Source organism: Acinetobacter sp. S4400-12 (assembly GCF_024129495.1).
Taxonomy (GTDB): Bacteria; Pseudomonadota; Gammaproteobacteria; order Pseudomonadales; family Moraxellaceae; genus Acinetobacter; species Acinetobacter lwoffii_C.
The window spans coordinates 1-40,431 of the sequence record NZ_JAMXYB010000025.1 but is presented as its reverse complement, the minus strand read 5'-3'; the positions used below and the strand labels follow the sequence as shown (position 1 = coordinate 40,431).

Annotated in this window: 32 protein-coding genes and 3 pseudogenes; 23 read left to right on the top strand and 12 right to left on the bottom strand. The window is 42.9% G+C overall.

What is annotated here, in order from left to right; translation table 11 throughout:
* From NI461_RS10335 to NI461_RS10320, 4 genes and pseudogenes are all read left to right on the top strand, one after another.
* Positions 1-2,418: type I secretion C-terminal target domain-containing protein (locus NI461_RS10335; protein ID WP_253157216.1), on the top strand; the 2,418-nt coding region annotated here is incomplete at its 5' end.
* 225 nt (positions 2,419-2,643) lie between these two features.
* Positions 2,644-2,982 carry a hypothetical protein gene (locus NI461_RS10330; RefSeq protein WP_253157214.1) on the top strand — a complete coding sequence of 113 codons (339 nt, stop codon included), beginning with the start codon at positions 2,644-2,646 and terminating at the stop codon, positions 2,980-2,982.
* A gap of 71 nt (positions 2,983-3,053) precedes the next feature.
* Positions 3,054-4,073, top strand: a complete 1,020-nt coding sequence (gene istA, locus NI461_RS10325; RefSeq protein WP_253157212.1) for an IS21-like element ISAba8 family transposase — start codon at positions 3,054-3,056, stop codon at positions 4,071-4,073.
* 55 nt (positions 4,074-4,128) lie between these two features.
* A pseudogene (locus tag NI461_RS10320) lies at positions 4,129-4,206 on the top strand (hypothetical protein); the annotation flags it as partial.
* A gap of 103 nt (positions 4,207-4,309) precedes the next feature.
* Here NI461_RS10320 and NI461_RS10315 read toward each other — a convergent pair.
* The 4 genes and pseudogenes from NI461_RS10315 to NI461_RS10300 form a co-directional block, all read right to left on the bottom strand.
* Positions 4,310-4,906, bottom strand: a complete 597-nt coding sequence (locus NI461_RS10315) for a helix-turn-helix domain-containing protein (RefSeq protein WP_253157211.1) — start codon at positions 4,904-4,906, stop codon at positions 4,310-4,312.
* 269 nt (positions 4,907-5,175) lie between these two features.
* Entirely contained in the window at positions 5,176-6,423 is a 1,248-nt protein-coding gene (locus tag NI461_RS10310; RefSeq protein ID WP_131261641.1) for an integrase family protein, read from the bottom strand.
* 329 nt (positions 6,424-6,752) lie between these two features.
* Positions 6,753-7,120: pseudogene (locus tag NI461_RS10305) on the bottom strand (IS5/IS1182 family transposase); the annotation flags it as partial.
* A gap of 320 nt (positions 7,121-7,440) precedes the next feature.
* Positions 7,441-8,325 carry a LysR family transcriptional regulator gene (locus NI461_RS10300; protein WP_151206051.1) on the bottom strand — a complete coding sequence of 295 codons (885 nt, stop codon included), beginning with the start codon at positions 8,323-8,325 and terminating at the stop codon, positions 7,441-7,443.
* 176 nt (positions 8,326-8,501) lie between these two features.
* Between NI461_RS10300 and NI461_RS10295 the strand changes: the two genes are divergently transcribed.
* From NI461_RS10295 to NI461_RS10270, 6 genes are all read left to right on the top strand, one after another.
* Complete coding sequence (locus tag NI461_RS10295) at positions 8,502-10,031, top strand: CoA-acylating methylmalonate-semialdehyde dehydrogenase (protein WP_253157208.1); 1,530 nt, start codon at positions 8,502-8,504, stop codon at positions 10,029-10,031.
* A gap of 11 nt (positions 10,032-10,042) precedes the next feature.
* The gene (mmsB, locus tag NI461_RS10290; RefSeq protein ID WP_174660007.1) at positions 10,043-10,933 is read left to right on the top strand and encodes a 3-hydroxyisobutyrate dehydrogenase; all 891 of its coding nucleotides are present in this window, start codon (positions 10,043-10,045) and stop codon (positions 10,931-10,933) included.
* Between the two features lie 86 nt (positions 10,934-11,019).
* Complete coding sequence (locus tag NI461_RS10285; RefSeq protein WP_253157206.1) at positions 11,020-12,669, top strand: AMP-binding protein; 1,650 nt, start codon at positions 11,020-11,022, stop codon at positions 12,667-12,669.
* Positions 12,670-12,729: 60 nt separating this feature from the next.
* Positions 12,730-13,857, top strand: coding sequence for an acyl-CoA dehydrogenase family protein (locus NI461_RS10280; protein ID WP_174660005.1), 1,128 nt, complete (start codon positions 12,730-12,732; stop codon positions 13,855-13,857).
* A 19-nt stretch (positions 13,858-13,876) separates the two neighbouring features.
* Positions 13,877-14,650 carry an enoyl-CoA hydratase gene (locus tag NI461_RS10275; protein WP_174660004.1) on the top strand — a complete coding sequence of 258 codons (774 nt, stop codon included), beginning with the start codon at positions 13,877-13,879 and terminating at the stop codon, positions 14,648-14,650.
* A gap of 21 nt (positions 14,651-14,671) precedes the next feature.
* Positions 14,672-15,739: an enoyl-CoA hydratase/isomerase family protein gene (locus NI461_RS10270; protein WP_174660003.1), complete on the top strand. Its 1,068-nt coding sequence runs from the start codon at positions 14,672-14,674 to the stop codon at positions 15,737-15,739.
* A gap of 81 nt (positions 15,740-15,820) precedes the next feature.
* On the opposite strand, the pseudogene NI461_RS10265 reads toward NI461_RS10270, so the two are convergent.
* Positions 15,821-16,225: pseudogene (locus NI461_RS10265) on the bottom strand (transposase); the annotation flags it as partial.
* A 206-nt stretch (positions 16,226-16,431) separates the two neighbouring features.
* On the opposite strand from NI461_RS10265, the gene NI461_RS10260 reads away from it, so the two are divergent.
* The 5 genes from NI461_RS10260 (at position 16,432) to proB (ending at position 21,260) form a co-directional block, all read left to right on the top strand.
* The gene (locus NI461_RS10260; protein WP_253157204.1) at positions 16,432-17,151 is read left to right on the top strand and encodes an MFS transporter; all 720 of its coding nucleotides are present in this window, start codon (positions 16,432-16,434) and stop codon (positions 17,149-17,151) included.
* An 11-nt stretch (positions 17,152-17,162) separates the two neighbouring features.
* Positions 17,163-17,837 carry a hypothetical protein gene (locus NI461_RS10255; protein WP_174660001.1) on the top strand — a complete coding sequence of 225 codons (675 nt, stop codon included), beginning with the start codon at positions 17,163-17,165 and terminating at the stop codon, positions 17,835-17,837.
* A 126-nt stretch (positions 17,838-17,963) separates the two neighbouring features.
* On the top strand, positions 17,964-18,338 hold the full coding sequence (locus NI461_RS10250; protein WP_174660000.1) for a helix-turn-helix domain-containing protein: 375 nt from the start codon (positions 17,964-17,966) through the stop codon (positions 18,336-18,338).
* A 552-nt stretch (positions 18,339-18,890) separates the two neighbouring features.
* Positions 18,891-20,099 carry an Obg family GTPase CgtA gene (gene cgtA, locus NI461_RS10245; protein ID WP_253157202.1) on the top strand — a complete coding sequence of 403 codons (1,209 nt, stop codon included), beginning with the start codon at positions 18,891-18,893 and terminating at the stop codon, positions 20,097-20,099.
* A 27-nt stretch (positions 20,100-20,126) separates the two neighbouring features.
* Positions 20,127-21,260, top strand: coding sequence for a glutamate 5-kinase (gene proB / locus NI461_RS10240; protein ID WP_174659999.1), 1,134 nt, complete (start codon positions 20,127-20,129; stop codon positions 21,258-21,260).
* A 154-nt stretch (positions 21,261-21,414) separates the two neighbouring features.
* Here the strand turns inward: proB and NI461_RS10235 are convergent, their stop codons facing one another.
* Positions 21,415-22,119, bottom strand: coding sequence for an SIMPL domain-containing protein (locus NI461_RS10235; protein WP_174659990.1), 705 nt, complete (start codon positions 22,117-22,119; stop codon positions 21,415-21,417).
* Positions 22,120-22,595: 476 nt separating this feature from the next.
* Here NI461_RS10235 and NI461_RS10230 point away from each other — a divergent pair, with 476 nt between their 5' ends.
* The 8 genes from NI461_RS10230 to NI461_RS10195 all read left to right on the top strand — a co-directional run bounded on the left by NI461_RS10230 (position 22,596) and on the right by NI461_RS10195 (position 34,537).
* Positions 22,596-23,969, top strand: coding sequence for a diaminobutyrate--2-oxoglutarate transaminase (locus NI461_RS10230; protein WP_174659989.1), 1,374 nt, complete (start codon positions 22,596-22,598; stop codon positions 23,967-23,969).
* A gap of 3 nt (positions 23,970-23,972) precedes the next feature.
* Positions 23,973-25,505, top strand: a complete 1,533-nt coding sequence (locus NI461_RS10225; protein WP_174659988.1) for an aspartate aminotransferase family protein — start codon at positions 23,973-23,975, stop codon at positions 25,503-25,505.
* Between the two features lie 374 nt (positions 25,506-25,879).
* Positions 25,880-26,908, top strand: coding sequence for a substrate-binding domain-containing protein (locus tag NI461_RS10220; protein WP_151203902.1), 1,029 nt, complete (start codon positions 25,880-25,882; stop codon positions 26,906-26,908).
* Between the two features lie 105 nt (positions 26,909-27,013).
* Positions 27,014-28,393 (top strand): phosphate ABC transporter permease subunit PstC, encoded by a 1,380-nt coding sequence (gene pstC / locus NI461_RS10215; protein ID WP_151203901.1) that lies wholly within the window; start codon positions 27,014-27,016, stop codon positions 28,391-28,393.
* On the top strand, positions 28,393-29,784 hold the full coding sequence (gene pstA / locus NI461_RS10210; protein ID WP_253157192.1) for a phosphate ABC transporter permease PstA: 1,392 nt from the start codon (positions 28,393-28,395) through the stop codon (positions 29,782-29,784). Before pstC ends, pstA begins: the two co-directional genes overlap by 1 nt.
* 14 nt (positions 29,785-29,798) lie before the next feature.
* Positions 29,799-30,719 (top strand): phosphate ABC transporter ATP-binding protein PstB, encoded by a 921-nt coding sequence (pstB, locus tag NI461_RS10205; protein ID WP_151203899.1) that lies wholly within the window; start codon positions 29,799-29,801, stop codon positions 30,717-30,719.
* Between the two features lie 428 nt (positions 30,720-31,147).
* Entirely contained in the window at positions 31,148-32,110 is a 963-nt protein-coding gene (gene sohB, locus NI461_RS10200) for a protease SohB (protein ID WP_253157190.1), read from the top strand.
* Between the two features lie 210 nt (positions 32,111-32,320).
* Positions 32,321-34,537, top strand: a complete 2,217-nt coding sequence (locus tag NI461_RS10195; RefSeq protein WP_253157188.1) for an Ig-like domain-containing protein — start codon at positions 32,321-32,323, stop codon at positions 34,535-34,537.
* Between the two features lie 57 nt (positions 34,538-34,594).
* Here NI461_RS10195 and NI461_RS10190 read toward each other — a convergent pair whose 3' ends face one another.
* The 6 genes from NI461_RS10190 to NI461_RS10165 all read right to left on the bottom strand — a co-directional run bounded on the left by NI461_RS10190 (position 34,595) and on the right by NI461_RS10165 (position 39,744).
* Positions 34,595-35,233, bottom strand: coding sequence for a DUF2238 domain-containing protein (locus tag NI461_RS10190; RefSeq protein ID WP_253157186.1), 639 nt, complete (start codon positions 35,231-35,233; stop codon positions 34,595-34,597).
* An 82-nt stretch (positions 35,234-35,315) separates the two neighbouring features.
* The gene (gene purB, locus NI461_RS10185) at positions 35,316-36,704 is read right to left on the bottom strand and encodes an adenylosuccinate lyase (protein WP_253150540.1); all 1,389 of its coding nucleotides are present in this window, start codon (positions 36,702-36,704) and stop codon (positions 35,316-35,318) included.
* Positions 36,705-36,758: 54 nt separating this feature from the next.
* Entirely contained in the window at positions 36,759-37,490 is a 732-nt protein-coding gene (gene hflD / locus NI461_RS10180) for a high frequency lysogenization protein HflD (RefSeq protein ID WP_151203893.1), read from the bottom strand.
* A gap of 13 nt (positions 37,491-37,503) precedes the next feature.
* A complete protein-coding gene (mnmA, locus tag NI461_RS10175) occupies positions 37,504-38,640 on the bottom strand; it encodes a tRNA 2-thiouridine(34) synthase MnmA (protein ID WP_253157184.1) in 1,137 nt (378 codons plus the stop codon).
* Between the two features lie 4 nt (positions 38,641-38,644).
* Positions 38,645-39,130 (bottom strand): NUDIX hydrolase, encoded by a 486-nt coding sequence (locus NI461_RS10170; protein ID WP_151203891.1) that lies wholly within the window; start codon positions 39,128-39,130, stop codon positions 38,645-38,647.
* A gap of 176 nt (positions 39,131-39,306) precedes the next feature.
* The gene (locus NI461_RS10165) at positions 39,307-39,744 is read right to left on the bottom strand and encodes a hypothetical protein (protein ID WP_151203890.1); all 438 of its coding nucleotides are present in this window, start codon (positions 39,742-39,744) and stop codon (positions 39,307-39,309) included.
* Positions 39,745-40,431 lie beyond the last annotated feature (687 nt).

The window sequence follows — 40,431 nt, the reverse complement described above, 5'->3', positions numbered from 1 at the left end:
CGCAACGGCAATGCAGTGACAGGCCCGGATGAGCTTGCAGGCGCGCCAGGCGTCACAGTTCCGCCAGAGCTTGAAGTGACTCTTCCGCCAGAAAATGGTGGTGGTTTAGACCTTTTTGTACGTGATGATACTCACTCAATGCAAGAAGATGCTGCGACTATTAATGGGAACGTTCTTACAAATGATACGCAAGGGCTCACTGTAACAGGTATCGAAATCGATGGCGTCGCTTACGGTGTTGGAACCAACATTGATATTCCAGATGTAGGTACGGTTAATATTGGAGCAGATGGAGCATATACATTTACTCCAGTATTGGATTACAGCGGTAATGTTCCTGCCATTACTTATACCGTGAGTAATGGTACGGATACGGATACAGCAAACTTAAATATTGAAGTTTTAGCAGTTGCAGATCAGCCAACGACTGGTAACTTTGAGCTTGATCCACCTGCATTAGAATTAAATATCCAAACATGGTCAAATGTAAAAAAAGTTAATGGGCATAATTTGATTGAAAATAATGGGGATGGAGCAAATAAAGGAACCCTATTAGATGCAATTAATTATTTGCGTCAAAATGATCATGTATTTAATGAAGACGGCTCTGCTGTCGGTTCGTCAGCAGCAAGTACTACTACTAGCTTAATTTCTAATGATTTACCTGAAAGGAATGCTGTCTATATTTCGGGTTATGTCTTTTTAGAAGCTGGTCAAACCTATTCTTACTCTGGAAAGGGTGATGATAGTGCTGCGATAGTCATAGGTGATGAAGTATCATCATTACATGTAAATTGGAGAGGTACAAGCACTAGTGGAAATGGTGACTTTAGTGTGACTCAATCTGGTTTCTATAGCTTCCAATTTTATGCGCATAATGCGGTTGGTGCAGGAAATTATAATTTTGCTGTTCAAAATAAAGACCCTTCTAAAGGTAATTTAAAATTTTATCCAAATGTTGATGCTATAGAAGATAGCCTTAAAGATACAAGCTATGTATTAGGTGACTACGATGCGGGGACTGATGGAAAAAATGATACTGGGTTCTATCCTGTTAAGATGGGATATCAAGGGACGTCTGCAGATAGTATTGACTTAACAGGAATTCATCTAAAAGTTACAGATACAGATGGTTCTGAATACTTATCATTTGTAATGTCTGGATTACCGGCAGGTGCTGTCTTGACCTTTAAGGATGCACTTGGCAATGAACATTCAGTTACTGTAGGTTCGGACGGAACAGCGAGTTATATTCCTGAAGACAAGGATTCTGGTACAACGGAATATACAGACTTTATACTGACTGTTGGTGATAAAACGGATGCAGTGCTGAATGTAACTTTAACTGTAATGTCTACTGAAAAATCAAATGGAGATACATCAACCTCTATATTAGATTTTGAGGTTAAGGTGACGGATGCTGAAGCTTCTACACCACCAACATATGCTGAAGATTCTGTAACAGGCGGTTTTACTAATGGCTTAGGTGAATGGGACAATGCTGATAATAATCCTTGGAAGTACTCGGAAAATAATGAGTTAATTAATTATGATACTTATCTTAAGAAGGAGGCTTATGGCGTTCGTCAAGATAACGCGGGTATTGTGGAAATTACGACTCGTGAACCAATAGCTGAAAATGCTTTGGCAAATGGCGCAAAAATTGCGATGCAGCTTGCTTGGAATAATGGCTTCTCTACAGAATCTGGGCAGGGTGAGTCGACAGTATTTAAACTCATTGTGGGTGGCGTTGTTTATGCAACAGTAACGACCCCATCAAACAGTGACAGCACACCTTTGGATAAAACTGGTCAAGCTGTTATTGTTTATGGAAATGGTGCCACAGGAAATGTAGATTACTTTGATGCTCCTTCTTATGAAAAAGATGGCGGTGATCCTTCTTCAAAAGATTTTGAATGGAATAATTGGGAAGTCTATATCCCTGGTGTTTCAGGAACGCCATCTATTTCACTGCAATGGGATGTTCAAAAATCTGATGTTGTTGGCGATCCCACTTCAGATGATTTGTATGTAAAAGATTTGGGCGTTTATCCTGCAACTACAGAGAGCCTTCAATTAACGTCTATGCTATCTGATGATAATTCAATTATTTTTGATCTATTAAACGATGATGCAACAGGCGGTAATGAACTTCAAACAATTGATGGATTTACACTGGGTGAAGTTAATGATGTGATTGATATTTCTGCATTATTGTCTGCTGATGCGAATGAAAGTAACTGGTCTGATTTTATTACAGTTGATTACAATGCTGAAAATAATCAGGCGGTTATTTCAATTGATCGTGATGGTTCAGCCGAGCAATATCATTCTGAAAATCTAGTTGTTTTACTCAATCAGCCAAATGCTTTTGATCTAGATGATTTAGTTCAAAATAACCAAATCATTATTGGCTAAGGGCTAAGTGGCGGATTGGTTTTAGATTGATCCTTCACAAGGAGCGTTATATCAAACATAACGCTCCTTTCATTCGTTTTAAATTTGAATTTATTTTAAGTTAATTTTAGACAAAGATGGATTTGAATTTGCAATGAAAATGGCTGCAATTACAGTACTCATTTAATGCTATGACGCAGCATTTGAAAAACTCCCACGGTATGAATTTACCAAGATGCTTAAATCATGAATTTTATAAAATCAAAGATATGGCTTGTGCTGTTTCTTCCGTTTTGTGCACCAATAATGCCTATTTATGCAGCAAAACCAAAAAATTATTTAGACTCAGCTAAAGCAAACATCGAACAGTTTTTTTCGTCGCAACCTGCAGATTTGAATCAAGTGAGTATCCAAGAACTAAGTAAATACTCATGGGGTGAGCAGACAGCGCAAGATACTTTGCCAGTGATCAAATCGAGTGGTATTCAACAACAACTTAAAGGTATGGAAAAAATAAGCATTAACTCTGAAGCTGAGCTAACACTTTTTGATGCAATTCATCAAGCGCTGTTAGCGGCAGTGTAAAAATGACCCCCTAACGGCATTTAAAAACTGACCCCCTTGGTTAATATAGCGGTCATTTTGGACTGCTCAACATGTTAACTTTGGAGCAAGCAGTGACAATCCAAATACTTCATCAGCAAGGTAAATCTATTAAAGCGATTACTCGTGAACTGGGGGTATCCAGGAATACCGTACGTAAATATTTACGGCAAAACACCACACCTCAGTATCAGCGTATACAGCCTAGAATAAGTATCCTTGACCCATATAAACCTTATTTACTCCAACGTGTAAACGCAGCTCATCCTGAATGGATTCCTGCTGTTGTGCTCTACCAGGAAATTTTAAGGTTGGGATATCCAGGAAAGATCAGGATCTTGAGGGAATATCTTGCAACATTAAAACCAGTTGCTAAACCGGAACCGATCATTCGTTTTGAAACCCAACCTGGCCAACAAATGCAGGTGGATTTCACCACAATTCGACGCAACAACACGACTTTAAAAGCCTTTGTCGCAACATTAGGGTATTCCAGAGCGACTTTCGTGAAATTTTATGATCATGAACGTACCGATGCATGGATCGATGGTCTAGAAAATGCATTTCAGTTCTTTGCAGGAGTACCTCAGGAAATCCTGTTTGATAACGCTAAAACGATCATGATTGAACGGGATGCCTATCAGGAGGGGCAGCATAAATGGAATCCCAAACTGCTCGACTGCGCCAAGAAATACAGCTTTCGTCCTCGCGTATGTAAGCCCTACCGTGCACAGACCAAAGGCAAAGTTGAACGCTTTAATGGATACCTCAAATCAAGCTTTATTGTGCCATTGAAAGCAAGCCTGAAGACTTCGGGTTTACTGTTAGATGTTGATGTCGCCAATGCCCACATTGGCCGGTGGCTGCATGAAACCGCCAATCAGCGAATTCATACCAACACGCAAGAAAAACCGGCTGTTCGACTGCAACAGGAGCAGCAAAAATTTACGCCATTACCGCAATCAGATACAGGTTCTGGCACTGTACCTGTTGCAGCAGCACAGCATGTCATGCCCTACGAGAGTTTGCAGCATCCCTTATCGGTATATGACCAGTTGCTAGGAGTTTCCTGATGAATCTGCAATACGACCGTATAGAGCAGCTTTGCCAAAAGCTCAATCTGCCTGCCAAACAGGGGAGAAAACGATTTTAGATTATCTAATAAAACCATTTAATAAAGCGCAAGAGGCTTTAAGAGAAAGATAGTTTTGAGTGAGCCTGTAAATAAATTTGTTTTTGTGCTTTTTATATGTGAATACTAGGACCTCCACTGACACCAAGATTTTAGCATAACTTTTCTTTTAATCGTTCATAGGGGTGTTTTGCCATTCATGGCTGCATTAGGTCGGGCATAATTGTAAAATGCCTCCCATTCGGCCAGCTTGGCTTTTAAATCCACATCAATAGCGGTATATTGATATCGTTTGACTTGTTTTCCATTTTGATCTTTAAAAAAGAGAAACTTTACATCAACTTGAACGTGATGCCCTGGTACTTGTTTTTTATAACGTTGAGGAATAGGAATAGAACGTTTACGCTGATTTTGGGGTAATCGATTCATACCATGCCGTTTTAAAACATGGTACGCCCCAGCTGCTGAAATTTTAATTTGGTGATAACGCCATAAATACCAACTGATCCGTAGTTGTCCAAAATGATAGTGTTGACGTAAATAAATAATCTTATCTTCAATCTCAGCAGGCGTGCGTAGCTTAAGGTTCTGTGGACATGGCTTACTGTTGACTAATCGTATCTCTCCTTTGGATTTATAATTCTTCTTCCAACGATAAAAAGTATTTCGTGAAATACCAAAATATCGACAGGTCAATGCAACATTGCGATTTTGTTCAGCATGAGCAAACACTTTTAATTTATGGGCAATTTCCCGTTGGGCTTTTGTACTCAAAATTCAAACTCCTATGACATGAGGTAAAATTTACCAAAATGTCAGTAGAAGTCTCAATTTTCACACAATACTCAATTATCCATTTACTTTGAAGGTCGATTAGATCGATATAATTAAAATCTAGTTAAATTTACTGACATAGATTTTTGAACGCTCTCGTTTGAAGAGCGTGTAACCAAGTATTTTTAAAACTGTATTTACACAGAATTATTTACACCCTCTACCAGTCAATTTCTTAACTGACTGGCATTAGTCCGTATCGAGGTATTTCAATTAATGCCATTTCGCACTTGTTGCAAAATCCAATCCTCATATTCTTGTAGTGTTTCTTGTAGCATATCCATAGGTCGTACGATGTAGTGCCTTTCAACTAATGCACTTGGTTTATGACCTGATATCTGTGCTAAAGATCCTTCATTGATTTTTGCCCAAATAGCTAACGTTTTATATGATCTCCTCAATCCATGGGGAGTAAGTTCAATATTTAGTTTTTTACATATTTTCTCTAAGCTATCGTAAGGATTAACAATATGGCCACATTCAGCGCCCTTACTGCTAAATATGAATTTAGAATCAGAATTTTTCTTTAGTTCTAATAATAAGCTTTCAACATATGCAGTTAGAGGAATTAGGCGACCTTCATCTTCAATTTTATCCCTGACTTTTGCTGTTTTCCAACGAAAATCGACATCTGTCCATTTTAATGAAAGCAGCTCATTCTTTCTGCAACCAGTGATTAAACTACATATCAAAAAAATCGCTATTTTTCTGCTAGTTAACTTATTTACCTCTTCAAACCATGGTTTTAGATGCTGTTTCATCAAACAATCATTCTTGGCTTTTGGGGAAGGGACTTTATCTTTAACTTTTTTTGAGTTGTATGATTTTGGAGGCACTAAGTTTTCATAGTCTTCGTGTTCATCACACCAATTCAGGAAAGCTCGTGTAAGTCTGTATGCTTTAGCTGATGTTGTTGGACGGAAGTCATTGTGATCAAGCCAATCGCATAATACATCTGCAGTTAATTCAGAAAGTTTGTACTCAAACAGTTGAAAAATGGGTTGACTGGTATAAACACTATTTTTTTCAGGATCGTAACCACCTCTAGATAATTCGATGTGGTCCTGATAACTTCTTGGTCGCCAATTAGGTTGTCTTGCTTTTAAATATTCAAACCATACATCTTTAAATTTAATAGTTTTGCGTTTTTCTTGTTTTAGCAGTTCTTTATTATCAGCTAAAGCTTTCTTACGCTCGATTAATGGGTCAATCCCTTTGTGGCACATAATCGCCAATTCTTGTGCATATTTACGAGCTTCATCTAATTTCCATACATCAACGTCACCAATTTTGATACGACGGTTTTGAAGACCAATACGGCCTTGGAAAATGTAGCTTTTATTATTTTTAGGTGTAACTTTGACGCCGAATCCTGGTGTTTTCTCATCCCAAAAAAAAGTTGGTTTATTTTTGTCTGAGCAATCAATTTTATCAATAGCAGGTTTTGTTAACTTCATTCTAGTAAGCATCTGGTAAGCAAGTAGTAAGCAAAATCAATATATATTAATCAACAAAAAGAGTTAATAATAAATTTTTAAAATTACATAAATACATGATAGTATTGATATTATATTTGTAATTTGTTGATCTTTAATTACTATGTTAACGGACTCATAATCCGTTGGTCGACAGTTCAAGTCTGTCTGGGCCCACCATATAAAACAACCACTTAGATGCATTAACCCTAAGTGGTTTTTTGTTTTTAGAATTCATATAAGTACTATGTAAGCAGCTTAAATCAATATTATTTTTAATTGGCTTTAGAGCATAAAGGCTTTAAAGATAGAATTACCGCATGTGCTTGTCGATCTGAAAAGACTTTTCTGCAATGTTTCGTGTCATAAGCTCCATCTATATAGACAGAATTAATCCGCTCATCCAGTAAAATTTGATCAGGTAAATCATCGAGTACTAGTGAATCACTAATCTTGTTCATTATGAGCGGAACTGTACATATTTGCAGTGTTTCAGCCTCTATACCCATATTTAGCCTAAGCCGCTATCATCGATATGAAGGTTAATGTTTCTTACGTTTTTACTTGCTGTCACTTAAAGATTTCAAGTCAGTACAATCGGTAATTAGATGTAGGCGATTGCTGCTTTCTTTAATAGCTAACTGCAATAAATATTAATATGTTTTTGTCTTTTATATAATTAAGGTTCGGTTATAGGAAGATCAATTTGTTGTACGATAGATTTTAGGTCTAGACTTATTCATTTGAGAGTTATTGCTGAATAAGCCTTTGGGATAAGTTCGTGCAATAAAGCCACGGCAGTGTAAAAATAATCCCCTAATAGCATTTAAAAACCGACTCCCTTAGCTCATATAGGGGGCATTTTAGACTGCTTAACATGTTAACTTTTTGAGTATCCCATACCTTTATTGTTCTATAGTCTTTAGGATTTGGCTATAATTCTGGTGATCCGTTCATTTGCTGTGTCTAGATATTATTGAAATCTATACAAATAGTGATTTATCTGCCCATTAGCAGTTCTTGCTGAACATCGGCCTGTTTACGCAAAAAATCCCACACTAATTTAATTCTCGGCTCATGTTGTAAATCGACCAGGGTGAGCATCCAGAAAGTATGGGTAAAACTCAGCTGATCGCCTAGAACTTCTTCCAGTTCACTTTTATCATGTACAAGAAATCTCGGCAAAATGGCCAATCCGGCACCGGCCCGAACTGCAATCTCCTGTGCCAGAATACTGTTACTGCGAAAACAGGCGCTGACTTGCAAGGGCAGGCGTTCCAGTGAATACAGCGCCGCGCTATAAACCAGATCATCAATATAATTGACAAAACGTTGCTGTTTCAGATCTTCCAGTTTTTGAATTGGCGGATTTTGTTGTAAATAACGTTTACTGCCATACAGCTTTAGACAGTAATTGGACAACCGGGTAATGATATACGGCCCGGATTTAGGCCGGTCGATGGAAATAACGATATCCGCTTCACGATGCGAGAGTTTAATGGTTTTCGGCACCGGAATCAGGTCAATGGTCAATAGCGGATAATGCTGGGAAAACTCAGCCAACAGGCCCGCCAGAAATGCTGTGCCGAAGCCTTCCGGCGCGCCGATACGAACCCGACCTTGCAAGGGATCATGGCGCTTGTCAATCTGGATAAAGGACTGTTCCATCTGTTCCACACGCGGTACTAGTGCCAAACCTTCCAAAGTCAGCTCATAACCTGTTGCTTCACGTTTAAACAGTTGTGTACCGAGGGTATTTTCCAGCGCCTGAATCCGCCGTGCCACGGTGCTGTGTTCAACTCCAATCAAGCGGGCTGCGTTGGTGAGCGTTTTAGCACGTGCCAAAACCAAAAAAAAGCGTAAATGATCCCAATCTACTTTCATCTTCTCTTTAACATCCTGTTAAATCCTGTGCATATTTGCACAATCATCGTGCATCAATTTCTATTGGTGGTCAAAGTGTTCTTTGTTAGTCTGCTGACACAGCGTAAAAAAATACGTTAAAAAAAAGCCAGTAAAGGCAGATACAACGACAATAACAAAACCAGCACGGAGCGACCATGAACGCTATTCATCACCCCCAGCAACGTACCGGATTCACCACCGCAAAACTCCTGATTAATGGTGAATTTGTCGAATCAAAAACCAGCCATTGGCAAGATATTGTTAATCCTGCAACTCAGGAAGTCTTGGGTCAGGTGCCTTTTGCCACGACTGAAGAAGTCAATGCTGCAATTGCGGCGGCGCAAAATGCCTTTGCCAGCTGGCGCCAGACCCCGATTCAGACACGTATGCGTATCATGCTGAAACTACAAGATCTGATTCGTACCAACTTAAAAAGTATCGCACAGGTTTTGACCGCTGAACAGGGCAAAACATTAGCAGATGCCGAAGGTGATATCCAGCGTGGTTTAGAAGTGGTTGAACATGCCTGTTCAGTCGGTTCCCTACAAATGGGTGAATACATAGAAGGCGTGGCACGTGGTGTTGATACCTATACCTTGCAACAGCCACTGGGGGTCTGTGCCGGAATTACCCCCTTTAACTTTCCGGCAATGATTCCGCTGTGGATGTTCCCGATGGCGATTGTCTGCGGCAACACCTTTGTTTTAAAGCCTTCGGAACAGGATCCACTGTCAACCATGATGCTGGTTGAACTGGCGATTCAGGCTGGCGTGCCAGCAGGTGTGCTCAACGTGGTGCATGGTGGTAAAGAAGTGGTCGATTTGCTCTGTACCCATTCTGACATCAAGGCCATTTCCTTTGTCGGTTCGACCGCAGTCGGCACCCACGTCTATAACCTCGCAGGCCAGCATGGCAAACGTGTGCAGTCGATGATGGGCGCGAAAAACCATGTGGTGGTGATGCCAGATGCCCATAAAGAACAGACTTTAAATGCTTTGGTCGGTGCCGCTTTTGGTGCAGCAGGCCAGCGTTGTATGGCACTTTCCGTGGCAGTGATGGTCGGCGAGACCAAGCACTGGGTTGATGAACTGGTCAATAAAACCAAAACCTTGAAAGTCAATGCCGGGCATGAACCCAATACCGATGTTGGACCGGTGATTTCGACCCGTGCCAAAGCCCGCGTGATTGATCTGATTAACAGTGGCATTGAACAAGGCGCTGAACTGCTGCTCGATGGTCGTGATGTTCAGGTTCCGGGCTATGAGCAGGGCAACTTTGTTGGACCAACGATTTTTAATCAGGTCACGACCGATATGCGCATTTATCAGGAAGAAGTGTTTGGTCCGGTGCTGGCGATCATGCATGTCGACACTTTAGAACAAGCGATTGAGCTGATTAATGCTAATCCATTCGGTAACGGCGTTGGACTGTTTACCCAAAATGGCAATACCGTGCGCATCTTCCAGAACCAGATTGATATTGGTCAGGTCGGCATCAACATTCCAATTCCTGTCCCTGTACCGTTCTTCAGCTTTACCGGTTCACGCGGTTCAAAGCTGGGTGATTTGGGTCCTTATGGCAAGCAGGCAGTACAGTTCTATACCCAGACCAAAACCATTACTAGTCGCTGGTTTGAAGATGATCAGGAAACCACGGGTGTCAATACCACCATCAGCCTGCGCTAAGGAGCATCCGCATGAAGATTGCATTTATTGGTTTGGGCAACATGGGCGGCTCGATGGCGCAGAATCTGCTCAAATCGGGACATCAGGTTTTTGGTTATGACTTAAGTACCATGGCTTTACAGCATTTTGCCGAAGCGGGCGGTATAGTTTGTGACAGTCCACAAGCTGCCGCAAAACAGGCGGATATTGTGGTCAGCATGCTGCCGGCAGCCAAGCATGTGCGTGAAGTCTATCTCGGTGAACACGGTATTCTGGAAGTACTCCAAGCCGGCAGCCTGTGTATCGACAGCAGCACCATTGACCCGCAAACTATTCAGGAGATTGCCACGATGGCGCAGGCCAAACAGGTTTGTGTGTGTGATGCACCAGTCTCTGGCGGGACTTTGGGGGCCAAAGATGGCACTCTGACCTTTATGGTGGGTGCAGACGATGCCACCTTTGAGGCCGTAAAACCAGTCCTCAGCAGTATGGGTAAAAATCTGGTGCATTGTGGCGCTGTAGGAACAGGACAGGTGGCAAAAATCTGTAATAACCTGATTCTGGGTATTTCCATGACCGCCGTTGCGGAAGGCATGGCGCTTGGTGCCAAACTGGGCATTGATCCTCAAGCACTGGCCGGGGTAATCAATAGCTCAACCGGACGTTGCTGGAGTTCTGAAATCTATAATCCCTGGCCGGATATCTGTGCCAATGCGCCGTCATCACGGGGTTATACCGATGGTTTCGCAGCACAGCTCATGCTTAAAGATTTGGGCTTGGCCGTCGATGCAGCGCAGCAGGTGGATCAACCAGTTGTACTTGGCAGCATGGTACAAAAACTCTATCAGCAATTGTGTCAGGAAGGGGATGCGCATCTGGACTTTTCCAGCATCATGCATCAATACACTACGCCACCTGCTTAACACTTAAAATATCCAGATGAAGCAAGGATTCGCTTCATTAACAGTACCTTGTCAGTAATAACGATAAATTCAGGCTGAGGTTGAACATGTTAGATTATCAAAAAACGATTGAAAATTTTGATTTAGATACAGTGGCAAAACAGTATTTATCCGGTTCGATGCAGGCACTGAACGCCTGTTATGAATGTTGCGACCGCCATGCCGACTCCGATGCCATTGCCTTGCACTGGTACGGTAAAGATGGCCGCAAAGAACAGTATAGCTTTCGCGAGCTTAAGAAATATTCCAGCCAGTTTGCCAATTTTTTGAAGTCTCAAGGCATTGGCAAAGGAGACCGCGTTTCCGGATTGTTACCGCGGACTCCAGAGCTAATTATTACCATTCTAGCGACCTGGCGGATTGGTGCAGTGTATCAACCTTTATTTACTGCCTTTGGTCCTAAAGCCATCGAACACCGTATTCAGCTGGCGCAAAGCAAGCTGGTCGTGACTGATCTGGCGAATCGGGAGAAACTCTCCGATCTTAGTGCTTGTCCTACGATCGTCACTGTACATGCCGAAACGCAGGCCGAAACCTATCCGCGAGACCTCAGTTTTTGGACGGTGTTAAACCGTCAGGCTGAAGGTTGTGAACTGGAAATGCTCAGTATCGATGAGCCATTTTTGTTGATGTTTACCTCTGGAACCACTGGACCGGCCAAGCCTCTAAAAGTGCCGCTAAAAGCCCTGATTGCTTTTGCTGGCTATATGCACAATGCCATCGGTCTAACCGAAGATGATGCTTTTTGGAATATTGCTGATCCGGGCTGGGCTTATGGCTTGTACTATGCCATTACCGGGCCTTTACTGCTCGGGCACTCGACTCTGTTTTATGAAGGTGGTTTCAATGCCGAAAGTGTCTGCGACATTGTCAAGGAGTATGGCATTACCAATCTGGCCGGTGCGCCGACCGCTTACCGCATGATGATGGCTGCTGATCCGGCTCAGATGGCGCAGCTGCGCGGCAAGTTGCGCGTGGTCAGTAGTGCTGGAGAACCCTTAAACCCGGAAGTGATCCGCTGGTTTAAAGAAGTACTGGATGTAGCAATTTATGACCATTATGGCCAGACTGAAGTCGGGATGGTGGTGTGCAATCATCATGCACTACAACATCCGGTCCGTTCAGGTTCGGCAGGCTTTGCCAGTCCGGGTTATCGGATTGCAGTCATCGATGAACAAGGTCAGGAACTAGCGATTGATGTTCCGGGCATCCTGGCAGTGGATATCAGTCAGTCCCCAATGATGTGGTTCTCGGGTTATGAAGAAAGTCGCAAATCGCCCTTTGTCGGACATTACTATTTAACTGGGGATACCGCGGAAATTCATGCCGATGGCAGTATGAGTTTTGTGGGGCGTAGTGATGATGTCATTACCACCTCAGGCTACCGCGTGGGACCATTTGATGTGGAAAGTGCCTTGCTGGAACACGATGCCGTGATTGAAGCCGCCGTCATTGGCGTGCCTGATCCTGAACGTACTGAAGTGATTAAAGCCTTTGTAATTCTGGCGAATAACTTTACAGCCTCACCTCATCTGGAAGAGGAACTGGGCCAGTTTGTGAAAAAGCGTTTGTCTGCCCATGCTTATCCACGCCTGATTGAATTTGTCACAGAATTGCCCAAAACCCCGAGTGGCAAGATTCAGCGTTTCTTACTGCGTAATCAGGAAATCAACAAGCAGCAGGTGAAAACCGCATAAATCAGCCCAAGCCCGCAGATTGAATAAAAATATTGAATAAAGAGATTGAAGGAAGCATCAATGCAATTTACGGAAGAGCAACAACTGATTCAGGATATGGCCAAAAGCTTCGCCCAGGAACAGATTAAACCTTTTGCCAGCGAGTGGGATCAAAAAGGCATCTTTCCTAAACAGACCTTGTCTCAAATGGGTGAGCTGGGTTTTTTAGGCATGCTGATTCCAGAAGAGTGGGGCGGTTCAGGTACGGGCACGCTGGCTTATGTGCTGGCCCTCGAAGAAGTAGCTGCGGCAGATGGTGCAACCTCCGCCATCATGAGCGTACATAACTCGGTGGGTTGTGTGCCGATTCTGAAGTTTGGGACGGAACAGCAAAAGCAGCAGTTTTTAAAACCGTTGGCTCAAGGGGAAATGATTGGTGCCTTCGCCCTGACCGAACCGCATACCGGTTCGGATGCGGCAGCGATTAAAACCCGGGCGGTCAAGGACGGCGATCACTATATTATCAATGGTGCCAAACAGTTTATTACCTCAGGCCATAATGCCGGGATGATTATTGTCTTTGCCGTGACCGACCCAGACGCGGGTAAAAAGGGCATGAGTGCATTTTTAATCCCACGTGATACGCCCGGTTATGAAGTGATTCGGGTCGAAGAAAAACTCGGTCTACATGCTTCGGATACCTGTCAGATTGCTTTAACCGATGTCCGCATTCATGAAAGCCTAAGACTGGGTGCAGAAGGTGAAGGTCTGAAAATTGCCCTTGCCAATCTGGAAGGTGGACGGATCGGCATTGCGGCACAGGCGGTTGGCTTGGCGCGTGCTGCTTTAGAAGAAGCCACTGTTTATGCCCATGATCGTATGGCCTTTGGCAAGCCAATCTTTGAGCAGCAGGCGATTGCATTCAGGCTGGCCAGCATGGCCACCGAAATTGAAGCGGCACGTCAACTGGTGCATTTTGCTGCACGTAAAAAGGAAGCCGGTGAAAGCTGTTTAACCGAAGCCTCTATGGCCAAGCTCTTTGCTTCGGAAATGGCAGAACGTGTCTGTTCCAAAGCATTACAGATTTTTGGCGGCTATGGTTATCTGAAAGACTTTCCGATTGAACGAATTTATCGCGATGCACGGATTTGTCAGATTTATGAAGGCACCAGCGATATTCAGCGCCTGGTAATTGCACGCAGTTTATAATTTTAAAGGGATTTTTATCATGCAATGGCAAACGATTTTACTCGAACAACGTAATGGTGTCGGACTGATTACTTTAAACCGTCCGCAAGCCTTAAATGCACTGAACAACCAGTTGATTGTTGAAGTCAATCAGGCACTGGATCAGCTGGAAAAAGACCCAAAGATTGGCTGTATTGTGATTGCCGGTTCGGAAAAAGCCTTTGCTGCCGGTGCCGATATTAAAGAAATGGCGGATTTAAATTTTCCACAAATTTATCTGGATGATTTTTTCAGTCTGGCCGACCGGATTGCCCAGCGCCGTAAGCCTTTAATTGCTGCGGTAAGTGGCTATGCCTTGGGCGGTGGTTGTGAATTGGCCTTAATGTGCGATTTTATTTACTGTGCTGATAATGCAAAATTTGGTTTACCTGAAGTCACTTTAGGGGTATTGCCCGGCATTGGCGGAACGCAGCGTTTGACCCTGGCCATTGGTAAAGCCAAAGCCATGGAAATGTGCCTGACCGCACGTCACATGGGCGCACAAGAAGCCGAGCAAAGTGGTCTGGTGGCACGTGTCTTTGCCAAAGAAGAATTGTTGGAACAGACGCTGCAAGCGGCAGAAAAAATTGCCGAAAAATCTTTGCCTGCAGTGATGATGATTAAAGAATCGATTAATCGGGCTTTTGAAGTCAGTCTGGCCGAAGGTCTACGCTTTGAACGACGGGTATTTTATTCTATTTTTGCTGGTTCTGATCAGAAAGAAGGTATGCAGGCCTTTGTTGAAAAACGCCCAGCCAAATTTACCCATCAATAAAAAAAGAATAGGAAAAAAATAATGAGTGCTGAAAATAACTTAGTGATTAGCGTACAGGGAGTTCTGGGTATCATCAGCCTGGACCGCACTAGCCATTTAAATGCCTTAACCCTACAGATGATTCAAGGTATTCAGTCACAATTAGATCAGTGGCGCCATGATCCAGAGGTGCAAGCGGTTCTGATCAATTCTAACAGTCCCAAGGCATTCTGTGCCGGAGGAGACATCCGCTATCTGTATGACAGCTATCAGGCAGGCAATACCCAATATCAGGATTTTTTTGCCACAGAATATACGATGCTGAGCACACTGCGCAATTTTCCAAAGGCCGTCATCGTGATGATGGACGGTTATGTTCTGGGTGGAGGATTTGGACTGGCGCAGGCGTGTCATATTAAAGTGACCAGTGAAAAATCACGCTTTGCCATGCCAGAAACTGCGATTGGCTTTTTCCCGGATGTGGGAGCCACCCATTTCCTGTCCCGACTGGATGAAGTTGGCGTTTATATGGCACTGACTGGTGAACAGATCAGCAGTAGCGATGCGTTATATCTGGATCTGGTCGATTATCATGTGCCGAGTGAAAATTTTGCTAAACTAGAAGCGGCATTGAGCGCTGCGCCTATTTTAAATCCGGTGGAAATCCGTAAAATCATCAGTGCGTTTATCACCCATCCGGTAGAAAGCGAGTTGCAAAAACGTGTTGGACTGATTAACAAACATTTTTCTTATCCGCGTCTGGAGGAAATTGAACATAGTCTGGCTCATACAAGCGATGCCCTTGATCAGGACTGGGCCAAGAAAATGCTGGATCTCTTGCAGCAACGTCCGCGGATGGCAAAACAAGTCAGTCTGAAATTACAGCAGACCGGTCAGAATCTGTCGCTGGAAAAATGTATGCAGTTAGAACGGGATTTACAAGATATCTGGTTAGAGCAGGGCGATTTCATCGAGGGTGTACGTGCACTGATCATTGATAAAGATAAAAATCCGCAGTGGCAAATAGACAATGTAAACTTTGAAAAAACGTTGGAAAAATGCTGGCCCGCCTGGAGCAAGCAATATATAGATTCGCTTTGTTATAAATAATCAAAATTTATTGTAAAGAAACCCGAATCCGGCTTAAGCCAATGATTCCATAACCTGAATTATTGGCTTATTGCGATGAATTCATTGATATGCGCATAACCATGCATAAATTCTACTGATAGCCTCATGAAGGCTAGGTGCTTTACTCGTCACTAAATTGGATGGGTCTTGCAACAAGCTGAATAGCGTTTCTATTTTATAGGGTTATTTTAAGTGATGTTTATCTGAGGTACTGAGTTGAACAGCCTGTCTGTTCTTTCGACGGTAGATAATTAAATCAATTCCTTGATCTATTAACCTGCTTTTGAGTTGTTAGCTGATATAGCCACGAACTGCATAAAGCTTTATAGTTAAACCTTCTACCAATTGCTCAACCCTTTTTATGTCGGTAATATGCCCATTCGATAAAGCAGAACAGGCGTTTTCACCCAATCGATTCATCGCAAGAGATAACTTATAGCCATAAAACCAGCCCATTGAACTTTTACTAGACAGAATAATAATTCGGTCCTATTAAAGCTCAGCACTAGCGTTTAAGGTTGGGGGGAACTCAGCAGCTAGCTCTAGTCTTTTTATTTTTCCTGTTAATTTCTTAGCCGCGATTCGGGTTAAAAATCCTATACAAAAAATAGCAAAACATAAAATATTTGTGTTCACAATAAAGTGTTAACCAAGAGGATAAGGATAGCCTTTTGCGATCTAAATATATAATTGCTGCCATTACTTTAATTTTTTTTGCGACCTTGTGTGGACTCTTAATTGGCATTTGGGTGTTTCAGTATTTTAAGATTTATATTCCATTACAAGATCAGCAAGTAAGTATTGATTTGAAAGAGCCTTTGCAGGCTGAGGTTAAAATTCATGATGCCTTGAATGTGGATGTTCAGGGAAATGTAAATGCTGAAATTCCTATTCAAGAAAATCTCAATATTCCTTTAACCCAAACACTGACCCCACGTGTGTACTTTGATAATTATGTGCCGATTAAAACGGTTATTCCAGTTAATGAGGTATTAAAGGTAAAGCAAAATATCCCGATTGATACCCGGGTTAAGGTAAATGTCTTAGGAAAGGATATTAGCTTGCCGCTCAAAGGCACGATTCCGATTGATCTGGACGTTCCCCTGCAACTGAAGGTTCCACTGGAGCAAAAAGTGCATTTGAAATTTGATGCACCTGTAAAAACGGTATTAGAAGAAAATCTGAATATTCCACTTAATACTACATTAAAAACCAGTATTCCAATTCAGGGACATCTGAATGTACCTATTCAAACTGCATTACAAGCGAGTGTAGATGTACAAAACACCTTGCCAATTACGATTCAGCAAGGTGAGTTGGAAATTGCTTTGGATAGCTTGAAGCTCAAGCGAACACCGACGCCCTCAGCAATTCATACAGCCGATGAATAGGAGGGAAAAGTATGCCTATTTCTATTCGTATATGGGCGATTCTGTTTGTAATTACGACTTGCTGTATTGCCGTGCTGTTCTGGTTCTATCTGAATATACAGGCCAGCATGCATATCAAGGCACAGCATGCTTCAGTCAGATTACCAGACGCATTGCCCACTAAAATTTCAATTGGAAATCATTTACAGACCCATGCTCAAGGAAAGCTGGACACAGAGATTAAAATTAACCGTGGACTCGATTTACCTTTACAAGGTAAATATCGGGCAAATTTGCAGTTTGCCGTTGTAGTACCAGTTTCGGTAAATGTCGATTATAAAACCACGATTAAAGTCGATCAGATAATGTCACTTGAAACCTCCACCAATCTGATCTACCAAAACAAGTTGTTGCCGACCTTTCCTTTAAAAATGGATGTGCCGATTCGTCTGGATCTACCATTTCAGCTGAAACAAAATTATCGGATTCCCATCAGAATCCTGTTTGATGGGCCCGTATTTTTAGGCTTTGATGAGTCCTTACATTTACGGGTAAAACATGATTTTAAACCTCAGCTTGAAATGAATGACCCGATGACTATGCGTAAAATCACCACCTTTCATGCCACCATGCGGAATATCGAACGAAATACCAAAGCCAATTTGGAGATGCACATGCAGTTGCCCCTGAAGCAGATTCACCCTTAAAAGCCTCTGTATTAAAGTGATTAATTTTGGGGAAAAATAAACTTGTGGCTTCAATCCTGTTTTGATAACTTACTTAATGTAAGTACATAACAAAAAGTAAGAATTTTGATTAAAGGGAAGGGCTTTATGGCGACTTATGAAACCAGTAAATTGCTTGGTCAAGTATTATCTGTAGATTGTCCGTCACGAGGGATCTTGGAGCATCTTACCAACAAGTGGTCAGTGCTGGTCTTGCGTTGCTTAAGTGAGGAAGTACATCGCTTTAGTGAATTAAAGCAGCGCATTGAAGGAATCAGTGAAAAGATGCTGGCGCAAACTTTAAAAATGTTGGAGCAGGATGGTTTTATTTTAAGAACCGTCTATCCGGTGGTACCGCCGAAAGTAGAATATCAGCTAACCATATTAGGTTCGCAGGCGGCTGAAAAAGTGAATTATCTGATTGGCTGGGTAGAGCGAAGTTTACCGGAAATTTTAGATAATAAATCGCGTATTAGCCCATAGGTTTTAAATTGTTTTGCCAGAGTTGGAATGAAAAGATTGGTATATTCAGTGATCAAGCGATTCATAATATCGTGACTGGCTTGATTTTATCAGGGACTATTTATTTTAAGTGCTCAAGCGTCGATAAAGCTTGATTTCCCAAATCCTTTCATTGCTTAACGGCTAGGTTGATATAAATATATAGAGCCTCTGCTGTTTATCCTTGAAAGGGATATACGCACTCCATCAAGAGTACAAATTGTGATGACAAAGGATGCTTGGCATCCTGTGAAACATTTGCAGACATACACTGGACTCTTGTAAAACTGACAGCACTCTGAGCAGAGAGTGGCTAAATCAGAAATAACTAAAAACACTAAGCTCATTGATAGGGCATATAGTTGACTAGTGCAGTTAAATGAATAAATCTCAGAGATTTAAAGCTTTTAAGCCAGCTTGACTAAAATATTGAAGAAATAAGTGTTCTCGTTGGAATAGTACATAAATTTAGTCGTGAAATTCTTTAAAATATGGCAGAATAGGCGGTTTTAAAGAATTTAGAGGATTGGCAAGATGCGCTTTGTTGATGAAGCAGTCATTACCGTAGAGGCTGGCGACGGTGGCAATGGCGTAGCCAGTTTTCGCCGTGAAAAATTTGTACCATTTGGTGGTCCGGATGGTGGTGATGGTGGTCGTGGCGGCAGCATTTATATTGAAGCTGATGACAACACCAGTACCCTTGTAGATTATCGTTATACCCGTAAATTTCGCGCTGAACGTGGTAAAAACGGTGCTGGCGCAAACTGTGCTGGTCGTGGTGGCGAATCAGTCGTATTAAAAGTTCCAGTAGGAACAACTATCGTCGATTCTGAATCGGGCGATATTATTGGTGACCTGGTTGAAAATGGTCAAAAGGTTCTAGTGGCTCAAGGTGGTCAGGGCGGTTTGGGGAATACACACTTCAAATCATCGACCAACCGTTCTCCGCGTAAATGTACGTATGGTGTCAAAGGTGAATTCCGCGAAATCCGTCTCGAGCTGAAAGTACTCGCAGATGTGGGCTTGCTGGGTATGCCAAATGCCGGCAAGTCGACGTTTATCCGTGCAGTCTCGGCAGCCAAACCAAAAGTGGCAGACTATCCGTTTACGACTATGGTGCCAAATCTGGGCGTGGTTGATGCAGATCGTTACCGTTCATTTGTAATGGCAGACATTCCGGGGCTGATCGAAGGAGCTTCCGAAGGTGCAGGCTTGGGGATTCGCTTCCTGAAACATTTGGCACGTACCCGTATCTTACTGCACATTGTGGATGTCCAGCCAATTGACGGTTCCGACCCTGCTTATAATGCCCGTGCGATTATGAACGAGCTGCAAAAATTCTCCCCGACATTGTCAAAATTGCAGATTGTTCTGGTGTTGAACAAGGTTGATCAGCTTCCAGCAGAGTCACGTGAAGAGTGGTGTAATCACATTCTGGAAGAATTGCAATGGGAAGGTCCGGTCTTTAAGACCTCAGGCTTGACGGCTGAAGGAACCAAAGAGGTCGTCTACTACCTGATGGATCAGATCGAAGAGCAGCGCGAACGCGAAGTTGAAGATCCGGAATATGCAGCAGAGATGAAAGCATTCCGTGACCAGCTGGAGGCTGAAACACGTGAACAAACCATCGCTGCCAAAGAAGCGTATCGTGAGATGCGTCGTCAGCAACGTCTTGCCGGTGCGCTGGATGACGAAGATGATGAAGATGGCGATGATGATGTAGAAGTGTACTACGTACGCTAATTCTGTAGAAAAAAGTCTGAGGACAAGATGATAGAAGTGGTAGATGGGCAACGTCAGCTCAAGGGTTGTAAACGAATCGTTGTGAAAATCGGATCATCTTTACTCACAGCAAATGGGCAGGGACTAGATCTGGATGCGATCTCGCATTGGGCGGGACAGATTGCAGATTTATACAATGCTGGACACGAAATTATTTTGGTGTCTTCAGGTGCTGTGGCTGAAGGGATGGTTCGGATGAAACTTGAGAGTCGACCCACCGATCTACCCAGTCTTCAGGCCTGTGCTGCAATCGGACAAATGGGCCTGATCCAGACATGGTCAAGTGTACTGGAAAAGCACGAGATTCAAACTGCACAAGTGTTATTGACCCATGATGACCTGGCAGATCGCCGTCGTTATCTCAATTCATGTGATGCCTTGCAGAACCTGATTGACTGGCGCGTGATTCCGGTGATCAATGAAAATGACACCGTTTCTACCGAAGAAATCCGCTTTGGTGATAACGATACTTTGGCGGCGATGGTGGCTGGTCAGGTACATGCAGACTTGCTGATTATTTTGACAGATCAGGAAGGTATGTTTGATTCTGACCCACGCTCAAATCCCGATGCCAAACTGTTCCATACGGTTCGTGCAATGGATGAAAGCCTGTTTGATATGGCGGGTGGCGGCGGCAAATTTGGTCGTGGCGGTATGCTGACCAAAGTCCGTGCTGCACGTCTGGCAGCAAAATCAGGCTGTCCGACGCTGATTGCCAGTGGGGATAGCGACCGGGTGTTATCTCGTCTGATGGCGGGTGAAATGCTGGGAACCTTATTCATTACCGATGATGACCGTATTACGGCGCGTCAGCAATGGCTGGCTGCACATTTACAAACCGCTGGCCGTCTGGTGATTGATGATGGTGCGGTAAAAGCCATCAAGGAAAATCACCGCAGCTTGTTGCCTGTGGGCGTGAAAGCGGTAGAAGGTCACTTTGATCGTGGTGATGTTGTGGAATGTGTGGATTGGCAAGGCCATCGTATTGCAGTAGGACGGGTCAACTTTAGTTCACGTTCGGCTGAAGTTGTTAAAGGTTTGGCCTCAGATAAAGTGCACCAGGTTTTGGGTGAAGCACGTTCACTGGAAATGATTCATCGCAATCATATGGCGATTTATTAAAACAGGCAAAATCTAGATTCAAAAAATCCCGCTTTCGAGCGGGATTTTCTATGAAATAAATTTTCTTTTTTGGCAGGACCAAGCTGAGATAGTTTTTAATATGCTATACATTTTAACTTTCTCTAACTCTCTCCTGAAATAAGGGGAATTTCAATTATTTTAGCTGAATAGTACCATTAGCACTGACTGTCAGTTGTGATTCACCTGCCGCCATCTGCTGTTCTGTAATGGCATCAGCTGGGGCAGCGGCCTTCATCATGGCTATACGCGGCATAGGTTGCGGGGTATAGTTATTGGTGTTCAGATTTAAATTAATCAGCTGATAACCCGGCTTGTTCCAGGCCTGTGTGAGGGCTTGGGCACGCTGCTGAAAGTTTTTGGTGGCTTCGACCATCAATTCATTTTCTACCTTTTTGCGTTTTGCATCCGACACGGTGAAGTTAATGGATTCGGTCTGGAAGTTTTGCTGCAACTCTGCGATCAGTTGAGAAGTGGCTTTAAAATCAGTGGACTCTAGACGCACTTGAGCACGGCCACGCCATTCTTTAAGTTTACGGTTGTCATTATCATAAATTGGATAAGTGCTTTGGGCGCCAGTCTCAATTTTAACAGTTGGATATTTGCGTGCTGTTACCATCGCCTGATTCATCAGCTGATTAATCAGGCTAGCAAGTTGGGCTGGTTGTTTATGTGATTTTTCAAGATACAAAACAGCATGCATTTCATCATTAGAAATATCACGTCTGGCATCTGCGGATAGGTTAATTACATTATAATTCAATGACTCATTGGGAGCTGCAAAAGCCGTGGTTGCTAAAGTGCCTGCAAGGATAATGCTAGATAATGCTAAAAGACGCATATTGTGGTCCTGTTTTTCTTAAAGAAGCCATCTGGGCTGTTATAAAAATATTAAATCCTGACTATGGTTTTTTTGCAAAATATTTGTGGTAAGAGTGTTAAATTATCGCTCTATATTTAACCTTAATTCTTGAAATTAAATATCATAAAAATTATAGGCTTATCTCTAAAGTTATAAAATACCAAGAAAGATTGCTGAAAGGCTACAAAAAAGTATAAAAGAACGTGCTTTTCTTTCGGTGGTCACAGGTTAAGATGATAATTCAGATGACAAATCGGCATGATATTTTTTTTCGATAAAAAATCAGCAAAATTGTGGCGAAAGTCGTTTATTTTCCTGTAAAAGACTGTATCATCCGCCTCCTAGTTATGATGTATGAGTAAACCATCAAACTGGAATTTATAAAGCACCGAGTCAAAGGACCGCAAGTCACCCGACTTATTTCTATTAACCCATATCAGAGATGGTAATTCGATATGAGCGTTTCTTCAGTAAACCCTGCCACTAATTCTACTAACGAATACTATTTGACTCGCCAAAGTCAGATGGAATCCAATGTTCGTAGCTATCCGCGTAAACTACCGCTTGCGATAGCAAAAGCATTAGGTTGCTGGGTTACCGATGTCGAAGGTACAGAGTACCTCGATTGTTTAGCTGGGGCAGGAACATTGGCATTAGGCCATAATCATCCTGCGGTCATTCAAAGTATTCAGGATACGCTTGCAAGCGGTCTGCCATTGCATACTTTGGATTTAACAACACCTTTAAAAGATGCTTTTACTGAGGCGCTGCTTGAACAGCTGCCAGGCGGTAAAGAAGAGTACTGCCTGCAGTTCTGTGGTCCATCTGGTGCAGATGGTACAGAAGCAGCGATTAAACTAGCCAAAACCTTTACCGGTCGCAGCTCGGTGATCAGCTTTTCTGGTGGTTACCATGGTATGACTCACGGTTCGCTTGCAATGACAGGTAACCTGTCTGCGAAGAATGCGGTCAATGGCTTAATGCCAGGCGTTCAATTCATGCCATATCCGCATGAATACCGTTGCCCACTTGGTCTGGGCGGTGAAGCGGGCGTTGACGCATTGACTTACTACTTCGAAAATTTCATTGAAGATGTAGAAAGTGGTGTGACTAAACCGGCTGCTGTAATTCTTGAAGCCATTCAGGGTGAAGGCGGTGTAGTGACTGCGCCGGTAAAATGGCTGAAAAAAATCCGCGAAGTGACTGAAAAACACAATATCGTACTCATTCTTGACGAAGTTCAGGCAGGCTTTGGCCGTTCAGGCAAAATGTTCGCTTTTGAATATGCAGGGATTGAGCCTGACGTTGTTGTCATGTCTAAAGCAGTAGGTGGCAGCTTGCCACTGGCGGTACTGGGTATTAAACGTAAATTTGATGCTTGGCAGCCTGCTGGCCATACGGGGACTTTCCGTGGTAACCAGCTGGCGATGGGGACTGGTCTTGCGGTGATTAAGACCATCAAAGAACAAAACTTGGCGCAAAATGCGCAAGAACGCGGTGACTTCCTGCAAGCTGAATTGAAAAAGCTGGCGCAGGAACTTCCGTGTATCGGTAATGTACGTGGCCGAGGCTTAATGATCGGTATTGAAATTGTGGACGAGCGACAATCTGCTGACCACATGGGTTCTTTACCTGCAGACGGCCAATTGGCAGCCGCTATTCAGACAGCATGTTTCAATAATAAGCTGTTGCTAGAAAAAGGTGGTCGTAACGGTACGGTAATCCGTTTACTTTGTCCGTTAATTATCACTCAAGAAGAGTGTGTAGAAGTGATTGCCCGTTTCAAGAAAGCGGTTACTGAAGCTCTTGTAGCAGTTCGAGGCGCATAATTCATGGTAGATTTTGCAGAACACCGTAAAGCGTTACTCTGCAATGATGCTGCATCCATTGCTGACTATCAGTCAGCAATGGACCAGGCGACCAAAGCGGTTGCAGCATGGTTGCAAAACGACAAAATGTATACTGGCGGTAGCATCAAAGAGTTACGTAGTGCCATTGCCTTCAATCCTTCTAAAGAAGGTTTGGGTGTACAAAAATCACTTGAGCGTATGGTGGAGCTTTTCTTAAATAAAAGCTTGAAAGTTCATCATCCACATTCATTAGCACATTTGCACTGTCCGACCATGGTGACCAGCCAAATCGCGGAAGTGCTGATTAACGCTACCAACCAGTCTATGGACTCTTGGGATCAAAGCCCGGCGGGTTCTTTGATGGAAGTACAGTTGATTGACTGGCTTCGTCAAAAAGTCGGCTATGGTGCAGGTCAGGCAGGTGTATTCACTTCGGGGGGTACGCAATCTAACCTGATGGGTGTGTTGCTTGCGCGTGATACGTGTATCGCGAAAAACTGGAAAGATGAAAACGGCCAGCCGTGGTCTGTTCAGCGGGATGGTATTCCTGCGGACGCAATGCGCAATGTCAAAGTCATCTGTTCTGAAAATGCACACTTTTCGGTGCAAAAGAACATGGCAATGATGGGCATGGGCTTCCAGTCAGTTGTGACTGTTCCTGTAAACGAAAATGCACAAATGGATGTTGATGCTCTGGAAAAGACCATGGCGCATCTTCAGTCTGAAGGCAAGATCGTAGCTTGTGTGGTTGCAACTGCAGGTACAACAGATGCTGGCGCGATTGACCCACTCAAACAGATTCGTGAAATCACCAATAAATATGGCGCGTGGATGCATATCGATGCGGCATGGGGTGGGGCACTGATTCTGTCGAACGACTATCGTGCGATGCTGGATGGGATCGAGTTATCTGATTCGATTACACTGGATTTCCACAAGCATTATTTCCAAACCATTTCATGTGGTGCATTCTTGCTCAAAGATGAAGCGAACTACCGTTTCATGCATTATGAGGCGGAGTATCTTAACTCGGCTTATGATGAAGAACATGGCGTGCCAAACCTGGTCTCGAAGTCTTTACAAACCACGCGCCGTTTTGACGCGTTGAAATTGTGGATGACCGTAGAAGCACTCGGCGAAGAGCTGTATGGATCAATGATCGATCATGGGGTGAAACTGACCCGTGATGTTGCAGATTACATCAAGTCGACTGATGGTCTGGAACTTCTGGTTGAGCCACAATTTGCATCGGTACTGTTCCGTGTAGTGCCTGAAGGCTATCCAGCTGAGTTTGTGGATGCACTGAACCAGAACGTGGCAGATGAGCTGTTTGCTCGTGGTGAAGCGAATATTGGGGTGACTAAGGTCGGCAATGTTCAGTCATTGAAAATGACCACTTTAAGCCCAGTAGCCACACTAGAGAACGTGCAAAATCTGCTGGCACTGGTACTGGCAGAAGCGGATCGCATCAAGGATTCAATTGCAGATGGTAGTTATACGCCGCCCATTGTTTAATTGATTGAGAAATTAAAAAGGGAGATCGAAAGATCTCCTTTTTTTAGTGCTGTTTCATCAATAGCATGAAGGAAAGTCGGTTAAAGAAATAATTAATATGACGATAAGTAAATTTTTATTTTTCATAAAAATAAAAAAACAAGTAAGCCAATAATTATAAAGTTAATCTTTTTATAATTCTAAACCGCTCTTAAGTCATGCTGTAAACCACAGAGGGTAATAAAAAAGAGAAGCTAAAAACAAAACATCATGAAAGTGTCACAAAGCTGTAACCTGTCTGTCATATTCTAAAATCAAAATGCAAGTATCGAAACAAGTACAAAACTGAATCAAAAGTAATGTACTCCAAATTGCAAAAATGAGAGAGATACAGAATGCGCTTTACAAATATTACTTTAGCAATTGCACTTACTGGGGCGGCAGTCACTACAGCACATGCTGCACGTGACACTATTCAAATTGCTGGCTCTTCAACTGTTCTTCCATATGCAAGTATTGTTGCTGAAGAATTTGGAAACACCTTTCCACAATTTAAAACTCCAGTGGTCGGTTCGGGCGGTTCTTCAGGCGGCTTAAAGCAATTTTGTGCGGGTGTGGGTGATAACACGATTGATATCGCAAACGCATCTCGCCAGATTAAAAGCTCTGAGCTGGCAGAATGTAAAAAGAATGGCGTCAACCAGGTATTAGAAATCAAAATTGGTTATGACGGTATTGTATTTGCTTCTAATGCCAATAAAGCAGCTTATAAATTACGTCCACAACATGTTTATGCAGCGCTTGCGGCTCAGTTGCCATCTCAGGGGAAAATGGTTGCTAACCCTTATACACGCTGGAACCAGATTGATAAAGCACTTCCAAATGAGCCGATCACCCTGGTGATTCCTGCTTCTAACCATGGTACGCGCGAAGTGTTCCAGGAGAAAATGGTGGATGCAGGTTGTGAATCGTACGCTGCAATTAAGTCTTTAGATAAAGAGGCCAAGAAAAAAGCGTGTACAAACTTCCGTAAAGATGGCCGTGTGATTGAAATTTCCGGTGACTACACTGAAACATTGGCGCGCTTAAAAACCTCTCCAAGTGCAGTTGGTGTATTTGGTCTAGGTTTCTATGACCAGAACCGTGACCGTTTGCGTGTTGCCACAGTGAATAATGTTGCACCTTCTGAAAAAACTATTCTGAACGGTTCTTATCCGGTTTCACGTCCATTGTTCTTTTATGTGAAAGGCGAACACCTGAAGTCAATCAAAGGCTTACCACAGTTCACCGAATACTTCCTGAGCAAGAAAGTATCAGGTAAAGGTTCAAAACTGGAAAAAGCCGGCCTGATTTCAATGTCAGACAAAGAACGTGCAGCAGTACTTGCGAACTTTAAAGCAGGCAAAGCGGTGGTTGTAAAGTAATACATAATGCTCAAAGCGCTGATGGCAGGGACGACCTGCCATTGGTGTGTTGCGATAGATTAAGTTTTTTCAAACCATGAAAATTGAAAAAACAGTGGAGAATACATGAATCTGCTACTCATAGGTGTCTTGCTGGCAATCATTGCCATAGCCTATCAAATCGGATTAAGTAAAAGCCGGAACCTAGCAGGTAAGGGAAACAATTCTGCGAACTTACATTCGCGTCCAAGTTATTATGGCGCCTTAGTCGCTTTATGGTGTGGAATCCCTGCGTTTTTAATTTTGATTGTTTGGAATATTGTCGAGCCGAGCTTCCTGGAACAAGTGGTGATTAATCATCTGCCGCCAGAAGTATCGGCTCAGCTTGATCCGGCAAGCTTGGGTGTTGTCGTTGATCGTGTACAGGCACTCGCTTCCGGTTTTGGAGTCAGTGATACACCCGCTGCTTATGAAATAGCAGCTGCAGAGCAGCTGGCCAAATTTGTGACCATCGGTACATTTGCCAAGCTGGCAGTGGTGATTTCTGCGGCGCTGGCTGGACTGGTCTGGGCGAAAAATCGCATCAGTCAGGAATTCCGAGCCCGTAACCAAGTTGAAAAAATTATTAATATTGGTCTGGCACTTTGTTCAGGGGTTGCGATTCTGACCACGCTTGGGATTGTGATGTCGATGTTCGGTGAAGCAATGCGCTTCTTTAGCTTTGTCAGCCCGTTCGATTTTTTCTTTGGTACAGAGTGGAATCCTGGTTTTAGTACCTCCGGGAATGCTGAAGGCAGTTATGGTCTGTTGCCACTGCTCTGGGGTACGCTGATGGTCAGCGGTATTGCACTGCTGATTGCTGTCCCTGTCGGTTTGATGATTGCGATCTATCTGGCTGAATATGCATCACCTAAATTCCGTTCTTGGGCCAAGCCAACCATCGAAGTATTGGCAGGTATTCCTACTATCGTATATGGCGTATTTGCCTTAATGATTATTGGGCCTTTCCTGAAGGCCATAGGAGCCATGGTCGGTATTGATATTAATGCCACTAGTGCGCTAACCGCTGGTCTGGTTATGGGGATCATGATTATCCCTTTCGTTTCTTCTTTATCTGATGACATTATTACTCAGGTGCCGCGTGCATTACGTGATGGGTCTTTAGGGCTCGGTGCGACCAAGTCTGAAACCATCCGTCAGGTGGTTTTGCCGGCAGCTTTACCGGGGATTATCGGGGCTTTCCTGTTAGCCGCATCACGTGCAATTGGTGAGACCATGATTGTGGTGCTTGCAGCAGGGAACAGCCCGCAGTTACATGCCAATCCATTAGAAGCAGTCTCTACAGTCACTATTACCATCGTCAACCAGTTAACCGGTGATACTGACTTCGCAAGTCCGCAGGCGCTGGTAGCCTTTGCACTGGGTTTGACATTATTTGTGATCACCTTAGGTTTGAACATTATTGCACTGTATATCGTGCGTAAATATCGTGAGCAATACGACTAATGAGTACTTCAAATACAACACCTTTAGATCAGCGTATTGATCCATCTGTGGCTGCCGAGCTACGTGAAAAGCGTAAGAAGACCATTCAGAACTCTTTGGCAGGTCGTCATCGTAAAGAAAAAGCATTTCGCCTGTTAGGCTTGTCAGCAGTATTGGCTGGCTTGTTCTTCGTAGTATTGCTGTTCGGAAGTATCTTGAGCAAAGGTTTGCCGGCTTTCTGGCAAAGCAGCATGAATCTGCCGATTTATTTTGATCCGACGATTGTTAATATTGGCCCTAAACCTAAACAGCTTGCCAATGAAACTCCGGCGCAATATGAAGAGCGTCTGATTGACTGGCAGATGCAGGTGGGCATGGTCGACTGGGATGCCCTGATTGTAAATGGCATGATTGCCAAAGATAGCAAGCTGGACGGCCAGCAGGATGAACTCGGCTCTTTATATACCAGTTCAGAAGCTTATCGTCTGCGTGACATGGTGCTGATGAATCCAGGTCTGGTTGGACAAACTGAAAATGTAAAAATTCTGGCAGATGCCAATGTCGATGTCTGGTTGGCGGGTAATATTGATCGTGATCTTCCGGCAGAACAGCAGCAACTCAGTCCAGAAGTCCGTCAACTGGCTGATGCTATGAAAGCTTCGGGTGTTATCGAAAACAGCTTCAATACCAATATCTTTGTCAGTCCGGATTCACGCAGTTCACCTGCAACCTCTGGTCTGGCCGGGGCATTCATGGGTTCCCTGTTCATGATGCTGATCGTGATCTTTATCTCGATTCCAATTGGTGTGGCTTCGGCGATTTATCTGGAAGAGTTTGCGCCAAAGAACTGGATTACCGATGTGGTTGAAGTCAATATTAACAACTTGGCGGCAGTTCCTTCGATTGTGTTCGGTTTACTGGGTGCGGCCATCTTTATCGGCTGGATGCACTTGCCACTGTCCGCACCTTTAGTGGGGGGGCTGGTATTAAGTCTGATGACCTTGCCTACGGTGATTATTACCACACGTGCCTCTTTAAAAGCAGTCCCGCCTTCGATCCGTCAGGCTGCGTTGGGCTTAGGTGCTTCACGTATCCAGACTGTATTCCATCATGTATTGCCACTGGCTCTGCCTGGTATTCTGACCGGTGCCATTATTGGGGTTGCACAGGCGCTGGGTGAAACCGCACCACTCTTATTGATCGGGATGAGTGCCTTCGTCGCCAGTGTGCCAGCGACACCATTTGAGCAATCAACTGCCTTACCTGTACAAATCTTTTTATGGCAGGGTAATGAACTGCGTAACTTCTTTGAAGATCGTACCGCAGCAGCCATTATTGTCCTTCTGGCCATGATGATCAGCCTGAACAGTCTGGCCATCTGGTTACGTAAAAAATTTGAAGTCCGTTGGTAAGAAGGGACAAAATAATGAATATTGTAATGAATGAAACCTTGAATACCTTAGAAAAGGATCCGTCTGTGAATCCACAACATACGCAATTTACCGCAGATTCTAGTACACAAAAGCCAACGACTTCTTTTATTTCGCAGTTCGATACTCATGCGGAAAATAAACAGCAAGCCAAGAACAGTAATGTCAAACTCAGCACTTCGGATGTACATGTGTACTATGGTGAAGCCGAAGCCATTAAAGGCATTGATCTAAACATTTATGAAAATGAGGTCATTGCTTTTATTGGTCCATCGGGCTGTGGTAAATCTACATTTCTGCGTACCTTAAACCGTATGAATGACACGATTGATAGCTGTCGGGTTACGGGCAAGGTCATGCTGGATAATCAGGATATTTACGATCCGAATCTGGATGTTGTACTGCTGCGTGCACAAGTAGGGATGGTATTCCAGAAGCCAAACCCGTTTCCAAAATCCATTTTTGATAACGTCGCTTATGGACCTAAATTACATGGTCTGGCGCGTGATAAATATGATCTGGAAGAAATTGTAGAAAACAGTTTGCATAAAGCAGGCTTGTGGAATGAAGTCAAAGACCGTCTGAATCAGCCGGGTACGGGTCTATCTGGTGGTCAGCAACAGCGTTTATGTATTGCACGTACTATTGCAGTGTCACCCGAAGTGATTTTAATGGATGAGCCATGTTCAGCGCTGGATCCGATTGCAACGGCCAAAGTCGAAGAGCTGATTTCCGAGCTCTCTACCCAGTATACGATTGCGATTGTGACGCATTCAATGCAACAGGCCGCGCGTGTATCTGACCGTACAGCTTACTTCCACTTAGGTGATCTGATTGAAGTCAATTCGACTGAGAAAGTCTTTACCCAGCCGGATCATCAGTTGACTGAAGCGTACATTACTGGTCGTTTTGGTTAATCTTTGCTTATCTCAACTATTGAAAAGCAGAGCCGTCGTGCTCTGTTTTTTGTTGTGATAATTAAAAGAATGACCTCACCATCATTATTCTCTACAATTTTTAGAAGAAGATAACTTAAAAACCAAATCGCAATCTTTCACTCTTTATTTGGCATTCCCTATATTGCAGGGTGCGAGGCAATGGGGCATATATTCGTGCCTAAACCGAACACAAGTCACTGGTTTTTGCTGTTATCTGGTGATGAGTCATACCTTTAAAATGACAGAATTTCTTGTCTGATGCTTCATATCAGCTAAAAATCTTGCGAGATATCCCTCAGATCGCGAATATAGATGAATTGTCAACAGACTTTAAATAACTATTGAAAAATACCCGTATTGACCTAATCTAAGGGTATAAACCGAATTAAATTGAGAATATATTTTTTATGTTATTTCATACGCCGAAATTGCCTGCAGAAATTCGTATTAGCCATTTAAACGCGCGAATTAATGAACAACGCAAAAAAATCGCGCAAACTACGGCTTCTAAACTGGAGCTTTTGCAATTAACTCAACAATTGTCAAAAGAAGCCCGTATACGTAAAAAAAACAATCAAAAAATTTATGTACTCGACTTTAAAGGGGATACTGCGGCTTCAGCAGTAGAAAGTTTACGTGAAGAAATTACCCTGATTTTGGCCACTGCAAAAGCAGGGCGTGATCGTGTGGTGGTACGTCTGGAAAGTCCAGGTGGTATGGTACATGGTTATGGGTTGGCTGCTGCGCAATTGGTGCGTTTACGAGATGCCGGTTTTAATCTGACGGTGTGTGTCGATAAAGTTGCAGCCAGTGGCGGTTATATGATGGCCTGTATCGCCAATGAAATCTTATCGGCGCCGTTTGCGATTGTAGGCTCAATCGGTGTAGTGGCTCAGGTACCGAATTTCAACCGTTTGCTCAAAGACAATAAAATTGATTTTGAATTGTATACTGCGGGTCAGTACAAGCGCACCGTAACTATGTTTGGTGAAAATACCGCTGAAGGTAAAGCCAAATTTGAAGAAGAGTTACAGCAAACTCACGAATTATTTAAACACTTTGTTGAAAAGTACCGTCCTCAACTGAATGTTGAGAAAGTGGCGACTGGTGAGCACTGGTATGGAAAAGATGCGCTGGATCTGAATCTGGTTAATAAACTGCAAACTTCAGATGAATACTTGCTGGGTTTATTGGCACAACATGATATCTATGTGATTGAGACGCGTCGTAAACCGACTTTGGGGGAAAAGCTCGGTTTGCAAGCTGCACAAATGGCAGATGGCTTGGTTCCTGTTGTCATGCACAAGGTAATGGAAGCTTTGCTTAAGGCAAATTCTAATGTAGTACAAATGCGTGATCCGAAATTTTAATATTACTCAGCTTAGGTTCATAAAAAAGGTCAGTCATTACTGACCTTTTTTATGTCTTGGATTTATATTGAATAAGCTGCCTATGAAATAATAGATTAATCACAGTTTTAATTGTTCCTTAATGGTAATTTTGCTATTTTAATCGGTGCTGTCTGAATACTTGTTTATTATTCAGAAAACTTAAAAAAGCCTTAAAATACCGAGGGAAAAATGACTAGAATCATTGTGATTGCAAAATCTAGCCACACTGTATTACATAACTCACAGACTGCAAAGGTCAATTTAATACAGCCCTCCTATGTAAAAGTTGCCATGCATAAAGAGGATATTGCCTCACTCACACGTGCTGAAAATAATTGTATTATTACCTTGAAAAATGGTCAGGTCATTGTCATTGAAAACTTCTTTATAGATGATATTGGTGAAAATAATATTTTATTATTTAATGGGACACTCAGCGAATATGAACAGGCCGAGTTTGATATTCATGGTGAATTTATTGATTACACGCCTGTCAATGAAAAGCTGCAAAATGTCCGCTCAGAAACAGTAGCGCCTGATAGCAATACGCAAATGCAAACCGCTACTGCCAATCCAACCACTCCTCCAGAGGAAGATGACTCTCCTTCGCTATTAAAGGCAGGTCTAGCCGTTCTTGCAGCTGAAGCAGCATATTTGGTGGCATTTAAAGATGATGGGGATAGCAAAGATAAAAATATCGACCGAATTCCGCCCATTAAACCAACAGCTAAGTTAGATGAGGACGGAAAAGTCATTACAGGACAGGCGGAAGCTGGTTCAACCGTTTACGTGAAAGATGCCAAGGGGGAAATTCTGGGTCAAGCACAGGCAGATAGTGATGGTAATTATGAAATCACTCTAGATCGCCCGATTACAGATGGTGAAAAGGTTGAGGTATTTGCAAAAGATTCGGCCGGGAATGAATCACAAAAACAAGTGGTGACAGGAAACAAAGATACCCTTGCGCCTGAGGCAGCCAATGCTCAAGTGAATGATGATGGGAGTATGGTATTCGGTTATGCAGAAGCAGGTACAAAAGTCTATTTATATACAGCAGATGGAGAACTTGGACCAGTGACTGTTGCGCCAGACGGGAGTTTTAGCCTGTCTGTCAAGCCTGCACTCAAGCCCGGAGAAACTGCAAAAGTGGTTGTTGAAGATGAAGCAGGAAATCGTTCAGAAGAGAGTAGTGTTGAAATTGGCCAAGATACATTAGCACCTGATCAGCCTAAATTTGAAGTCAAAGAAGATGGCAGCTCGCTTAAAGGGCAGGCAGAAGCAAATTCAACAATTGAAATTAAAGATAGCAATGGCAACCTGATTGGCAGGGGCCAAGCCAATGATCAGGGCGATTTTGAAATCATATTAAACCCGGCATTGGCAGAAGGAAAAACAGCCAGTATTACGGTTAAAGATGCAGCGGGCAATACCTCCAAACCGATGGATATTACTGCAGGTCAAGATAATATTGCACCCGATGCACCTAGTGTAACGTTAAATGAACAAGGTACTGAAATAACCGGTCAAGCAGAGCCAGGTTCAAGAATTGAAATTCGAAAAGGTAATAGTTTGTTGGGCTTTGGTACAGTGGATGATGATGGAAACTATACAATTAAACTCTCACCTGCATTGACAGATGGCGAGCTTGCCAAAGTATATGCTATCGATGCAGCGGGTAATCAATCTGATCCGATCGATATAAGAGGCAGCAAAGATACTGAAGCACCCTCTGCACCATTTTTATCTAAAGTATATGATGATACGGGTGAGAGTGAAGTTTCCATTAAATCCGGTGGCAGCACTCAAGATGGTACTCCTGTTTTTGAAGGAACAGGTGAGAAATATGCAACGATTACCATTTATCAAAATGGCGTAGCGATTGCCACTGTTGAAGTGGGGGCGGACCGTAAATGGACCTATACACCTGAACTTGACTTGGACCCTGGGAAATATAGCTATTCATTCAGTCAAACCGATCTTGCAGGAAACATCAGCGATAAAAGTGCTGCATTTGAATTTACTGTAGAAGCTGCAGACCCGGAAACGCTATTGGCGGATACTACAGGTGTTAATGAGGAATTGACCAGTGCAGCTTCACAGCTTGTGGCTTTAGAGTTACTACTGAACGATTCTGCCCAAACCGAGATAAATGCTGTTGAAGAGCAAGAGTTCGATATTCATTCACTGCTAAGTCGCGATGATGAGATTTCGTTTAATCAAACCGAAATTGATTTAGAGTCACTGAATTTAGATAAAGTGGTGATGGATGACTCCGCAGCAGAGAGAGCATTAGCAGAGAAATCAACTGAGCCGATGGCAGTTTTGCAATCTGTGCAGATGGCTGATTTAACCCATGTGAGGATGGATCTAGACGAGTTACAACACCCAAGCTGGGCTTTTGTCTAAAGTGAAACGATCTCTATGAATCACACCGCTAAATAAATTATTGAGAATTAAAAGCATTCAATCGAGTGCTTTTTTATTGCCGTGTAATAGTTGAATTAGGCCGGTAATGATGGCGCCAATGGTTGCCAGTAACATATCTTTGTGCGCATCCCAGATATCACCCTGTTGCCCATTATAATTTTCCGCTTCTTCAGGAGATAAACTGACGGCAATCCACCATTCCATCCATTCATACAATAGACTAGTAGCAATAACAAATTGAATTACCAGCAGGAAAAGCACCTTGGGTTTCAGTGTAGGAAGCCAGACCTGAAACAGGCGATAGAAAAAAGGGTAGAGCAATAGACCGTAGGCAATATGAACCAGACGATCATACATATTACGTGACCAGCCCATGAATTGATTTAAATCCAAATGCAATAGCTGTTGAATCCAGTCATTATAGGGAACAAAAGAATAAAGATAGTGTGCCCCGATCATATGAATCAATAAAAAAAGCAGATAAAAAATAAAACAGGAGAAACTGAGTCCAATTTTTTTGAAGCTTACCAGCAGGGCAATCAGCATCAAAACTGTACCGGCCTGATGAAGCATATAAGCAAATAACTCGAGCGGTTGAATACTCGCAAGCACAAGCGCAATGGCGAAGAAACCTAAGCTCAGCCAGTGTTTTAAGCTAAGTTGATATTCAATCATCTTATTATTTTCAGTGATGTATTGATGGAATTATAATAAAAAAACGAAGCCTCGGCTTCGTTTTTTTTCAATCTAACTTAGTTTAGATTTTAGAAATCAGTTCTTTTACTTGTTTTGCTTGAGCTGCTGCATTACCCGTATAAGTTGCTGGCGTCATTTCAGCTAAACGGGCACGGTCAGCAGCAGGTACAGCTTCTAATTCGTTACCATTTACAAAATCCACCATCATGTCGCGAGTCATGGCTTGACCACGAGTAAGAGCTTTTAATTTTTCGTACGGTTTTTCAACATTATAACGACGCATTACAGTTTGAATCGGTTCAGCCAGAACCTCTTGAGCATTGTCTAAGTCTTCAAGAATACGGTCAGCATTCAATTCAAGTTTACCAATTCCTTTAGAGCAAGCTTCAAAAGCAATTAAGCTTTGTGCAAAACCCACACCCATGTTACGCAGTACAGTTGAGTCAGTTAAGTCACGTTGCCAGCGAGAAATCGGAAGTTTTTCACCCAGGTGAGCAAGAACAGCGTTTGCAATACCCAGATTACCTTCAGAGTTTTCAAAGTCGATCGGGTTAACTTTGTGCGGCATGGTTGAAGAACCCACTTCGCCTTCTTTTAAGCGCTGCTTGAAGAAACCGAGAGAGATATAGCCCCAAACGTCACGGTTAAAGTCGATCAGGATCGTATTGAAACGACGTAGCGCATCAAAAAGCTCGGCCATGTAATCATGTGGCTCAATTTGCGTGGTGTACGGATTGAAGGTTAAACCTAAGGACTCAACAAATGCTTGTGAGTGAGCAGGCCAGTTGATGTCTGGATAAGCTGAAAGGTGAGCATTGTAGTTACCCACTGCACCGTTAATTTTACCTAGCAATTCAACATTTTGGAACTGTTTGATTTGACGTGCAAGGCGGTAAGCCACGTTCGCCATTTCTTTACCCAGCGTAGTTGGGCTTGCAGTTTGACCATGGGTACGTGACAACATTGGTTGTTCGGCATGCTGTTCTGCCAAAGCAACGATTGAATCAATGATTTGCTGCATGGCATTGATCAGCACTTCACGACCATTTTTCAACATGAGCGCATGAGACAGGTTATTAATGTCTTCAGAAGTACAGGCAAAGTGAATGAACTCACCAGCATTTTTCAGTTCATCAATATGGGCAATCTGTTCTTTTAAAAAGTACTCAACCGCTTTTACGTCATGGTTGGTGGTACGTTCAATTTCTTTAATACGGTTGGCATTCTCTTCAGAGAAGTTGCTAACAATAGCATCCAGTGCAGCATTTGTTTCAGCTGAAAAAGCTGGAACTTCAGTAATTTCAGGATGGTTTGCAAGCGCTTGTAACCAACGCACTTCAACAGTTACACGAGCATGGATTAAACCAAACTCAGAAAGAAAAGGACGGAGAGCATCACATTTGCTCGCATAGCGTCCATCTAGTGGAGAAAGTGCAGTTAAAGCGTTCATATTGATTCCTTAGATCTTGGAATTAAACGAAAAATGAAAAGCGCATCAGCTCGGTTAAGTCACCTGAAACTGAAGACGTGCCAGATTTTGAATATCTTGAAGTAACTTGCGTTTACCAAAGACCATGCCCCATGAGCTGCCGCCGAGCTGGCGCCATAAATGCGCCATTTGCAAGCCGGTAAACAGGGATGCACGAATACGGTTGGTATGACCTGAATCTTTGAAAGCCTGAGCATTGCCTCGTACCATGATGCGCGGATTAATCTGTCCGGCAGTCTCTACATAGGTTTGGGCAAGATTGGCAATAATGCTGGGATGCATATAATTATTATCAAAGAAAGAGAGCTGTCTTAAAATTTTCTGTTGAGATTGTTCAATAATTTCAACAAACTTGGGATTGCTATACACTTTTTTTTCTAATTGTAATAGCGCCATGGCATAGGACATCGGAAGTTTGGTATTGGAAAGTTTAGGTAATCTGGATTTCGGCGAGGTATTAAAGGGCTGGGTAATACTACTTTCTAAAGCCTTTAAGCCGAGGGAAATATCGGCCAGCTGATTAAAGAAGTCCAGGGTTTGGGTATTGGATTGACCACTGGGACGAATATTTAAACTGGCTTTAATCAACTGTTCAAAATAAAAGTTACCGCTTTCACCAATACTCTGCTGGCCCGTCATCGCTGTCATATGCGTCAGCTGGGTGGCCTGAAAAACTGCCGCCAACGCCAACACACGATTTTGGCGAATATTCAGAGTCTGAGGCTGTTGAAACGGTAACTCTGCCATGCCGAGACCATCCTTATGCAATAAAATCCGGTTTAGGAGCATTGGTGTGGTGAATCACGCCGCCCCCTAAACATACTTCACCTGAATAAAACACAACACTTTGACCTGGTGTCACTGCACGCTGTGATTCATCAAATTCAACGCGTACACCATTTGGTGTATTCGGGTCTTTATAAATAGTACAGGCTTGGTCAGGCTGACGGTAGCGGGTTTTTGCCGTACAGCAGAAACCCGATTCAGGAATGTCCTGTTCACCTGCAACCCATTCAATGGCTTCACTCCACAGCATGGTGCTGTGCATGAGTGGATGTTCATGACCCTGACCAATCACCAGACGGTTGTTTTCAATATCTTTATGCAGTACAAACCAGGCACCTTCTTCTGCACCCTTCATACCGCCAATACCGATCCCGCCGCGTTGACCGAGCGTATAGTACATTAAGCCGTGGTGATCACCAACCTCTTTGCCATCCTCAAGGACGATTTTTCCAGGTTGAGCTGGTAAATACTGCTTCAAGAAGTCATTAAAACGACGCTCACCAATAAAGCAGATGCCGGTTGAATCTTTTTTCTTGGCTGTTACAAGACCCAGTTCTTCCGCAATTTTACGGACTTCCGGCTTTTCAATTTCACCTACCGGGAATAAGGTCTTGTTGATTTCACGACCATGCACAGCATGCAGGAAATAAGTCTGGTCTTTGTTGTTATCTACACCGCGTAGTAAAGGCGCATACTGATCACCTTTAGAATTGGTCATGGTTTCACCACGGCGGCAATAATGGCCGGTTGCAATAAAGTCTGCGCCTAAATTCACCGCATGATCTAAAAAGGCACGGAATTTAATTTCTTTATTGCACAGAATATCCGGATTAGGGGTACGACCAGCTGCATATTCCGCCAGAAAATGTTCAAATACGCGGTCCCAGTATTCCATGGCGAAGTTGGCAGTGTGCAGCTTGATGCCGATCTTGTCACAAACGGCTTGTGCATCTGCCAGATCTTCCATGGCTGTACAATATTCCGTGCCGTCATCTTCTTCCCAGTTTTTCATGAAAAGACCTTCAACCTGATAACCTTGTTGAAGAAGTAATGCGGCAGAAACAGAAGAGTCTACACCACCAGACATACCGACGATGACACGTTGTTGCATGGGATTAGGCATCCAAATTTGAAATTAAGGGAGAATTCTGGTGCTCGTAAATGAGCGATAAAGGATAGCGTTTTCCTGCCTGAGCATCTTGCACCGCTTTTAGTACTAAGGGGCTACGGGCACGGGCTGTTTCAATCAGTTCATCTGGCGTCATCCAGACTGCACGCACAATACCGGTATCGAGTTCAGCCTGTTCATCATAACTTATCGTTTCGGCCTTCAAGCAGAAACGGTAGTAGGTCCGATCTGGAAACATGGGCGGAGTATAAGTATAGATACCGATCAGATCGGTGATCTGAACCTGATAGCCGGTTTCTTCCTGAGTTTCACGAATAGCTGCTTCGACAATGGTTTCACCTGCTTCCACATGACCGGCAGGCTGATTGAATACAGTATGGCTAACCGCTTCTGTATGTTCTTCGACAAACAGAAATTTTCCATCTTTTTCAACGACAGTCGCGACAGTAACGTGAGCAGTCCAAGCAGTCATAAAACGCACCATGGCAGGAAAAGCCCTATTCTACAAAATTTAGCAAGACGTGGCTATGTGAGATGAGTTTTTCTTTGGCGCTTTGGCCAGGTTTTACTTTTTTGAATAATTGAGCATTACCAGCAAAAGGGTGCAAGCTGATAAATCATAAAAAAGCCTAATTGGAAGGGGTTTGATTAAGCCGTGTGCTTAATACGCTGTACTTTTTTATCTTTTAGGCCAATAAGAAATACCCAATAACAGATGCCGGGAAATAGAGCCATTAAAATAGTGGAAATATTGCTATACATTTTCCACCATTGCTCAGGAATTTGGCCTGTATGAGTCCAGGAAAAAAGAATAAAAAATGGCGTGGCAATGAAGAGAGTGCTAATACAGATGGTGAGTAAATTAAGCAGATTATAGCGATTTAAAGTAGCAGAGAGTAAAAAGCTGAAAGGAACTGTTAAAATGCAATAGGCTAAATAAACCAGACCATGCCCTATAAAAACAACGAAAATAGAATATAAGTCATATTCACGATTCATCATGATAAAAAACAATGCAGTGAAGAAAAGTAAGGGTACCGGAGCAAGCAAGAGGGCTTTTACTATTTTTTCATTTGAGTATGTCATAAGCTTAATTCTCTTTTTTTACTCGATCGTTCTTTATTATCACTATAACTACGCTTCACAAAGAGCAGGGGGGCTTTCATTGAATATAATGAAAAGATGATTATTTATCTATTTTTTGGGGTGGGAAGGGAAGGCTTAAGCTATAAAGCATTAAAAATAGATACTTTAACAATTCATCTATTTTTAAACTGATTTCTAATATTCAATCATTAAAACGCCTAAAAACACTTAATCTTGGTTTTTTATCTGGTGATTCAGATTCTTAGATCTGAATTTCTTATTACTAGTCGATGAATTGGGACTGTTTTGTAGGTTTTGACTCACATCAAACTTGGCCTTTGACGGCTATCTGGAAGACTAAAGTTTTTCTATGATGAGCTATCAGGAATAGGATATTCCAGAGAATAACAAGAGATAGGCATAAAAAGAGTAAGGTAAGACAGGAGTTATACCGAACAACCAATATGAAAAACCCCAGCAGGATGCTGGGGTTTTTCTTGTCTGAAGGATTTTGATCTCACATCGACGCTACTGAATCAATGTGTAGAAACCCTCATATTTTTAATACTTTTAGAGTTTAATGAGAAGAAAATATAAATAACCTGAGTTCGATGAAATCCACTTAGCCTTTTAACATATTTTGGAAAGTTGGCTTATTGGGATTCAAACAATAAGCCACTACAGCAG

Coding starts and splice junctions, on each gene's coding strand:
- NI461_RS10330 (WP_253157214.1), top strand. CDS start 2,644: ATGAATTTTATAAAATCAAAGATATGGCTTGTGCTGTTTCTTCCGTTT.
- istA (WP_253157212.1), top strand. CDS start 3,054: ATGTTAACTTTGGAGCAAGCAGTGACAATCCAAATACTTCATCAGCAA.
- NI461_RS10310 (WP_131261641.1), bottom strand. CDS start 6,423: ATGAAGTTAACAAAACCTGCTATTGATAAAATTGATTGCTCAGACAAA.
- NI461_RS10300 (WP_151206051.1), bottom strand. CDS start 8,325: ATGAAAGTAGATTGGGATCATTTACGCTTTTTTTTGGTTTTGGCACGT.
- NI461_RS10295 (WP_253157208.1), top strand. CDS start 8,502: ATGAACGCTATTCATCACCCCCAGCAACGTACCGGATTCACCACCGCA.
- mmsB (WP_174660007.1), top strand. CDS start 10,043: ATGAAGATTGCATTTATTGGTTTGGGCAACATGGGCGGCTCGATGGCG.
- NI461_RS10285 (WP_253157206.1), top strand. CDS start 11,020: ATGTTAGATTATCAAAAAACGATTGAAAATTTTGATTTAGATACAGTG.
- NI461_RS10280 (WP_174660005.1), top strand. CDS start 12,730: ATGCAATTTACGGAAGAGCAACAACTGATTCAGGATATGGCCAAAAGC.
- NI461_RS10275 (WP_174660004.1), top strand. CDS start 13,877: ATGCAATGGCAAACGATTTTACTCGAACAACGTAATGGTGTCGGACTG.
- NI461_RS10270 (WP_174660003.1), top strand. CDS start 14,672: ATGAGTGCTGAAAATAACTTAGTGATTAGCGTACAGGGAGTTCTGGGT.
- NI461_RS10255 (WP_174660001.1), top strand. CDS start 17,163: ATGCCTATTTCTATTCGTATATGGGCGATTCTGTTTGTAATTACGACT.
- NI461_RS10250 (WP_174660000.1), top strand. CDS start 17,964: ATGGCGACTTATGAAACCAGTAAATTGCTTGGTCAAGTATTATCTGTA.
- cgtA (WP_253157202.1), top strand. CDS start 18,891: ATGCGCTTTGTTGATGAAGCAGTCATTACCGTAGAGGCTGGCGACGGT.
- proB (WP_174659999.1), top strand. CDS start 20,127: ATGATAGAAGTGGTAGATGGGCAACGTCAGCTCAAGGGTTGTAAACGA.
- NI461_RS10235 (WP_174659990.1), bottom strand. CDS start 22,119: ATGCGTCTTTTAGCATTATCTAGCATTATCCTTGCAGGCACTTTAGCA.
- NI461_RS10230 (WP_174659989.1), top strand. CDS start 22,596: ATGAGCGTTTCTTCAGTAAACCCTGCCACTAATTCTACTAACGAATAC.
- NI461_RS10225 (WP_174659988.1), top strand. CDS start 23,973: ATGGTAGATTTTGCAGAACACCGTAAAGCGTTACTCTGCAATGATGCT.
- NI461_RS10220 (WP_151203902.1), top strand. CDS start 25,880: ATGCGCTTTACAAATATTACTTTAGCAATTGCACTTACTGGGGCGGCA.
- pstC (WP_151203901.1), top strand. CDS start 27,014: ATGAATCTGCTACTCATAGGTGTCTTGCTGGCAATCATTGCCATAGCC.
- pstA (WP_253157192.1), top strand. CDS start 28,393: ATGAGTACTTCAAATACAACACCTTTAGATCAGCGTATTGATCCATCT.
- pstB (WP_151203899.1), top strand. CDS start 29,799: ATGAATATTGTAATGAATGAAACCTTGAATACCTTAGAAAAGGATCCG.
- sohB (WP_253157190.1), top strand. CDS start 31,148: ATGTTATTTCATACGCCGAAATTGCCTGCAGAAATTCGTATTAGCCAT.
- NI461_RS10195 (WP_253157188.1), top strand. CDS start 32,321: ATGACTAGAATCATTGTGATTGCAAAATCTAGCCACACTGTATTACAT.
- NI461_RS10190 (WP_253157186.1), bottom strand. CDS start 35,233: ATGATTGAATATCAACTTAGCTTAAAACACTGGCTGAGCTTAGGTTTC.
- purB (WP_253150540.1), bottom strand. CDS start 36,704: ATGAACGCTTTAACTGCACTTTCTCCACTAGATGGACGCTATGCGAGC.
- hflD (WP_151203893.1), bottom strand. CDS start 37,490: ATGGCAGAGTTACCGTTTCAACAGCCTCAGACTCTGAATATTCGCCAA.
- mnmA (WP_253157184.1), bottom strand. CDS start 38,640: ATGCAACAACGTGTCATCGTCGGTATGTCTGGTGGTGTAGACTCTTCT.
- NI461_RS10170 (WP_151203891.1), bottom strand. CDS start 39,130: ATGACTGCTTGGACTGCTCACGTTACTGTCGCGACTGTCGTTGAAAAA.
- NI461_RS10165 (WP_151203890.1), bottom strand. CDS start 39,744: ATGACATACTCAAATGAAAAAATAGTAAAAGCCCTCTTGCTTGCTCCG.